Here is a 57,671-nt window from a genome sequence, read left to right as displayed (position 1 = left end):
GGTGGCGTGAGATTAATGACCAAAAATGCTGCTGTAGATTATGGAAAAGATCAAATCCGTGTGAACTCCATCCACCCGGGTCATATTAAAACACCAATGACCAAAGACTTTCTTGGTACGGAAGAGCTGTTGAAAGGACAATTAGCTAGAATACCGTTGGATTGGATAGCAGATCCAATAGATATTGCGAATGGCGCTTTATATTTAGCTTCAGATGAATCCCGATTCGTGACAGGGACAGAATTGGTTATTGACGGTGGACTGACAGCTAAATCATAAATTAAGCTTCAGTCTTGTTTCACAGAATAGGGACTGAATAAGCTGGGACAGAATAGGCATAAGAACTTCAAAATGGTTTTGATCATCGGATCAAGATGGTCAAAACCATTTTTCATTTTTGTATTGGTGATACCTGAGAACCCTTATCATATACAACTTTTATGGTGAAATAATTCTTTTTTTAGTATTTAAAATCATGGTCCGGCTGATAGAGCATATTATGATTTTGTGGGTAAGTAGTAAATGCTGACGTCCCATATAATTAAATATAAACAGAAATTAAAAAAACAAGGGCATCCATACCATAGAGAGATTACCCTTGTTTTTTTAATTTTAATATAATTTTTCGGATATCGTTTGTGCAACCTGCTCTTTAATTTGTTTGGCCCCTTCATAATTTTTCATCGTGATTCCCGTGCATAACAGATCGATCACAAACAACTGGGATATTTTTGATACAAGTGAGCCGCTGTCCAATGGATTTTCTTTTGCGGAAGTCAGCAGGACGATATCGGCATAACTGGTTAAAGGTGATTCCATATAGTTCGTGATTGCAATTACTGCAGCGCCGTTACTCTTTGCTGTTTTTACAGCATCCACGATATCTTTGGTGCTGCCTGTAAGGCTGATCGCGATAATGACTGTTTCCCTGTTGGTGGAGTTGGAACGGATTACCTGATTGTGAGAGTCTGTGATGGTTTCGATGTTCATCCCAATTCGCATTAATCTATTTTGCATATCCAGGCCGGCAATTCCCGACGAAGACACACCATACACAACAACAGATTGAGCATCGTGTATTTTATCAATGGCCATCTGTAAGTGGTCATCGTCCACTAATTTGTACGTATCGTCGACTGCTTGGATCATATTGTTTCTTACTTTGTCGATATATGTTCCGTCATTCCCATGCTTCTCGCGAATAGAGAGCTCTCTTGCCAAAGCCAGTTTGAACTCCTGATAACCTTTATAACCAAGTTTGCGGCAAAACCGTAAAACGGTTGCTTCGCCAACGTGGCATGCAATAGCCATTTCCGTTAGTGATTGATAAACAATATTTTCAAAGTTTTCTGTAATGAAGTTGTACAATTTCAGCTCGGATTTTGTGAATTTATTCTTGTGCTGCTCCATTAACATGGACAAGTTTAGGTTATTGTCATTAAAACGGTTCACCATTCCCCATCTCCTTTGTACATTCTCCCACTAATTTTATCTTACCTTTAAAACAGCTGCAGCTCTTTTTTGGAGTTAAACTCCATTTTTAAAAAATAATTGACAACTTACTTTCATACTGATATGATACACCTAAATCTTCAAAAATGAAAGCGTGTTCTCGAAAATAGGAATGGAGGGACAACAATGAAAGGTATTATTACAGCCTTGCTAACACCGTTTAACAAGGATGGTACACTCAATGAAAAAGGTCTAAGGGAGGTGGTTCGCTATAATATTGACGACATGAAAGTGAATGGGTTATATGTAGGCGGTTCCACAGGAGAGAGTTTTCTGATGGATGAAAGTGCCAAAAAAGATTTACTTAGAATAGTCAAAGAGGAAGCCGGAAATGCTGTCACGCTGATTGGACAGATTGGCTCCTTGAACATAGAGGAAGCAGTACGATTGGGCAGGGATGCCAAGCAGCTCGGGTATGACGCGCTATCTGCGATCACGCCATATTATTATAAATTCAGCTTTCGGGAAATCAAGGCTTATTACGAGCGGCTGACAGAGGAAACGGATCATCCAATGATTATCTATTCAAATCCTGCCTTTACCGGCGCACAATTTTCTATTGAAGACTACGGAGAATTACTGGCAATTCCAAATGTGATGGGAGTCAAGTACACGGATACGGATCTTTCCAAACTGGCCGTATTAAAAGACATACATCAAGATAAAGTATTCTTCAGCGGGGCTGATGATATGGTACTGCAATTTGCGGTTTCCGGAGCAGATGGAGCCATTGGCAGCACGTATAACATTATAGGCAAGGAAGCGCTTGCGTTATATGAAGCTGTAAAAAGCGCTGATATGGAAAAGGCGAAAGATTTACAAAAACAGATGAATAAAGTGATAGCCCAATTGGAAAAACTCGGTGTCTATCAAACTATTAAACATGTATTAAAACAGTATGGAATTGACGCCGGCTATATGAAATTCCCTTTCAAAGAACTTACAGAGGATGAAAGGAAACAGGCAGAAAAGATTGTAAACATCATATCCACAGAAGAATAAATCAGAAATAGTTCAATGGGAGTTTAGTAAATGAGTAAAAAATTAATTGTATCTTGTCAAGCTTTAGAAGATGAACCGCTTCACAGTTCATATATCATGTCCAAAATGGCATTGGCTGCCTATCAGGGAGGGGCTAATGGCATTCGGGCCAATAGTGTGGCCGATGTGCAAGCCATAAAAAAAGAAGTCAATTTGCCCATTATAGGGATTATAAAACAGAATTACGATGACAGTGAAGTCAGAATCACTCCCACGATTAAGGAAGTACAAGCTTTGTATGAAGAGGGAGTCGAAATCATCGCATTTGATGCAACAGACAGAGTCCGGCCGAATAAGGAAACACTGGAAACCTTTATTCACGAGGTGAAGGAAAAATTCCCCGGGCAAAGATTGATGGCAGATGTGTCCAATGCACAGGAAGCTATCCAGGCAGAGAAATTGGGGGTGGACCTGGTGGGCACCACGCTGGTCGGCTATACGGCTGATACAGAAGGTGACCGTCCTCTCGATGCGCTTGAAGCCATCCTGCAGGCAATAGATATACCAGTGATTGCGGAGGGAAATATAGATACTCCGGATAAAGCGAAGCGGGCGCTGGAAATGGGTGCCTCCGCTGTCGTGGTGGGAAGTGCGATTACAAGGCCACAGGAAATAACAAGGAAGTTTTCTTTAAAAATGAGTGAAGTGGAATAAATAAGGAGGAGAATGTAATGAAAAGAAGTCTGATTTTCTTATTAGGTGCAGTGATGCTGCTCGTTATGGCAGCATGTGGAGGTAATGAGGGCGATACGGCTTCAAATGGCGAAAGTGATGGAAATGGCGGCTCGGAGGAAACGTATGAACTGCAGTTTGGAATGCAGCCGAACACCCAGTCCAATGAATATGAGGCTGCTGAATATTTGGCAGAATATGTGGAGGAAGAAAGTGATGGGCAGCTGACGGTCACCATATACCCGGACGCGCAACTGGGAGATGACCTTTCCATGCTGGGGCAATTGCAGGAAGGATCATTGGATATCACTTTATCGGAAATGGGACGGTTTGGTCAGTGGATCCCGCGTTCCGAGCTTTTGGCAGTACCTTACGTAATTGAGGATTTTGATCACATCCTGCGTGTCGTTTATGAGACGGAATTTGGTGAAGAACTGCGAAATGAATTAGTGGAAGAGCATGGTCTCCGTGTGGTTGACAGTGCGTATAACGGTACACGCGTGACATCTTCCAATTTTGAAATCAATGAACTGGCGGATATGGAAGGCATGAACCTCCGTGTCCCTGAAGCAGAAACACTGCTTGACTATGCGGAATATGTGGGAGCCAACCCGACACCGATGAGTTTTGATGAAGTTTATCTGGCTTTGCAGACGAATCAGGTTGACGGTCAGGATAACCCGCTTCCTGCCGTAAGAGCAAATAGCTTCCATGAAGTACAGGACTATATCGCATTGACCAATCATGTTGTAAATGATAACACGTATGTGGTCAGTGAACAGACGTGGCAGGATCTTCCAGAAGACCTTCAACAGATTCTGAACGATGGTATTGCAGAAGCGACAGACTATCACACGGAATTATTCCAAACAGAGGAAGAAGAATTGGTTCAGTTCTTTGAAGAGGAAGGTCTGACAATAACAGAGCCGGATCTGACAGAATTTAGAGAGGCTGTCTCAGAAGCGTATCCGAAGTACTTTGACAAAATTGGTGAAGGTGCAGAGGAATATATGGAAATCATAGATGAAGCTCGAGAATAAACAACCATGAAGGTGATCAGGCATGTTGAAGAAGATTTATAACAATTTTGAAGAAATTATTGGAAGCGGTTTGTTTGTGGCCATGCTGGTTGTTTTGGTTGTACAAACTCTGACACGCCAAGGGATTGGAGTTCCCTTGGTGTGGACAGAGGAACTGAGCAAACTTCTTTTCATTTATGCCGGTTATTTGGGGATTGCAGCCTGTATAAAAGATAACAGTCATGTGGCCATTGATGTTTTTGTTAATAGACTCCCCGCTAAAGCGCAAAAATGGGTGTATATATTCAATCAGTTTTTAATACTTTGTACGCTTATAGTGGTATTTATTATTAGTATCCCTATTTTGCAAAGTCAGACGCATTTAAATATCGTTACTTTACAAATTTCATATGCCTATATGTTCGCAGCTCTCCCGATTCTTACGCTCATTATGATCTACCGATTGATTGAGCGTATAGTTAAAGAATGGCGAGAAGGCAAGACTGAGGAGGTGAAATAGATGGAGATAGCAATTATTTTCATCGCATGGTTAGTCTTACTATTTCTGGGTATTCCTGTTGGCTTCACCTTAATTATGGCTGCTTTATTGTACTTTATTATAGGAGATTGGAGCCTTATTTACGCCTCGGGTGCCCAGCTGATAAGCGGAATCAATAATTTCACCTTACTTGCTATTCCGTTCTTTATACTAACGGGAACATTGATGAACTCATCCGGGATCACGGACCGTATTTTTAATTTTGCCATGTCATTGGTGGGACATGTACCCGGCGGTGTCGGGCATGTTAACATCACCGCCAGTTTAATGTTCTCCGGTATGTCCGGTTCATCACTGGCAGACGCCGGAGGGCTGGGCCAGCTGGAAATCAGAACGATGCGGAAGGCAGGCTATGATGATGACTTTAACGGTGGATTGACCGCAGCTTCATCGATTCTCAGCGGAATTATTCCACCCAGTCTGAACATGATTATTTATGCAGCACTTGCCAATGTTTCGGTTGCTTCCATGTTTATTGCGGGGCTCGTTCCAGGTCTGCTTGTAGCGATATCTCTATTTATAACTACGTTTATTATTGCTAAAAAACGGAACTACATAGTACTTGAGCGGGCCAGCCTGAAAGTGATCGGCGAGAACTTCCTGAAATCTTTTTGGGCATTGCTGACTCCTTTAATTATCATCGTCGGAATTTTTTCTGGATTTTTTACGCCGACGGAAGCTGCTGTAGTAAGTACTGTTTATGCTTTATTTCTTGGTTTTTTTGTTTATCGGGAACTGACGTTAAAGAAAGTGTATGCCAATATCGTCGATGCGCTGAAGATGACCGGAGTGGTCGTGCTGATGCTTGCTGCTGTGGAGTTTTTTGGCCAATTCGTGGCAAGAGAGCGAGTGGCCATCAAAGTGGCTGAAGGCTTTTTGGGTATTACGGAAAACCCAATCTTTCTTCTCATGTTAATCAGCGTATTATTGATTGTCCTTGGCACATTTGTGGAGGCGCTTGCGTTACTGGTCCTGGTCGTTCCGGTTCTGATTCCGGTAGTAACAAGTGCCGGTGTTGACCCCATCTTTTTCGGTGCATTTGTCGTTCTGAATTTAATGATTGGCATTTTGACACCACCGATGGGTATGGCATTATTTGTAGTGTCGCGGGTTGGTAATATTCCGGTGGGCACCATGTACAGAGGCGTCCTGCCATTCCTGATTCCGCTCATTCTTGTTACGGTAGTGTTGATCTTTTTCCCTGAATTATCCACATTCCTGGTGGACTTGCTTAATTAGATTGTAAAACGTGAAATGGGGGGACACAGGTGATTGCAGGTGCTTTTGATATTGGCGGCACGAGTATTAAATATGGTGTGCTGAACGAACAAGGCGATATACTCTATAAATCGAAAACGGATACAAGAGCAAGTGAAGGCGGTATGGCCGTAATTGGCCAGGTCATAGAAATTGCCAAACGTCTGCAGAAGGATTATACACTAAACGGACTAGCTGTCAGCACAGCAGGTCAAATCGATAAACAGGAGGGAAGCGTGATCCATGCTACAGAATCCCTCCCCGGTTATACCGGTTTGAATATAAAAAAAGAATTGGAAATAGCTCTTGACCTGCCGGTGATGATTGATAATGATGTAAACTGTGCAGCTCTCGGAGAATATTGGCGGGGGGCTGCTAAGGAGGTGAGCCATTTTCTTTGTATGACGCTTGGGACCGGAATCGGAGGAGCCATTGTCATGAACGGCCAGGTTTATCCCGGTGCAGGATATTCCGCAGGAGAATTCGGTCATATGACACTCTATCCCGATGGAAAACCCTGTCTTTGCGGTGATTCTGGCTGCTATGAGCAATATGCTTCCAGCAGTGCTTTGGAACATCGGGCAGCAGATTACTTTAAAACAAGTATCTCTTTGCCGCTATTATTTAATCAGGCTAAACAGGGTGACAGGGCATCGGAGCTGCTGATTGATAAATGGATTGAAGATGTTGCATTGGGGATTAAGTCGCTTGTTCACATATTTAACCCTCCTTTGATTGTCATTGGAGGCGGTATTTCCGAGCAGGGAGATTATTTACTCAAAAAACTGCAAAAAAATGTGAATGCTCGAATCATGCCTTCCTTCCAACACTCCTTAGAATTAAAAATGGCACAAAATGGCAATGATACTAACTTGCAAGGTGCCGTGTATCAGCTAAAGAATGATTTAAATTGGGAGAGGCTGTAAAAATTAAGGAGGAATTGATTTTGATGACACATTTTAAAAAGCTAATCGTATTTGCATTCGTTGGGGTTATTCTTGCTTTTGCAGGAACAACTGAGACAGCAAAGGCAGAAACCGCAGGAAGTGTGGAACCAATCCTGCATATTGAAAATGAGACAATTACAGATGATAATTTCATAAACCTGGAGCATGAAGTGGACCAGCTAAAAGATTTGGATGAAGGTACTATTGTGGCCAGATTTCGGTCTGATGGATCATCGATTATGTCTCTTTTTTCATTAAGTAATAATCATGTCTCTGATGGTCATTTCCACTTCTATATTTCATCATCGGGAATAGGAAGCGAAAATCGATACGAAGCACCCGGAGAGCCGAAGGAAAATATCCATATTATTTCCGATCATGTAGACTTTGAAGAGGGAGAGGTCTACACTGCGGCCATGGTGATGGATAAAGAAGAAGGATATAAGTTCTTTTTGGACGGGGAGTTGATTAAAGAAGATACAGATTCCCCCCGCAGATTTTTAAGCCATGTTTATGAACCGAATAGTGCATTTATCGGGAAGACAGACAGGGCATCAGGAAATAACTATGAATTTAGCGGTGATATTGATTTTGTGGAAATGTATAACGAGCCGCTGACGGATGAAGAACTTAAGAATGTCACTGCCGAGACAGCATCCGAGGAATTACCTGGCAACCCATTGCCGGAAGATGCTTTTGTAACAGAACCTGAAAGTATCTTTTATCCTGGGTTTATGGATTCCCCGAACTTTAGGATTCCTGCCCTGTTTTATACACAAAATGGTACACTCTTAGCCGGAATTGATCGTCGTATCGGAGGGCCTGGGGATTCTCCGAATGATATTCATGCAGCAGTAAGAAGGAGTCATGATCAGGGTGATACCTGGGAAGAGGAAGGTATTTTAATAAATGCCTATCCGGACACTGCTTCCAACATAGATTTGGCCTTCACGGAAGATACAGAAAATGAAAGAATTTTCGCGATTGTAGACGGTTGGCCTGATGGAGCCGGTTTGATGGGCGGCTTCGGAGCTAATACGGAAAAAGGCACCGGTTTTTCAACCATTGACGGTAAAGATTATATGTTTTTAACTGATGAGGATGACAATCAGTATACGATTCGGGAAGATGGAGAAGTCTATGATGAAAATGGCGAAGTTACCGGTTATACGGTAGATATGAAACGCGATCTATATGAAAATGGAGACAAGATAGATAATATTTTCAGTGCAACGTCCCCTTTGAAACCATTAAAAACTTCGTACCTGGAGTTGTATTACAGTGATGATGAAGGGGAGAACTGGACTGGTCCCATAGATTTGAATGATCAGGTAAAAGAAGAATATATGATGTTTCTGGGTGCAGGGCCTGGCAACGGCATTCAGCTGAAAGAGGGAGAAAATGAAGGAAGACTTGTTTTCCCTGTATATTTTATCAACGACAATAACAGACAGGCCAGTGCGGTAATTTACAGTGATGATAACGGAGAAACGTGGCATCGCGGAGAGTCTCCAAATGAAGGAAGACATGTAGGAGATGGAGAGACCATCAATGAAAAAGATTTTACCGAGCAGGCTCATGAGATTACCGAAGCACAGGTAGTGGAAATGCCGGATGGCCAGTTGAAGCTATTTATGCGCAATTATTCAGGGTACGCGCGAGTTGCAACAAGCGTAGATGGCGGGGAAACCTGGCAGCCTGAGGTAGTAACGGAAGAGGCTCTGGTTGCTCCGTACAGTCAAATGTCGGCGATTCGGTATGATGGAAAAATTGATGGACAAGAAGCTGTTATCTTCTCCAGCGCCAATCATCCTACTAGCAGAATCAACGGTACTGTAAGAGTAGGGCTGATTCAAGAGGATGGTGTGGACGAAAATGGCCATACAAACTATTCTTTTGATTGGAAATATGAACAGCTGGTGAAAAGCGGCCACTACGGTTACTCGAGCCTGGCAAATCTTCCAAATGGAGAGATTGGCCTGTTTTACGAGGGTACACCCAACACTGTAATGGACTTTTTCAAGTTTAACCCCGAATATCTGAAATGGGAGCGGGAGGCAGAAAAGCCAGCTCCGGAAGTAGATTCCATGGAAGTGATACAGTCGCCGCCTCCTGTATATCGTCCTGGAGAAACGGTACAAATTGAGGTTGCTTTTGAGGATTACGTGATGCTGATCGGGGATAAACGTTTGCAAGCCAATATCGGAGGCCACGATGTGTCCTTTGATCTTGTCGAACAAACGGGACACCATCATTTTATTTTTGAAGCGGAAGTACCTGAGTTATCACCTGGTACCCATGACATTCATGCCATGTTTGACTTGGGGTTAAACATTTACAATGTATATGGAGAAAGCCTCTCCATTAACGAAAGTAAGAACCAGTTAACCGATATAATCAGAGTAAGAGCCAGTGGCAACGGTCGTTATTAAACGAGGGATAAAATAAAACTCAGCGAATATAATAAAACATTTTATGGGGTAAAACTAATTGGTTTTACCTCTTTTTTTGTGTGCCGGTCCCGTACGAATCCTGTTAGCAGTTTTGTAACAACAGAAACGAAAACTGCCTTTTACATTATTCTGTTTTATTTGATTTATTTTGTTATTCTAGGGAAACATCATTTTATCAAAAGATACCGGAGAAATAAAAGCTTTTTTTCAATAGTTATTTAGTAAATTTAATAATTGCCTCATGTGCAATAAAGCGGCTTACTAATATAATAGCAAGTATTATCAAAAAATTATAATAAAACTATTGATTTTGATTTGTCAATCAGTTACAATCAACATAATAAAAAATAAAAAAACAAAAACAAAGTATAAAACAAAAGAAAAATAACTTTTGAAAACGCAATCATTACCCTTGGAAGTATATTGGTATCAGTTTCAAAGAAAATGTACCAAGTATTCAACAAGTTTTGAGGTAATAATTGGTGGCAAAATCTTGAATCTAGTTGTTGTGTTATCATCATTTCAGCGTAAAAAAGACTGATATGGTGTATGCATTATTCCGAATGAAAGGAGGATATTTGGAAAGGTATTCAGTAAAAAATCCTTGTCACAGTAAGCTTTTTTTAGTAAACATGCCATTAGCAATTGCTTAGATGACAAATGAAATGGATGGGGTGGTCAAAAGCCTCACCCTATCCGATACGGCACATTCTAGCAACCTATTACTTATTAAAGGAAGTGTAAAAATTTGAGAAAAAACAAAGGGAAAATAGTTTCGTTTATCCTAATTCTTATGTTGTTAGTACCCTTACTGGAAAATCCTAGTTTAATAGTTAATGCAGATCATCCTCAACCATATTCTGCTGAATGGGTTGTCAGACCATCTAACAATCTTTCACTTTGGTATGACGAACCTGCAAAAAGCTGGGAAAATGAGGCGCTCCCTATCGGCAATGGATATATGGGCGGAATGATTTTTGGAGAAGTTGCACAGGAACGCATTCAATTTAATGAGAAAACATTATGGACAGGCGGCCCTGGTGAATGGGAAGACTATCGCGGAGGAAATTGGCCAGAACAGAATCTGGAACCACTGAAAAGAATACGAGAATTAATAAATGAACAAAATTTCGATGCTGCGGATGAGGCAGCTTATGACCTTATGAACACAGATCGTGCATATGGTGCATATCAGACATTTGGTGATATCTACTTAGACTTTGCCTCATCAAATAACACGGAGGATTATCTGAGGGAACTTGATTTAGAGGATGGTATAGCAAGAGTTATTTATACAGAGGACGGCATCACTTATAAACGCGAGTATTTTGCCAACTATCCGGATAATGTTATGGTGATGCGCTTAACAGCAAGTGAACCAGGAGCATTAACATTTTCAAGTAAATTCACAACGCCGCATGATGATACGGAAATAACGGCCAGAAATGGACGTTTGCAAATGACTGGTAATTTGGATAATGAAATGGCATTTGAATCACAGATGCTTATACAAAACGAAGGCGGAACCTTAGAAACCAAATCAGATAAGGTGGAGGTAAATGGAGCAGATTCAGTCACCATTTTATTAACTGCCGGTACAGATTATGAGCAAAAATATCCGGCGTATAAAAGAGAACATCCGCATGAACGTGTAACTTCGACGCTTAATGCAGCGGCAGAAAAATCATACAATGAATTACTTGTAACACATCAAGAAGATTATAAAGAATTGTTTGATCGTGTTGAACTAAACATCGGTCAAGACATTGCTGATATTCCAACAAATGAATTATTAGATACCTATACCGGAGATAAAGATGACGTGAATAGCCGTACATTGGAGTCATTGTTTTTCCAGTATGGACGTTATTTGTTAATTAGTTCATCAAGGGATGGCTCACTTCCGGCAAATTTACAAGGCGTTTGGAATGATTCAACCTCTCCGCCATGGAGTGCAGATTATCACACAAACATTAATGTTCAAATGAACTATTGGCCTTCAGAGGTAACTAACTTAAGTGAGACTGTTCCTCCACTTGTTGATTATGTTGATAAAATGCGTATGCGTGGAAGAGAAACGGCAGAAATTCATTATGGTGCAGCCGGTTGGGTTACTCATAATGAAATGAATATCTTTGATCATACAGGGCCAAAAAACTGGTGGTCGGCTTTTTACTTCCCCGAAGCAGCGGCGTGGCTAACCCAACCGTTATGGGAGCATTATCTTTTCTCAAGTGATACAGAATATTTAGAAGAAGAAGCCTATCCAATTATGAAAGAAGCAGCAGAATTTTGGTTGGACAATTTAGTTGAAGACCCTAGAGACGGAAAACTAGTGGCATCACCAAGTTACTCACCTGAACAGGGATCATTCCGTGCCGGAGCTTCTATGTCTCAGCAAATCATTTGGGATTTATTTACCAACACACTTGAGGCGACTGAAGTGTTAGAGGTAGATAAAGAATTTCGTAAAGAGTTATTGGATGCAAAGGAAAAGCTTGATCCAGGTTTAAGAATTGGCTCTTGGGGCCAGCTGCAAGAGTGGAAAGAAGATTTGGACGATCCAAATAACGAACATCGTCATGTATCACATCTTTTTGCACTACATCCAGGTAATCAAATTTCACCAGAAATGACACCTGAATTTGCAGAAGCAGCAGAAGTATCGTTAAATGCACGTGGAGATGGGGGCACAGGTTGGAGTAAGGCTTGGAAAATTAATTTCTGGAGCCGTTTGTTAGATGGAAATCGTGCTCATAAAATGCTGTCGGAGCAGTTAAAAAATAGTACATTGGACAATTTATGGGATACGCATCCCCCATTTCAAATTGATGGGAACTTTGGAGCAACTGCAGGCGTAGCGGAAATGTTATTGCAAAGCCATACAGATGTTATTGAATTACTACCTGCATTGCCTGATGCATGGGAAGATGGCAGTTATAAAGGTCTCCGTGCCCGCGGGGCATTTACGGTTGATGTTAAGTGGAAAAATAAAGTACCAACGGAAATATTACTGTCTTCTGATGAAGAGAATGAAGAAAAGTCAATTCAATTGAAGAGTTCTGTGTTTGATGAACCTTTTAGCATTCTGGATAAAGAGAATAACAAGGAAATTCCTTTTGTACAAGAGGACAATATAATCAGCTTTGATATCCAGCCCGGAAAAACATACGAAATAGTTTCAAACCTGGATGTTTCTTTCCAAATGCCGGGCGAATCAATTGCCGGAAATAAGGTACCTGTTGAGGTGGAAATAGCGAATCAGGGTACTCAGCCGATTTCAACCGGAAAGGTTTTTCTGACAACACCAGAAAATTGGTCTGTTGAACCAAACGATATCAATATCCCGAATATAGATCCTGGTGAGACACATACCATTCAAACGGAAATGGATATTCCATTAAATGCGGTAAAGGATATTTATACTGTTAAAGCGATTTTTGAGGCGGAAGAAGGAAAGGTAGAAGCCAAGCAGCATATCAGTGTTCAATCTGCAATAACATTAAAGGATATCAATGAGGTTATGATTGGCAATGAAGATTCGGGTGAAATAGAAGCTACTATAGTAAATAATCGAAAGGAAGCCACTTCAGGCAGCCTTGTTGTTGAGACACCTGATGGCTGGTCGATACAGTCCGAAGAACAAGAATTTAATCTAGCCGGCAAGGAAGAAAAAACTTATACCATCGAAGTTACGCCGCCTCATGACTATTCTGGAGCTAAATCATTGCCGGTAAATACTCTAATTAGTGATGCAGTGGTGTCATCTGCTAATGCGGATATAATCGTCAGGGGTATATATGTAAGTGACTTAGACTGGGTAAATGCAGATAATGGCTGGGGCCCTGTTGAACGTGATATGAGTAACGGCGAAATGGGTTCAGGAGATGGCGGACCGATTACTATAAATGGAAAGGTTTATAAAAAAGGACTGGGTGTCCACGCTCCGAGTGAAATCATATATGATTTGGACGGACAGTATGCCCGCTTTACGGCAGATGTCGGGGTTGATGATTATATGGGACCGAATACACCTGCCAGTATAGTCTTTAAGGTTTATGCTGATGGAGAGAAACTATTTGATAGTGGATTGATGGAAGCTGCCACAGAGGCTAAAACAATCGATGTCAATGTGGAAGGGGTAAAAGAACTAAAACTTGTTGTCACAGATGGCGGTAATGGTAATGGAAGTGATCATGGCAACTGGGCTGATGCTTGGTTAAGCATTATGACAGATAGAGAAACACCTTCAAGCGATGATATAAAGGTACTCGTTGAGCAATTTGAAGAAAATGGAGAATTTGAAAGGGTTTCTGATGCACGCTTATTGAAAACCCATTTGGCTGCAGTAAGTCATTATGAAAAAAATGAATTATCCCAAAAGGTCGTTAAACACATGGAAGGGTTCATCCTTCTGCTTGACCATCAAAAAGAAAATGACTTCATTTCTATTGAAGCCTATAACTCGCTCAAGGCAAATGCGAAAAGCCTATTGGAAAAGTGGAAATAAGCTTATTAAGCAAGTGATAAAACAAAACTCTAAATTATAAAAGTACATTTTATGGGGTAAAACTAATTGGTTTTACCTCTTTTTTTGTTGTGCATGCACATATTTTATTCAACACATTGTACCAAACAGAAATGAAAGCTGATTTTTATATCGTTCTGTATTATTTGCTTTATTTGGGTAATCCGGTATATACACATAATATCCAAAAATAACAAAGGAATGAAAGCTTATTTTTCCAAAAGTTATTTAGTGAATTTTAATGATTGCCTCATGCGAATATTTCATTTATTTTATAACCGGACGCATTGAAAGTCATTGTTGTGAAGGGCTTCAGATTATAAAGCTGAAATCACTTCCTTTATGGAATATCAAGTATTATCAAAAAATTATAAATAACATGTTGATTTTGATTTGTTAATTGGATATAATCAATATAACAAAAGTAAAGAGACAGAAACAGATTATAATTCGGAAATAAAAGTAAAAAATGAAAACGCAATCATGGATAGTGTTATTTGATAGACTTTTGACCTGCTATAGGTGACTTGGAATATGATCCAGGTGAACATTAAACTTTGAATATTTTCATTAGTGTTACTATCATATCAGGCTAAATGAGCCTGATATGTTGTAGACATATTATTACCAATACGGGGAGGGAGAAATAGTCATTATGGGGAACAAAAATCAATTGGGAAGAGAGGTGTTGCGGCGATGGTGCTTGGAATACACCCGTATCGAGGCTCGCATGCTGGTTTTGATTACGTAGTGTGTATCCTGGTTTTACTATCGAAACAGAAAGAATCTTTTGGGATAAGTATGTGAAGATGGAAGATTCCAAGGTATGGGATTTTACATTATGAAACAATAGGTTTAGTAACATAGAATCAATATTTCCAGAAAAGTCATTCACATGTTGGCACATAAACATAATAACGTTGCATGTTTGTGAACATGTTGAAGCAAAGTTCCTTTACAACGTTGATAATTTAGAATTTAGATGAAGTAATATTTAACGTCGAAAGGGAATGAAAGCACGACACCTGAGAAGAGCAAAAATATTTTCATGCATGGTGATCGCCGGGTTCTTCAGGACAATCCGGCATTTGATAAATACGTTTTAAAAACAGGAGGTTGAAGAATGTGAAGGGAAAGTTTGGTCGTGCGGTAAATATTTCCTTGATTCTAACATTAATAGTCAGTTTGTTTACAATGAGCTTTCATAATACACCAATTAATGCCTTTTCATCTGGGTCAATTGCAGAAGTGGATGCTGATGAATTATTGGATGTGAGCTTTGGCGGTGTATTTTCGACGGAGAAGGTCTACACAAATCCGGACGGGGAGATGATGGATGGCACATTATCCCGCCGGACAGCCAATGAGGAAATCAATGAGGGCAGAATATATTTAAATGGCGGTCAGGATGGGGTGGATTTTGATCCCCGAACTCCATTGGGATCCGGCTCAATAGACCAGCCGCTGGTCGTTGAAGCGGAGTTTACGCCGGAAGCAGAGCCAGGCCATTATGATACATTAATTTCAATCGGAGGGAACATCTATGTGAGGTATACCTCTAACACGACACTCGAATATGGATTTGATGTTAATCATAATGGTGGCTGGACATCTGTCAGTGAGACAGTTTCCGCACCTAAAGAGGGAGAAGAGCACTCCATTGCAATTGTTTATGAACCGGATGGCAATGGGGCAACCATGAGAGCGTTTCTGAATGGGATGGAACTGCCGGAAGTTAGCCACGATGAAGCTGCACCACTTCTGAATCAAAATAGTGAAAACCCGATCGGATTTGGGAACGAGGTTCATCCTGCCGGTCTTGATAGAGGATTTGAAGGATCTTTTAATCATGTAGTGGCCACAACTTTTGATGGTGAATTTGATTTTAGTCTTATTAAGACGATGGATGTGGCAGATGTTGAAAGAAATTTGTCATTGTGGGCTTTAGGTTCATTGGAAGAAACAGCATATTCTCCTTCAGAGGATGAAGTTATGGATGGGGAACTAAATGTTCAAGGTGGCGAAATTACTGATTTTGGCCGCTTCAGTATGAGCGGTGATGCTTCATTCATCGATTTCAATCCAGATGGCTCCATTATGGACGAGAATTCGGCCATTAAAGATAGTATTGCTGAAGTTCTTGTGGATCCGGATTCGATTGATTCGGGAGATGTGTTGATTGATCTGGCCGGAGCTGTTCAAGTGCGTAAGTCAGAAGAGGATGAGATGTTTGAGGTTATAGCTGATAGTGAAGTGGCAGAAACATTGGATGCATCAGGAAAACTGGATGATGAGTATATCCATCTCACGCTTGTTTATCATAACCGGGGCGAGGGAGCTACAGCAGAATTATGGCTGGGGAACGAGCAGCTGGGTGAAACTATTCATCTGTCCGAACCTCCAGCCGCAAGCCGTAACGCTATTCGTTATGCAGGATCGGAAAATTCCAGTGATGCAAGCTTTTCAGGAGATGTATATGGTGTGGCGTTTGCTTTATTGGATGGAGAGTTCAATGCTCAATATCTTGGTTTACTGGCTGGACCGTGTACAGTACCTGAGGATTTAGAACCTGCCAACCGCATAGCAATTAAACCAAATGAGTGCGGGCCGGCTCTTGTTGAAAAAGCCTCACAGGTTCGTCCGACTCCTAAGCAAGTACAGTGGCAGGAGTATGAAAAAACAGCCTTCATTCATTATGGGATTAACACCTATTACGGAGTTGAATGGGGAGGCTTCAATGAGGATCCAAATATGTTCCATCCCACAGATCTCGATACGGACCAGTGGGCACGTACACTGAAGGAAAGCGGATTTGAGATGGCCATTCTTACGGTGAAACACCATGATGGATTTGTGCTATACCCAACTCGGTATACCAACTTTAGTGTAGCCAGCAGCTCATGGAGAAATGGTGAAGGGGATGTACTTCGCGAATTTGTTGACTCCATGAATAAATACGATATTAAAGTCGGTGTATATCTATCACCAGCTGACCATCATGCATACCACCACGATAACCCGGATTATCATCACGGCATTTTTGCCAATGGAAGTGAACCTTCTATGCGTACGATTCCAACATTGGTTGAGGGAGATGATCGTGCAGATGATCCCGACTTACCTACGTTTGAATTGCCGGCAACAGATTATGGGGAAATGTTTCTAAATCAGTTGTATGAAGTTTTAACAGAGTATGGTGAAATTCATGAAGTTTGGTTTGACGGGGCTCAAGGTCACATCCCGGGTGATGCTCACGAGCCATATGATTGGGAAAGCTATTACGAACTGATTAACGAGCTCGCTCCTGAAGCAGTAATTGCTGTATCAGGTCCAGATGTCCGCTGGGTTGGAAATGAATCAGGATGGGCACGGGAAAATGAGTGGAGTGTTGTTGGTGCAGCTACAGACGCCAATGGACGCCAATACACCTACCCATCTGCACAACAATCAGACCTGGGCAGCCGTTCAGTACTCGCAGACGCAGCAGCTAATGGAATAGATTATTTGACATGGTGGCCTGCAGAAGTAGATGTCAGTATTCGAAACGGCTGGTTTTACCATGACAACCAGCAGCCAAAATCTTTGGACCATCTGAGGCAGATCTATTATGATTCCATTGCTCGTAATTCCGTGCTGTTACTGAATATACCGCCTGATCCAAGCGGGCAGTTTGCAGACGCGGATGTAGAGGTGCTGAAGGAATGGCATCAATCTACAGAAAGAGATTTTGCGCTTGATCATGCTAAGGATGCTGCGATTCATGCAGAAAATGGCGCTGAAGGTGCGGATCCTGATAAATTAACTGATGGAATTTATGATTCGTCCTGGGAAGCAGCAGATGCTGCACCGAGCAGTATAACATTTACCATGGATGAAGAAGTTGCGGTTGATAGAATCACTTTGCAGGAAAATATTAATCACGGACAACAAGTAGAGTCTTTTGCAATCGATGTGCGCAATAGTGATGGTGAATGGGAAGAAATCTATACTAATGAAGTGATTGGATATAAGCGTATAGTTGTGCTTGATGAGGAAGTTAAAGGGAAAGAATTCCGCCTGCGCATATTACAATCTAGAGCGCCGGTTCATATTTCAAAGGTTGGTCTGCACCAATCATTGCCCGAAGAAGTGACAACTTCGATTGTACAAAAGTTAATTGAACACAATGTTGATAAAAATGAAGCAGCTCATTCATTAAATCTTCATATGAAAGCTGTGAGTCTATATGCGGAACAAGGAGAGTCCGAAAAAGTCGTTCGTCATATGGAGGGCTTTAAGATCTTACTTGACCATCAGCTGGACAACGATCTGATTTCCTTGGACGTCTATAATATTCTTCACTCCCAGGCCGAAGAATTAATAAAAGAATGGGAGTAAATCAATAGCAGCACTGACATGCTGACAGCTCTCTGTTGAAAGTAAATCAATCTTTTACAGGGAAATTTACAAAATATCCCCTTTCAGGCAGAGGATAGAAACTATTTATGAATCTGCTAAAGGGGATGTTTTCTAAGAGAAATAGACAGCTGATACTATGTCTTATTAATATATATCACCCTAACTTATAAAAATATAATAAAAATTTAAAGAAAACCCTTTCACAATTTGTTTTTGTCTGATATACTGTTAAATATCAAAACAAACAAACATAAAAAAAACAAAACAAACATATATCTGATAAACAGAATTTTCCTATTTTGTATATTTATAAATGACTCTAAACTTTTATCGCTTTTTAAACATTTCATACATAGCACAACCAAATCACAAAGAATATCAAGGTAAGGGGAAGATGACATATGAAGCACCTTTTGAATGAACTATCAATATACGCCGCAAAATTAGTAGACAGCGGGCTCGTTGTTGGAGCTGGAGGGAATTTAAGTGCCCGTGATGGGGAGTATATGTATATTTCGCCGAGCGGTTTTGATTTGAAGGAAATTACTGAAAAAGAATGGGTAAAAGTTGAAATCGAATCCGGCAAAGTTCTAAGTGAATTGAAACCTTCGTCCGAGCTGGAAATGCACCTGGAGTGTTTTAGAAGGGATCCGGATATCAAAGCTGTACTTCACGCACATCCGACTTACTCCGTTGCAGTCTCATCAGCAGGAAAAGAAATCCGGCCAATGTTTCCTGATTATCCGGCAATGGTAAAAAGAGTTTCATATATTGATTATGTTATCCCGACTACAAACCGTATTGCTGAGGCAGTGGGTGAAGTTGTTAAAGAAAGCCAGGCTATAGTGATGCGTAATCATGGGGTGCTTACAGTGGGAACTACGGTAAAAGAAGCGTATTTCTACATGCAATTAACGGAAGAAGCAGCAAAGGTTTATGCGATCTCATCCATGCTCGGTTCACCCAGAGTTTTGACGGAAGAAGAGTGTTTTGATTTACAAAATCTATCCGCAGAAACCTATCGTTCCAGTCTGCTGAAAAAACAAAAGTAGATTTTGGAATATACATAATGATCATGAATTGAGGTGAAAGTACATTGAAAAAAAACGTTTTAGCTTTTGATTTTGGAGCATCCAGCGGGCGGGCCATACTAGGGACTTATGATGGAGAGAAGGTTCAATTAAAAGAAATTCATCGATTCGAAAATGAGCCGATTCTCGTTAATAATACCCTTTCCTGGGACATAGAGAAACTTTTCAGCGAAGTAAAAAAAGCGCTGAAGAAAATAAGCAAAAATACTGTGATTGACAGTATTGGCATAGACACATGGGGAGTTGACTTTGGTCTGCTTGATGAGAATGATGCGCTGATACATAAGCCAGTACACTACCGTGATTCAAGAACAGATGGAATGATGGAAGAAGTGGAAAGCTTCTTCTCCAGGGAAAAATTATATGAATTGACCGGGAATCAGATTATCTTTTTCAATACGATTTTCCAGTTAATGTACCTGAACAAATATAGAAAAGAAGATTTGAACAAAGCAAAGTCAATGTTGCTGATGCCTGATTTATTCAATTATTTCCTTACAGGAGTAAAGCGGGCGGAAGAAACAATCGCTTCGACTACACAGCTTTTTGACCCTTACAAGAAAACTTGGAATGCGGAGATAATTCAAACGCTCGGTCTTCCAGGGGATATCTTTCAACAACTGGTGAAACCAGGGGAAACAATCGGAACTATTTCCCGGGAACTTGCGAAAGAATTAGGAATTCCACAAATCCCGGTTGTGGCAACTGCTTCCCATGATACAGCAAGTGCCGTTGTCGGTGTGCCTGCATCAGACGATGATTTCCTGTTTGTTTCATGCGGGACATGGTCTCTCATCGGAACCGAATTGGAGGAACCCATTATCTCAACGAAGTCTGCATCCTTTAATATTACGAATGAAAGCGGAGTCAACGGCACAACCCGTTTCCTGAAAAATGTTACAGGATTATGGATATTGCAGGAGACGAAAAAACAATTTGAAAAGGAAGGCAGAAAGTATTCTTATGATGAGATAACCAGGCTGGCAGAAGAATCAGCGTCTTTCAGAAGCTTTATTGATACAGATCACCCTGATTTCCAATTGCCGGGGGATATGCCGTCAAAGATTAAAGCGTTTGCCAGGAAGACTAACCAGCCGATTCCAGAAACAGATGGCGAAATTTTCCGGACTGTGTATGAAAGTCTGGCATTGAAGTATCGTTATGTATTTGAAGAAATAATGGAATGTACAAATAAGCAGTTCAATCAAGTACATATTGTCGGCGGAGGTTCGCAGGCAGAAATTTTATGTCAGATGGTCGCAAATGCAAGCAATATAGAAGTATTGGCAGGACCTGTGGAAGCAACAGTAATCGGCAACAGTGCTGTCCAGCTGATATCGCAGAAGGTATTTAAAAACGTATCTGAAGCAAGGGATGTGATCAAAAAATCTTTTGATGTAAAATCCTATCAGCCCGACCAGCATGAGAAATGGAATCTTCATTATGATGATTTTAAAAATATATTGCTTAGCGGGGGAAGATAAAATGCTGAAAAAAATACCGCAGAATTTATCACCGGATCTAGTGAAAGTGTTAATGGAAATGGGACATGGGGATGAAATCGTTATCGGGGACGGAAATTTCCCCGGGGCATCACAAGCCAATCATCTTGTGCGCTGTGACGGGCTGAAAATCCCGGAATTGCTAGAGTCCATCCTGGAGCTTTTTACACTTGATACCTATACCGAATATCCTGTTTCGCTGATGGAAGTTGTCAAAGGGGATAGCTATATCCCGGAAATATGGGATGTTTATAAAAGGATTTTAAAAGAATCCGGGGAGAAGAATACTAAAATAGAATATTTGGACCGCTTCTCTTTTTATGAAAAAAGCAGACAGGCATATGCAATCGTGACAACAAGCGAAAAATCATTATACGCAAATGTGATTTTGAAAAAAGGAGTTATTTAGTAAGAGAGGTGAAGACAGTGGACAATAACACCATTCTGGAAATGAAGGATATTGACAAGTCCTTTGGTGTTGTAAAAGCGTTGGAGAAAGTGAAATTCGAATTGGCTCAAGGTGAAGTTCATGCATTAATGGGTGAGAATGGTGCAGGTAAATCTACGCTGGTAAAAGTGCTTACGGGAATTCATGAGAAAGATTCCGGCCGGATCATTTATGACGGCAATGAAGTAGAATTCAAAAAACCAAAAGAGTCGCAGGATGCCGGAATATCTGTAGTTCACCAGGAATTAAACATGATGAACCATTTAACTGTAGCACAGAACATTTTTATCGGACGGGAAAGTCTAAAAGCAAAGTTTTTCACCGATGATCATGAGATAAATGAGAAAACGATAGAGCTGTTTAAAATGTTCAATATGGATGTAAACCCAAAAGAAAAAGTAGGAAACCTTACTGTTGGGAAACAGCAGATGGTGGAAATTATAAAAGCGGTTTCCATGGATGCAAAAATCGTTATTTTTGATGAACCGACAGCATCGCTTACAGAAAAAGAAATAGACGAGTTGTTTAAAATCATTGAAAATATGAAAAATAAGGGAATTGCGATTGTTTACATCTCACATAGAATGGACGAGATTTTCAAAATTACGGACCGGATTACTATCATGCGTGATGGGGAGTATGTTGGAAAGGTAGATACAAAGGAAACAACTAAAGACGAATTAATCAATATGATGGTGGGCCGGGTCGTTTATGAAGATCCAAAACAGGAACCGGAAGTGGATGAAAATGCTGAGGTTGTTCTTTCTGTTAAAAATTTGCGCAGCAAAGACGTGGAGGATGTCAGTTTTGATTTACGCAAAGGAGAAATCTTAGGTTTTTCCGGTCTGATGGGTGCAGGCAGAACAGAAGTCGCCCGGCTCATATTCGGTGCTGATCCGAAAGATAGCGGGGAGATCTATATCAATGGCAAAAAGGCATCCATTATGAAGCCTCAGGATGCGGTTAATTATGGAATCGGTTACCTGTCAGAAGATAGAAAACAATTCGGTATTATTACAGGGATGAATGTCTCGGATAATGTTGTGCAGCCTTCGCTTAATAAATATATCAAGAATATGATTATCGATGATAAAAGAATCGAGGAAGTCAGTGAAAAATATATTGCTGATTTAAAAATAAAAACCGATTCCACGAGGCAGTTGTTAAGAAATTTATCCGGCGGTAACCAGCAGAAAGTTGTTATAGCAAAATGGCTGGAACATAACAGCGACATATTGATTTTTGATGAACCGACGCGTGGCATTGATGTCGGGGCAAAAAGTGAGATTTATAGTTTGATGAATGAGCTCGTGAAAGAAGGAAAATCAATCATCATGATTTCATCAGAATTAACGGAGATTTTGCGGATGAGCGACAGAATTATCGTCATGTGTGAGGGCAGAAAGGTTAAAGAGCTGTCCATAGAAGAAGCGACACAGGAGAAAATCCTGCATTATGCTACAGCCAGAAAAGAGGGAGATATAGTTGGGTGATAATAACGGTTTAAAACAAACAATGGGAAATGTAGTTGGTTCACAAAAGTTTATTGCAGTACTTGCCTTGGTGGCAATATATATATTCTTTGCAATATCCAGTGAATCTTTTAGGTCAACAGATACACTTGTCAGTATATTTGATGCATCCTATTATATTGGTTTCCTGGCCATAGGGGTAACTTTTGTCATCATTACCGGCGGGATTGACCTTTCCATCGGTACGGTTATGATGTGTTCTGCCATTATCGGCGGTGTGCTTTTCCAAATGGGAATGCCAATGTGGCTTACGCTTATCATGATCATCGCAATTGGAGGAACATTTGGCTTGCTCAATGGGCTGCTTGTAGCAAGGTTCAAGCTGCCGCCCTTTATTGCAACGTTAGGGACAATGATGATAGCCCGGGGTCTTGGGTCCATTATATCAAATGTGCAAAGTGTTACTTTTCCGTTAAGAGGAGCAGAAGAAGGGTTTTATAAAAGTATATTCCGGCTTGATAATAATTTTCCAATAGGGATTTTTGTTTTGATACTATTTGCTGTGCTTGCAGCGATCGTCCTCAACAAAACAAAGGTCGGACGTTATATCTTTTCTATCGGAAGCAATAGAGAAGCGACAAGACTCTCGGGTGTAGATGTAAACAAATGGGAGACGATAGCTTACGTGATCAGTGGTCTTTTTGCAGGCATTGCAGGTATTGCCTATGCAGCTACATATACTACGATTCTGCCTGGGGAAGGTGCAGGATTTGAGCTTGATGCAATTGCAGGGGTAGTTATTGGTGGTACATCGCTCAGTGGTGGTATTGGATCCATTTTTGGTACTGTCATCGGTGTATTTATCATGAGTGTGCTGAAAGTAGGCTTGCCGTATATCGATTTGCAGCCGCACTACCAGTTATTTATTACAGGTATTGTACTGATCATAGCGGTATACCTTGATGTGCGCCGCAGAAATAAATTGTAAATGAATGCCATGAAGGCAATCATCATAAAAGCAATCATTATAAAAAAGGGAGGAAGTAAAATGAAGAAGGGTATTATGAAGAAGTTTTTAATTTTAGCCGCGCTGGCGGGGCTGATTGGACTGCTTGCAGCATGTGGCGACGATTCAAGTGAGGGGGCTTCCGGTGAGGAAAGCGGAAGCGGAGACATGACAGTAGAAATTGTCGCAAAAGGGTTCCAGCATGATTTTTGGCGGGCAGTAAGACAAGGGGCAGAAGAGGCTGCTGAGGAACATGGCGTGGAGATGAATTTTGTTGGACCTCAGGATGAGTCTGCAATTGCCGAGCAGGTTGAAATGCTGAACAATGCAGTAAATAAAAATCCTGATGCCATTGCTTTAGCCGCTCTTGATACGAGTGCACTTATTGGTCCTATTGAACAGTCCATGGACAGGGATATACCGATTATCGGATTTGACTCTGGTGTTCCTGATGCTCCGGAGGGTGCAATCGACGCTAACGCATCAACGGATAACTATGCTGCAGGTGAACTGGCTGCAGAAAATATGTATCCAGCAATTGAAGATAAAGTAGCGGAAGCAGATGGTGATGTCCGCATTGGTGTTGTAGCCCAGGAGGTAAACTCTTTTTCTATCACGGAACGTACAGTAGGATTTATCGACAAAATGGCAGAACTTGTTGAAGGTGAACTTGGTGAAGGCACTGTTGCTGTCATTGGACATGAGAAACTGGAAAATGGTGTAGCAGAAGGAGATGCAAAGCTGGTAATTGAAACAAGAGTTCCTGCTGAATTGACTGATTCCGCCGGACAAACAGAAGCTCAAACTCTATTAAATAAAGATGACTTAATTGGAATCTATGGTTCTAATGAATTTGCCGCAAAAGCAATCATTAATGCGGACAGTGCAATATCCGGCGGGAAAATCGGCCCGGATAAAGTAATTGCAGTAGGATTTGACTCTGGTGCAATGCAGCTGGACGCAGTCCGTTCAGAACGCTTCTATGGGGCCGTCACGCAGGACCCGGTTTCCATTGGGTATAATGCATTGGACTTAGCTGTAAAGGCTGCTAACGGTGAAGAGGTTTCTGATGTGGATACCGGGGCAGTATGGTACGACGCTGAAAATGTTGATTCAGAAGAGATCACAGATCTTGTATATGAATAAAAAAACAGTTAATGATAAAGCAAATCAGCCACATTTTTAATTGGAATGTAAGGGGAGCTAGTGGATCTCATTTCCACTCTTTTAAAAATAGAATTAAACAAACATAGTATGAACAGGAGAGGAAAAACATGACTAGATTTCCAAAAGTGGGAATACGCCCAACGATTGACGGGAGAAGACGTGGTGTAAGGGAATCATTGGAAGAACAAACAATGAATATGGCAAAGAATGTTTCGAAATTAATTCAGGAGACATTAAAATACCCGAATGGTGAACCTGTCGAGTGCGTCATTGCAGATACTACAATTGGCGGGGTTAAAGAAGCAGCAGATTGTAAGGAAAAGTTTCACCAGGAAAATGTCGGATTAACAATTACAGTAACGCCATGCTGGTGCTATGGAACAGAGACAATGGATTTGGACAATAAAATGCCGCATGCTGTGTGGGGATTTAATGGGACAGAACGCCCAGGTGCTGTTTATCTGGCAGCGGTTTTGGCAGCATATGCACAAAAAGGGGTTCCGGCATTCGGTATTTATGGTGAGCATGTACAGGAAGCGGATGATGAGGAAATACCTGAAGAAGTAACAGAAAAATTACTGCAATTCACGAGATCCGGATTAGCAGTAGCCATGATGAAAGGAAAATCATATCTGTCTATGGGCAGTGTATCCATGGGAATTGCAGGGTCCATAGTGAAAGATGACTTTTTCCAGGAATATTTGGGAATGCGGAATGAGTATGTCGATATGACTGAATTTGTCCGTCGCATGAATGAAGAAATATATGATAAAGAAGAATACGAAAAAGCATTAAAGTGGACAAAAGAGAATGCCAGAGTAGGCTTTGATAAAAATATAGAGGAACTGAAATTCACGGAGGAAGAGTATGAAAAGAACTGGGAAACAGTTGTAAAAATGGCGCTGATCGGCCGTGATTTAATGGCAGGAAATAAAAAGTTGGCCGAAATGGGTTACGAAGAAGAAGCGTTGGGGCATGATGCTATACTGTCCGGTTTCCAGGGGCAGCGTCAATGGACAGACCACTTCCCCAATGGGGATTATATGGAAACTATGCTCAACAGCTCTTTTGATTGGAATGGAAGACGGGCGCCATATGTTATGGCGACAGAGAATGATAACAATAATGGTGTAGCCATGTTATTTAACTATTTGCTTACCAATACATCACAAATATTTGCAGATGTCCGCACCTATTGGAGTCCGGAAGCCGTTAAACGGGTTACCGGTTATGAATTGACCGGCAAAGCGGCAAATGGTCTTATTCATCTAAAAAATTCAGGTGCTTCTGCGCTGGATGGAACAGGTGAACAAACTAAGGATGGAAAACCGGCAATAAAACCTTTCTGGGAAGTAACTGACGAAGAAGTGGATAAGATGATGGAAAATACAACATTTCATCCGGCCGATAAACAATACTTCCGGGGCGGCGGTTTTTCCACCCGTTTTCATACGAAAGACAATATGCCGCTCACGATGACACGGTTGAATATGGTTAAAGGTCTTGGTCCGGTACTGCAAATTGCCGAGGGGTATTCTGTTCAATTGCCGGAGGAAGTTTATGAAAAAATTGACCGCAGAACAGATCCTTCATGGCCGACTACTTGGTTTGCACCAATCCTGACCGGTGAAGGTGCATTCAAGACCGCTTACGATGTAATGGATTTCTGGGGCTCCAATCATGGTGCCATTTCATATGGACATATAGGCGCAGATCTATTGACACTTGCATCCATGCTGAGAATTCCTGTAAATATGCATAATATTGATGAATCACGTGTTTTCCGTCCGCATGTCTGGTCAATGTTCGGAACGCAAAATATTGAATCCGCAGATTTCCGTGCATGCGATAATTTTGGCCCGCTGTATCAATAAGTTTAAGTAAATAGAGGCTGTCGTTGTCTGTCTGGCGGCAGCCTTTTTATTTTGAATGTATAAAGGGGGATGTTTAATGAAAGAGACCTTTGCAATCGGTATAGATTATGGCACAGCATCCGGCAGAGCTGTTCTTGTTTCACTCGAAAACGGCAAAGAAATCGCCGATCATGTTGTGGCATATCCCCATGGTGTCATGGATGAAATGCTGCCGGATTCGGATGTTCGGTTAAGTCCTGATTGGGCATTGCAGCATCCAAATGATTATATTGATGTTCTGAAAAAAGCAATACCGGAAACAATCAGAAAATCTGGAGTCAATCCGGATCAAATTGTCGGCATAGGGGTGGATTTCACCTCATGTACGATGCTTCCGGTTGATGAGGAAGGAACACCTTTATGTTTCCAGGCGGAGCTGAAGGATAATCCGCATAGCTGGGTAAAGCTTTGGAAGCATCATGCAGCACAGGATAAGGCAACCGAGCTGAATGACATTGCGGGTAACCGGGAAGAAAAATTTTTACAGCGTTATGGCGGAAAAATATCCTCGGAATGGATGATCCCTAAAATTTGGCAAACATTTGAGGAGGCTCCCCATATCTATGATAAAGCAGATCGCTTTATGGAAGCGGGGGATTGGGTTGTATTTCAATTAACAGGTAACTTTGTCAAAAGCAGTTGTGCTGCTGGCTACAAATCAATCTGGAATAAGCAGGAAGGGTATCCTGATAAAGAATTTTTTAAAGAACTTGACCCGGCTCTTGAAAATTTGGCAGAAACAAAACTTCGCGGCAATGTTTATCCCCTTGGAACAAAGGCGGGAGAATTAACGGACGAAATGGCTTCAATAACTGGATTGAATCCGGGAACGTCCGTTGCTGTGAGTATTATTGACGCGCACGCATCAGTCCCGGCAATGGGAGTCACTGAACCCGGGAAAATGGTGATGGTCATGGGTACATCCATTTGCCATATGCTTCTTGGAAAAGAGGAAGTAGTCGTGGATGGCATTAGTGGAATTGTAGAAGACGGAATCATTCAGGGATTTTACGGATACGAAGCTGGCCAGCCGGCCGGCGGTGATATTTTCGCATGGTATGTGGATCATGCCGTCCCGCAATATGTGACGGAAGCAGCGGCTGAATCCGGTGTATCTGTTCATCAATGGCTGGAGAAGAAAGCAGCTGATTTAAAACCCGGTGAATCGGGTCTCCTGGCTTTGGACTGGTGGAATGGTAACCGTACGACATTAGTAGATGCTAACTTAAACGGTCTGCTGGTAGGCCTGACACTTCAGACGAAGCCGGAAGAAATTTACCGTGCACTGCTTGAGGCCATAGCCTTTGGTACGAGGAAAGTTGTCGATACTTTCCATAATAATGGTGTTATAGTAAATGAATTATATGCATGCGGCGGCCTGCCCAATAAAAATAAATTATTAATGCAGATATACGCAGATATAACCAATCGTAATATTAAAATTGCCGATACGAATCACACATCAGCAGTGGGAGCAGCGATGTTTGGTGCAGCAGCAGCAGGAGAAGCAGATGGCGGGTTCGACACCATAACGGATGCTGTAAATAAAATGGCGCGTGTAAAAGAAAAAGTAATCAAACCAATCCCAGAAAATGCAGCAGTATATGAAAAGCTCTATGAAGAATATGATAAATTATATGATTTCTTTGGGCGGGAGAATACCGTTATGAAAAAATTGCTGACAATTAAATCGGAACAATTAACAAACACAAAACAAAATAAAACACATATAAAAATAAGTATTCAAAAATGAACAAAATTGTGGTAACATAATTACAAATAAGGCGGGAGGTTTTTTATATGGTGAAAAATCGTTGGGATGATAATAAAAACACCTTTACAACAGAATTAGAAGAACTTGTTTACCGTTCTAACCTATTAGGCCAGGATCGTTCTGTTGCAAACTGGGGTGGTGGAAATACATCAGCAAAATCAACAGAAACGGACTTTAAAGGAAATGAAATCGAAGTTATGTGGGTAAAGGGAAGCGGTTCAGACCTTGCGACAATGAAATCCAATAATTTCACAGGATTAAAACTTGATGATATTCAACCTCTATTGGATAGAGAAGATATGTCAGATGAGGAAATGGTCGATTACCTGGGACATTGTATGGTTGATTCAAAACACCCCCGTTCTTCGATAGAGACACTTCTGCATGCGTTTTTACCATTCAGGCATGTTGATCATACACATCCTGATGCAATTATCAGCATTGCATGTGCTGACAATGGGATGGATATAGCGAAGGAAATTTACGGGAATCGTTTTGTGTGGGTGCCATACATACGTCCAGGCTTCAAGCTTTCAAAAATGATTGCAGAGGGGGTTAAGAATAACCCGGACGCAGAGCTTGTCATTATGGAAAAGCACGGCCTTGTAACATGGGGGGAAACCTCAAAGGAAAGCTATGATAAGACAATCTCCATCATTCAGGAAGCGGAAGATTATATTGAAACTAAAGCTAAAGGGAAGTCATTATTTGGCGGGAAAAAATATCCTTCATTGAATGAAGAAGAAAGAAATGAGATTCTCGCACAGATACTGCCAATAATCAGGGGGCAGGTAAGCAAGGATAACAAGATGATTGTCACCAATGACAGCAGTGAAGCAATCCTGGAGTTTGTCAACAGCAGGGATGCAAAAGAATTATCTCAGGTCGGTGCTGCATGTCCGGACCATCTCGTTCACACGAAGCGGGTTCCATTGTATGTAGAGTGGGATCCATCAAGCAAAGATGCTGATAGTTTAAAAGAAAGCATAAAGGAAGGGATTGCTTCCTTTAGAGAAGAGTATTTAGCCTACTTCAACCGTAATAAATCTGAAGGAGATAAAATTGTTGAGGCAGTTCCGCGTGTCCTGCTGATTCCCGGAATTGGCATGATCAATACAGGAAAAAGCTGGTCAGCTGCAAATGTAAGTGAATCGTTATATCATCGCGCTGTAGCCGTTATGCGCGGGTCTACTGTACTTGGAAACTTTGTATCTCTTAACGAAGCAGAATCATTTGCCATTGAATACTGGCCATTGGAACTTTATAAATTAAGCCTGGCTCCACCGGAAGCAGAGTTCTCACGCAAGATTGCATTTATTACAGGCGGAGCTGGCGGTATAGGCGGTGCAACAAGTAAACGCCTGTTATCAGAAGGGGCGCATGTCGTGGTTGCTGACATTGATCTGGATGGCGCACGGGAACTGGCAGCAGAAATTAATCAGCGTTATGGAGCGAATCGTGCACTGGCTGTCAAAATGGATGTGACAAAAGAGGAAGAAGTAAAAGAAGCAATCCGGAGAACTGTACTGGAATACGGCGGGCTTGATATTATTGTCAATAATGCCGGGCTTGCAAGCTCCAGCCCGTTTGAGGAAACAACAATGCAAAAATGGAATTTAAATATCAATGTACTGGTTACCGGATATTTCCTTGTAGCAAGAGAAGCATTCAAGGTGATGAAAAAACAGGAAATCGGCGGCAGTATGGTGTTTGTCGGATCAAAAAATTCCATCTATGCCGGTAAAAACGCAGCAGCATACAGTACAGCAAAAGCTGCAGAAGTTCATCTTGCCAGAACGGTTGCAGCCGAGGGCGGAGAACACGGAATCCGGGTCAACTCCGTATTACCTGATGCAGTAATCCGCGGATCAAAAATTTGGGATTCAAACTGGAAGGAAGAGCGGGCATCATCCTATGGCATCGGAGCAGACGACTTGGAGGAGCACTACCGCAAACGGACGATATTAAATGTTAATATTCTTCCGGAGGACATTGCAGAATCTATTGCATTTTTAGCTTCTTCAAAATCTGCGAAGACAACCGGCTGCATGGTAACTGTCGATGGCGGGGTTGCCGCAGCGTTCACAAGATAATCCATTTACAATAGATTCCTTTCAGAGGGAAGGGAGTCTATTGTATACTTAAATTAATAAAAAGCTAGCGAAAGAAGGGATGATAATGCTTGTTGCTGAAAGACATCAAAAGATAGTTAAATTAGTAAATGAACGGAAAAGTATTCGTGTAACAGAATTAAGTGAGATTTTTTCTGTAACAGAAGAGACGATACGCAGAGATTTGGAAAAGCTCGAAAAGGAACATAAGCTGGCTCGCAGTCACGGTGGTGCAATTTATATTAATTCTTCAGACTCCATGGAACAGCCTTATTTTGAACGGGAAATAATGAACGTTAACGAGAAAAGGGAAATAGCACTAAGAGCAACCAAGCTGATCGACGAAGGGGATAAGGTTATTCTTGATGCCAGTTCTACTGCCTGGTATATGGCGAAATCACTGCCGGACATACCGCTCACTGTTTTAACTAATTCCATTAAGGTTGCAATGGAGTTAAGCAATAAAAAACAGGTGGAAGTCATCTCCACAGGTGGAACACTTCAGCCGAAGTCACTTTCTTTTACCGGTCCACTTGCAGAAGCTTCTATGGACACCTATCATGTCAGCAAGGCTTTTATTTCCTGTAAAGGTCTGCATTTGAGACGGGGGATAAGTGATTCCAATGAGCAGCAGGCCCGTATAAAGAAGAAAATGATTGAAAGTGCAGATGCAGTCTACTTAATGCTGGATTACAGCAAATTTGGTGTGCAAGCATTTTCACACATCTCCAGCCTTGATTTAATTGAAAATATTATCATAGACAGTAAAGTAGACGGTGATACCATCCGTCAACTGGAAGAAAAAACCTTAAATGTAATTAAAGTATAGCTGCAGGTATCAACCATTACTATCCAACATTTTATTAATCATGTAGCGAATGGTGGCCGGAATGTGCATGGTCAAGCGCTCTTCCAAGGTTCATTCCATCTACGGAGAGAATCATGCACATTGAACCTGCTGTATAAAAGGGTGCAATAATGTACTAAAACATTAGAACTGATTTCCAGCATTATACAGCGAGAAAACAATAGAAGTGATGCAGGATACGCATATGCCCTACTATTGAACTCTTTTGCTGACATCAAGTGGCCTTGAAAAATTCGTTCCATTATCCAGGGTTTACGCTAACCACAACTAATCCGGAAAAGATCCGCGTTAGCCGCAGGATGGCTTATCATTTTTCTGAAATTTGCGACCATGAAAAGATGATGTACGTTTGAATGGCCCAGCCGGATCTTATCCTTACCAATTCAATTATCCACTTAAACCCCTGGTATAGAAAGATTTGATGTTATGCTGCCTTTGAAGAAAATATCGTGCAGTGCGTATAAGGGATTATGATGAATACATATAGATGATACTACTTTGCCAAGTAAAATGTATTTCTGCTAAAAAACGCATATAACAAATGAAGAAGTAATAAGCCCGCGGCCGGAAATGCTTCTGCTCGAAGCCAGTGACTTGCTGGCTATTTTCCGGTTTAATCCCAAAAAGTTATGAAACAATAGCTTTCATTCCATCATCAATTACGCGAAGCGAAAGGAATGTTTATAGCAATGAAAATATCATTATTTGTCACTTGTCTTGGTGAATTATTTTATCAAAACCCTGCCAAAGACATGGTTGAAGTACTAGAACGGCTTGGCTGCGAGATTGACTTTCCGCAAGGGCAGATCTGCTGCGGACAGCCGGCTTTTAACAGTGGTTATCGGAAAGAAGCGCAAAAGGCAGCCAAACAGATGATTACCAGCTTTGAGTCATCTGAATATATTGTGGCACCTTCCGGTTCTTGTGCCGGTATGTTCAAAGAGTATCCCGGGCTTTTTCGGGAGGATCCGGTCTGGCAGGAAAAAGCGCAGAAAGCAGCTGATAAAACATACGAGTTTACACAGTTTATCGTCAATGTACTAAAAATGGAAGATGTCGGAGCAGTATTTCCGGCAAAGGCGACCTATCATACATCCTGTCACATGATGCGTCTGCTCAAAGAAACGGATTCCCCATTCAAATTGTTGAAAAACGTGAAAGGTCTGGAGCTGCTGCCGCTGGCAAACAGTTATGACTGCTGCGGATTTGGCGGAACTTTTTCCATTAAAATGGTACCGATTTCCGAACAAATGGTGGATGAGAAAATTCGGCATGTAGAGGATACAGGAGCGGAAGTGCTTATTACAGCGGACGGCGGATGTTTAATGAATATAAAAGGACGGATGGACCGGAAAGGCAAACCGATAGAGGTTAAACATATAGCACAGATTTTAAATTCCCGTGTGTGAACAAAGGAGGAAAAAATCATGGCGATGAAGATAGGCGAGAAACCATTTTTTGACCGGGTCGATGATGCATTGCAAGATGACTTCATGCGTGAATCGATGGCAAGGGCGCAGGACGGTTTAAGGGGAAAGAAAATTGCTGCAACTGAAGCAGACGAGGAGATAGGTGACTGGGAAGATTGGCGCAGCGCCGGGGAAGAAATACGCCGGCATACACTGGAAAACCTGGATTACTATCTTGAACTTCTCACCGATAATTTTGCCAGGCGGGGCGGCCATGTATTTTTTGCGGAAACCGCAGAAGAAGCCAATGAATATATACAACAGGTAGCAAAAGAGAAAAATGCCAAAAGCGTAACAAAGGCAAAGTCAATGGTGACTGAAGAGATTGGCATGAATGAAGCATTGGAGGAAATTGGCTGCCAGGTATATGAAACGGATTTGGCTGAATATATTTTACAGGCTGAAGAAGGAGACCGGCCTTCCCATATCGTAGTACCATCCCTTCATAAAAACAAATCACAGATCAGGGACACGTTGGCTGAAAAAGCCGGTTATACCGGCACCGATAAGCCGGAAGAAATAACATCTTTTGCCCGCAGTCAGTTAAGGGACGTATTTATGAATGCGGATATCGGCATTACCGGATGTAATTTTGGGGTTGCGGAATCAGGTTCTGTAGCATTGGTAACCAACGAAGGCAATGCGAATATGGTTACCAGCTTTCCGAAGACACAGATCACCGTAATGGGGATGGAAAGGCTTGTGCCGACATGGAAAGAGCTTGATGTAATGGTAAACCTTCTTAGCAGAAGTGCTGTTGGTCAAAAGATAACTACCTATGTAACCAATCTCACACCCGAACTGGAAGACGATAGCGCAGATGGATCAAAAGAATTTCATTTAGTTGTTGTGGATGGCGGCAGGTCAAAAGCACTCGGGACGGAATTCCAGTCTGCCCTGCATTGCATTCGCTGTGCAGCCTGTGTGAATGTATGCCCTGTGTATCGTCATATTGGCGGTCATGCTTACGGTTCCATTTACCAGGGGCCTATCGGTGCCGTGCTTTCACCGATCCTTGGCGGGTATGAGGAGTATGGTGAGCTTCCTTATGCTTCCAGTTTATGTGCAGCCTGTACGGAAGCTTGTCCGGTAAAAATCCCGCTGCACGAACTGCTGATCAGACATCGTGAAAACTATGTGGAACAGGGTTATGCTGATAAAAGTGAAAAATTAGCCATGAAGGCTTTCGGCATAGGCACCAGTACACCATCCCTTTTCAAAATGGCAACAAAAGGTGCACCTGTTTTTGCGAAACCATTTGTAAAAGAAGATTCTATTTCAAAAGGTCCCGGGCCTATGAAGCTATGGACCAGGATACGCGAATTTCCGGCACCGGGAAATGAAAATTTCAGAAAGTGGTTTATGGAACACAAGAAAGGTGGCAGCAGGGATGCGTAAAGGTACTATTCAAAATCGGGATCAGTTTCTTAATCATATCGCTCACCGGCTGGGAAGGGAAAGGAAACAGGATGTCCGGATCCCTGAATGGGAATTCCAGCCGCAATGGCAGGTTTACCATGATAAATCGGCTGATGAACTATATACCTTATTTAAAAAGAATAGTGAAGAAAAAGGAACTTATGTAGTAGAGACTACAAAAGAAAAGCTTGGGGAAACCATGGAAAGTATTATGGCAGCATACGGCCCCGGATCTATGGTTGCAACGAAGGACAGGCGTTTTGAGGAGTACGGTTTACATGATGTATTAACAAAAAACAATGTGCATGTATGGGATAAATCATTGGGGGATGAAAATATAGAGGCCGCAAAAGAAGCGAGTATCGGCTTTTTGTTCAGTGATGTAAGCCTTGCCGAATCTGGGACTATCACACAGTTCAATGACAGTGATATTGCCAGGTCCGTCAGCCTGCTGCCGGTAACCTATGCTGCTATTGTCCCCAAGTCTTCCATTGTTCCGAGGCTGACCCAGGCTACGGAGAAAATCCAAAAGCAGGTTGAGGATGGGGAGGATATTTCCTCTTACATCAATTTTATTTCAGGACCAAGTAATAGTGCGGATATCGAAATGAATATTGTGGTCGGTGTTCACGGGCCGGTGAAAGCTGCTCATATTGTGGTGATGGATGCGTGATTATCAGTTCAGACTACGGTACAGTGGTGTGCAGGGTGCCGTCAGGACCTAAGAAATATGGTGCCAGTGGCTATCTGGAAAGAGGGACAGAAAAATGGGACAATGATACTGGGAATTTACCTTTCTGAATTTCTTCACAAGAAGCGGAAGCGATTGAATAGATGATGACAAAGTGGTGAAGATTTTTTGAGATACGGAAATAAAGCGCCTGGCCACTCATCATAAATAATTAATAATAAAAGACTGGCAGAAATGATCAGGTTGGAAGTCTGCTTTTATTCTTTTTAATATTTGAGATGAACTAAACTCTGTGACTGAACGTTAAAGTTGCGGGGTTTTAGTTTTGGCCTAATATACATCATTCATAATTTGGCTGCATGGGAAACGTGGTACTATGTATAGATTTTGGATTTAGGTGTTGTGTTTTCAGTTATCTTACAGGATAGAAATTAACGTTAAATATTAAGAATTTGTTTTTTATTTCTTTTTTTATAAAAAAATTAAATAATCCCTAGACAAGTTAAATTTTTATGATATAATAAACTGCAATTTAAGTCACACTATAAAAATTTACTCACACAATAATTATGCAGGCAAGATAGTTAGCGAAAAATGTTTATTTATAACCATTAATGAATATTAATACAACTTTATGCAGAAAAAATCAATAGAAAGCCTAATAAAAACCGAAAAGAGTTGGTGAATTTTGAGGGAAGTTTATGAAAATATTAAACTAATGCGAAAGCAGTCCGGTATGACGTTAAAAGATTTAAGTGAAAAAACAGGACTGTCTGTTGGTTTTTTATCACAAATTGAACGAGGAAATTCTAACTTAGCGATAAGTTCGTTAAAAAAAATAGCAGATGCTTTCAACGTAAATGTATCAGAATTTTTCCAGGATAAAATAAATTATACATATGTAACGCGAAAAGACGAGCAGCAAGTCTTCCAAGTAAAGGGTTTACGTACTCAATATGCAAGTTTAGGAGGTAATTTTGATAAAAGGGTATTGGCTCCCTATATTTTAATTATGGAGCCCAATCAGAAAAAAAAGGATGCATTTAAATTTGCTGGTGAGGAGTTTTATTACGTTTTAAAAGGAGCAATGAAATTCACGATTGAAAACAGAGAGTATTCTATTTATGAAGGAGACTCCATCCATTTTCCCTCCTATTTGGAGCATTACGGGGAGAATTTACTGGATGAGGAAACACATTTATTGGGAGTGATTACTCCAGTAGTGTTTTAATTTATATTAAATTTTCATAAAGTTTTAATTAATTTAAAGGAGGTGAGTAAATGACAGGGTTGTTAAACGTAAATAATTTAAGTGTTGACTTTAAAACGGACAGTGGAAAAATCAAAGCCATTGAGGATGTATCTTTTCAGGTGAAGCCGGGTGAAACGGTTTGTATTGTGGGTGAGTCAGGAAGTGGGAAGAGTGTTACGAGTCTGGCCATCATGCGGTTACTTGAGTTTGAAAATGGTGAGATAAGCAATGGGGAAATTCTATTTAAGGAAGAGGATTTAGCAAGGAAAACGCAGGACGAAATGTCAAATATTCGCGGAAATGACATTTCAATTATTTTCCAGGAACCAATGACTGCATTAAATCCTGTATTTACAATTGGCAGACAATTGATGGAAGGAATTCAGCACCATCAAAAGGTCAGCAAGCAAGATGCAGAAAAAAAGGCAAAAGAATTATTGGGACTGGTAGGGATAAACGATATTGAAGACAGAATGTATCAATACCCCCATGAATTATCCGGAGGTATGCGCCAACGTGTAATGATTGCAATTGCACTTGCATGTGATCCCAAATTATTAATTGCTGATGAGCCGACGACTGCATTGGATGTAACAATTGAATCACAAATTTTAACACTTCTAAATGAACTGAAAGAAAAAACCAATATGTCCATCATATTAATTACACATGACATGGGAGTAGCAGCAGAGATAGCCGATAAAATTGTTGTTATGTATGCAGGGAAAATAGTTGAGCAGGGAAGTGTTTATCAATTATTCGATGAGCCTACACATCCATATACGAAGGGGCTATTAAAATCAATACCTCAGGATAAAGGGCCGAGACTGAAGAGGCTATATTCCATTCAGGGGACCATTCCAAGCCTGACACAACTGCCAAAAGGCTGCCGTTTTCATCCTCGCTGTGAATTTGCAACAGAAAAATGTTTACAGGAAGAGCCGCCATTGCTTAAGGCAAATGAAAGGGAAGTTGCCTGCTGGAATTATGAGGACGTAATAAAAAAGGAAGTAAAGCAAACATAATCGGGAAGGGGGGTAAATGATGATAGCAGCTGGGGAAAATAAAACAGTAGAAAAAAAGATTAGTCAGCAGGAAAAAAATGTATTACTGGAAGCACAGCATTTGAAAAAGTATTTTCCAATAAAGGAGGGGATGTTTAAGAAAAATAAAAGATATGTGAGAGCAGTAGATAATATTTCCCTGAAAATATTTGAAGGAGAAACATTTTCACTTGTAGGGGAGTCCGGTTCAGGAAAATCCACTTTGGGCAGAGCATTACTTCGTTTGCAGGAACCTACGGATGGAAGATTATTCTTTCAGGGAGAAGAAATTACTTCACTGGGAAAAAAAGAAATGCGAGAGATTAGAAAAGACATGCAGGTTATTTATCAGGATCCATTTGGCTCCCTAAATCCCAGAATGAAAGTGAGTGACATTATCGGAGAGCCTTTTGAAATAAATCGTCAGAAAAGCGGGAAGGAAAAGGATAAAAAAGTTTGCGAACTGCTGGAATTGGTTGGGCTGGATCCGGAAAGGAGAAATAGATATCCGCATGAATTTTCAGGAGGGCAAAGACAACGTATTGGGATAGCGAGGGCAATCGCATTAAACCCGAAATTCATTTTGGCAGATGAAGCTGTTTCTGCACTGGATGTATCCGTACAGGCGCAGGTTGTAAACTTAATGAAGGATCTGCAGGACCAACTGGGGCTGACATATCTGTTCATCGCTCATGGCCTGAATATTGTTAGGCATATATCCGATCGGGTTGGTGTCATGTACTTGGGACATCTGGTTGAAGTGGGAGAAGTAGAAGAAATGTATGAAAGGCCTGCACACCCTTATACATCAGCACTTATTTCTACGAATCCCACTCCGGACCCAAGAGCAAAAAGAGAGAAAGTAGTTTTGAAGGGAGAAATCCCCTCGCCTTCCAATCCACCGAGTGGTTGCAGGTTTCATACGCGCTGTCCGCTGGCAACGGAGCGCTGCAGAAAAGAAACACCTAAACTAACCCCTTTGGCAGAGGGGAGAAAGGTAGCCTGTCATTATCCACTCATATGAGAAAGGAAACGCTTACTTTCTATTATACTATACCACATTTATTTAAAAGAAACGATTTGAAAAAAGGAGTAAATATATATGACAAAACAGAAAGAAAAAAAATACAATGGCTATCAATCTTTTGATTACCTGGAAGCGGGCAAGGATTATAAACCTTATAAATTGGCAAAACAAATAAACCGTGTAGAACCGTATGTTTATCCAATCAGTGAAGCACAGGAAGAAGAAGTTCAGCAAATCATGGAAGAAGATCTGATTATATCCTTACATGAACATACATTTGTCACTCCGGAAGATTTGGATCAAATCATGGAATTTAGAAGACAGGGCAGGGATTGGACCGGTTATGAAGGATTAAGTAAATCCGGGCTGGATGTAGTATTCGAAAATTTTATGGACGGAACAGCGTTTATTACCTCGAGTGCCGGCTGGAAATGGCAGGATGTAATTCATGACCTCGGAATCCGTTACAGTGACTTTGCTCATCAGGATATGGTAATAAAAGCAGAAACCATAGAGGATATTTACCGTGCAAAACGAGAAGGAAAAATAGCATTTGTTTCTTCACTTGAATCAGCTACACAAATTGAAAATGAAATTGATCGGGTAGATGTGCTTTATGGTCTTGGTGTCCGAGTTATGGGTATCGCTTATTCTGAAGCAAATTCCCTCGGGAGCGGATTAAAGGAAAAAAATGATGGAGGATTAACAGCTTTTGGACATAGAGTTGTTGAGCGGATGAACAAACTTGGAATGACTATAGACGTTTCACACTGTGGTGATCAGACAGCCAGAGATGTTATAGCAGCAAGCAGCAAACCTATTTTTATGACACATGTAGGTGCACGTGCGCTATGGAATATCAGCCGCTTAAAGCCGGATGATGTACATATTGCCTGTGCAGAAAAGGGTGGTGTAATTGGAGTGGAAGCAGCTCCACACACTACATTAACGGAAAAGCATCCAAATCATTCCATCGAATCTGTAATGGAACATTTTGATTATCTTGTAAATCTTGTCGGTATAGATCATGTTTCTTTTGGTCTTGATACATTATTTGGTGACCATGTGGGACTGCACCATGCTTTTGCTGCAGCATTATCAATCGGTTCTGCACACGCTGGTATAGAATTTGATGAAGTGGAATATGTAAAAGGTTTGGAAAACCCTGCTGAAGCTTACCCGAATGTTGTCAGATGGCTGGTGAAGCATGGATACAGCAGAGAAGATATACGTAAGGTGATGGGTGAAAATATTATGCGTGTTCTCAAGGAAACATGGGTGAAATAGGGGGAGAAAATAAATGAAAAAGTATTTAGTGTTTGCCCTTGTCCTTTTTTTAACTATACTGACAGCGTGTGTTGGGGGTAATCCGGATGAGGCGGAGAGTGATAATGGAACTTCTGAAGGAAATGGAGAGGTACAGCAAGGAGGAAATGTGTCTATTCCCATTATAGGGGATCCCATTTTTAATCCATGGCATCCTAATGCGTACGCGGAATCAAATATCGTAAACAGGATATTATTCCAGGGACTAACAAAACCGGGGCTGGATAATCTGCCGGCGCCAAGTTTGGCTGAAGAATGGACAGATTCCGAAGATGGGCTTACCTGGACATTTGAATTAAAAGAAGGTGTTAAATGGCATGACGGAGAAGAATTCACAGCAGAGGACGTTGCGTTTACATTTAATAATATAGTGCTTGATGAAGCACTGGGTGCAAATGGGGCTTCGAATTTTAATGCACTGGAAGAGGTCGAAGTGGTTGATACGTATACAGTCGCTTTTCATTTAAATAACCCTTTTGCTTCGCTTCCGGCATACTTGGCATTTAATGCAGAGATACTGCCAGAACATCAATTTGCAGATATAGAAGACCCATGGAATTTTACTGATTTTAATAAAGGGACTCCTGTTGGCACCGGGCCATTTGAATTGGAAGATTATACATCCGGTCAGCAGCTGACGCTAAGCCGCTTTGATGATTATCACGGCGGGGCGGCTAACCTGGATACCGTAACCTTCAAAATTCTGCCCGATGTAAACACTCAAATCGCGCAGGCTTTGAGCGGTGAACTGGATATTTTTGCTTTAGAAGATAAAGCGTCATTGGATCGGATTGAGGATGCCGATAACATTAATCTCGTTTCATCTGACATTACCAGGTATTACTGGTTGGCTGTTGATTTGGAAGATCCGAAGTTTCAGGATGTAGAAGTTCGTCAGGCGATGATGCATGCCATAGACCGTGAGGCAATCATTGACTCTGTGATCGATGGCTATGCAACGGTTGCCAATAGTGCAATCACCCCCGACCAGGAGCAATATTACAACGAGGATGTAAAAACATATGATTATAATCCGGATAAAGCACTTGAATTACTGAAAGAGGCCGGTTGGGAAGATACAAATGGAGATGGTGTGCTGGATAAAGACGGTGAAGACTTTACCGTTACATTTGATATTGCACTGCAGGGAGATTTGGAGCAGATTGCAGTGCTGGTACAGCAATATTTAATTGATGTTGGTTTTGATGTGACATTGAATACCATGGAGTGGAACAGCATGATCCAGAAAAATGTCATCGAGCGTGATTTCGAGATGATGTTGAACTGGTGGTCATACCCAACGGATCCGGATGTATTATCTCAATATCATTCAACCCATGCCGGATCAGGAAATAATATTCCTGCATACAGCAGTGATCAACTGGATGAATTGCTGGAAGAAGGTCAGGCGATCAGTGATCCGGATGAAAGAGCGGTTGTTTATGATGAGATCCAGGATTATATGGCGGAGAACCTGCCATACTTGTATCTATGGTACCCGCAAGAATTAAGTATAAGAAATAAGAGACTGCAGGATGTTCCGGACATTTACTTCGGCGGATCGCTGCACTATATAAATGAATGGTGGATTAAAGAGTAGGATAAAATCTAACAGGCTCTGTGTTCAATCTGATGAATTGTTGAGGGGGTTCTCCTTCCCGGGAACCCCCATCCTATTTAAAAGAAGGGAGGAATTGGAGTGCTGCAGTTTGTTATTAAACGTTTTGGTCAAAGTATCGTATTGATTCTTATCGTTACAATTATTACGTTTTTTCTTATGAACTTAGCCCCGGGAGGACCATCTTCCATGATGCGGCTCGATGCAACAGAAGAAGAAAGACAGGCTATTGCTGAACAGCTTGGATTAAATGATCCTGTAGTCGTTCGCTATGGCAATTGGCTGGTTAATGCCTTTCAGGGAGATCTGGGCCTTTCCCTCTCAAGCGGCGAACCGGTGATGGACCGTATAATGGAAAGAGTTCCCTATACCTTGCAGTTAGCCGTCTGGACAATTCTCATTTCTGTAATTGTCGGGATTATTTTAGGTATACTATCTGCTAAAAAGCGTAATAAATGGCAGGATCATGTAATTAATTTTGGTAGTGTCATAGGATTATCCGTTCCTTCTTTTTGGTTGGCAATTATGTTCATTCTGTTATTTTCTGTTCAATTGGGCTGGCTTCCATCTTCGGGGGTCGGTGGTGCAAGTTTAATGGAACAATTTACATCATCCCTTATGCCCGTCATTATATTGTCAACAGCTACATTGCCTACTATTGTTAGGTTTACACGTTCTTCCATGTTGGAAGTAGTTTCACAAAACTTTATCCGAACCTCTCGTGCAAAGGGATTAAAGGAAAGAGTAGTCATTTACAGTCACGCCTTACGTAATGCGCTGATTCCGGTTATTTCTATTATTGGTGTGTTAATTCCAAGGCTGCTTAGCGGCACTGTAATTGTTGAATCTGTGTTTGGCTGGCCGGGAATTGGCAGGCTTATTGTAGAGGCAGCAGAAGGCCGTGATTATAATCTGGTAATGGGTGTAACTGTTATAGTAACTATTGTGGTGATAATATCTAATTTTATCGTTGATATTATTTATTCCAAAGTTGATCCTAGAGTAAAAAATGTTGGTTAAATAACGAAAAAAATCTGGTTTCCAATAAGAGATTTTGCGAATGGAGGTGTACTATGAGTCAAACAGCTGAAGCAAATGTAAAAGGAGAAAATGTAATACCAACTTCCCGATTTCGTTCTTTTTTTCGCCAGCTTTTAAAAAATAAAGTTGCATTTTCAGCATTTGTTTTTTTAGTAGTTATTCATGTGGGTGTTTTTCTTGGACCCTTCATATGGACAGTCAATCCTGATGCTGTAGATCCGGCGAATGCACTTGCATCATGGTCAGCTGAGCATCCACTTGGAACAGATGATCTTGGAAGAGATGTATTAAGCAGAATGCTGTACGGCGGGCAAATCACATTGCTGGTTGGTTTGGGTTCTATGATTTTTACAGTTTTAATTGGCGGACTTATTGGTTCTGCAGCAGGGTATTTTGGCGGGTGGATTGATACAGTATTGATGCGGTTTACTGAAGCTATGCTGTCTATTCCGAACTTTTTCCTCGCCTTAGTAGCACTGACTGTACTCGGAAAAAGTCCAATGATGGTAGTATTGGTCATTGCCTTTACTTCCTGGATGGAAATTGCCAGAGTTGTTTATGGGGAAACGTTGAAATGGAAGGAAACTGAATTTGTGGAAGCTTCTAATGCAATGGGTTCCTCATCAATGCGAACATTGATAAAACATGTTATTCCGCAGACAATACCATCTATTATTGTTGCTAGTACGCTGGGGATAGCCTGGGCAATATTAACTGAAAGTGCTATAAGTTATTTGGGATTGGGCATTCAGCCACCAACTGCAACCTGGGGGAATATGCTCCAAAATGCACAGCAATATATTTGGACAGCACCAATACTCGGAGTACTGCCTGGTGTGGCAATAACACTTGTCGTACTTGCTTATAACTTTTTAGGTGATGGTTTACGCGATATGCTCGACCCAAAGCATCTAGGAAAATAAAGTTTTTCCAGATGATTTAGTCCTGGGAAAAGAAATTCAACCCAAAGTGAGAGAAGTGATAATTCATGATGGAAATAATAAATGGCTGTCAGTTATATTACGAGATCCATGGTTCATCCGATGCTTCGGATACTATCTTTTTTATTCATGGAGGTCCGGGTCTTGGCGATTGCCGAAGTGATATTGTAACTTTTAAAAAATTAGAGGAACAATACCAATTGGTATTTTTAGACATGAGAGGTTCAGGCAGGTCAGCAGATGTTCCGCCATATTCACATGAACAATGGATAGATGATATCGATGAACTGCGAAAAAAGCTGGGGTTAGAAAAAATCATCCTGCACGGTTCCTCTTACGGAGGATTTATTGTACAGGAATATGTTTTAAAGTATCCAGATCACACCAAATCCATCGTTCTGAATGTTACCGCACCCGATAATGAACATCATTATAAAGCTATTCATAATGCACTTGACAGTGATAAAACGGGAATTGACAAGGAAGAACTGGAAAGGTTGTTTGGTGGTAAAGTAAAATCAAATAAAGATTTCAAAGAATTATATAAAAAAATCCTTCCATTATATGCGATGAAACAAGATAAAGAGGCACAGAGGAAAAAATTGGAACAAATTTATTTTCATTACGCTACACATAATGCAGCTTTTCATGAAAATTTGAAGACCTTTGATCTGAAAAGTAGATTGCCCGAAATTTCAGTTCCCGCTCTAGTGGTTGCAGGGAAACATGATTGGATTATCCCTTCAGCGTATTCCAGGGTCATTGCAGATTTGATTCCAAATTCTATCTTCGTACTGTTTGAGAATTATGGACACTCTTTAGTAAGAGAGCAGGAAGATTATTATATATCTTATTTGGAAAAGTTTTTAAAAAGCGAGTTAAATGAAGATGAAATTATAGCAGAGGTACCTTAAGCGTAGAAATATACCTTGAGTTTTTTCCTGAGTTTACTCCAGGATAATCGTGCAATTATGCAGAAGGTTTATTTAAGATATATCTGACAGGAGGATAACAATGTACGTTACATTAAATGGTTGTAAAATATATTATGAAGTACATGGTAATGAGGAAGGTGAAACGATCTTTTTTATCCATGGAGGTCCAGGAATGAGTGATTGCCGGGGAGATGTCAAAGCATTTTCCGACCTCGGGGATACATACCGCCTTGTTTTTTTGGATAATCGTGGATCTGGAAGATCGGAAACAGTCCCCCCATATACTCATGAACAATGGATAAGTGATATTGATGCGTTAAGGGAGTATTTAGGGATTGAAGAAGTTCATATGCTTGGTGGAAGTTATGGAGGATTTTTAACTTTAGAATATGTGCTTCGTTATCCAGAACGCGTAAAATCTATTATTTTACGTGATACTGCACCAAATAATAAAAATAATCATTTGTCTATCGATAAAGCAATGAAAAGTAACTTGCCTGGCATAAATAAAGAAATGCTTGACCGCTTATTCGGCGGTGAAGTGCGGTCAAATGAGGAATTCCGTGAGATGACGAAGGCTATTCTTCCTTTGTACACTGTGGAATGGGATGAAAAAGCAGCTGAAGAGAAACTGAACAATACTTATTTCCGCTATGAAACACATAACTATGCATTCAAGGTAAATAAAAAACAATATGATGTCAGTGACCGGCTGAACCAAATCACTTGCCCGGTTTTAATTACTGTAGGTATACATGATTGGGTTACACCGGTAGAATATTCAGATGAAATGGCTGTCAAAATTCCAAACAATACGTATATTAAGTTTGAAAATAGCGGACATTCTCCACATGTTGAAGAAAATGAAAAATACCTTAAGCTTGTGAGGGAATTTTTGGCTGGTTAATGAAACATTAAGTGAGGATAGATTTAATTTAGATTGATTTTTGAGTAGGCATATGGAGTGTTGGAGCATAGTTCAAGGAACAGGGGAAGGTTAGAAAAATGGTTTTTTAATAGAATGATGAGTTATTTAAAAAAAGCTATTGGTGCCTAGGATTTGACAGCTTTCATCACTTAAAAGATGGATTCGTGCGCATGGGATCATTATTTGATTTGCACTGTTGCTTGTAACATTTATTGAAATGGAAACAAGCTTAAGCAGGGAAGAGAGTTACAACAGCTGCCTGAAGGAGTTTTTACAACAAACGAAGAGGATTTACCACACAACAATGCCTGCAGTTGGGTAAAAGAAAGTGTTTCAAAAAGTTGGGATGGATCTTCCACTGGAAATCTAGGATGTCCGTCTTAAGATTCAGCAATATAATGAGTATGATTTTTTTACCCTCAATCCTTTGTATACCAAGGGATTGAGGGATTAATGTTTACGAACAATCCTACTGACTGGGGTTACTTCACTTTCATAAATTACAATATCACATATACAGCTTTCCTGCTGGTCAAATTGCGGAAATCGATCGTCGGGTCAATTTCCACGATGTCCATCGCATTTTACTTTCTCCTGTCCAGCGGCAAATAGAATGCCATCCTATAAAGTCTTTGCATCCATTCCTCCTGGACCAATCTGTCCCTTTCTGGCATTTTTCCCGAACATTCAAAATTAACCCCTACCTATTATTGGTGGGCGTTATGTGACACTCATTTAATAACGATCTTCCATCAAATCCATCTTCATCCAGCCCTAATATTTCGCAAATAGTTGGTACAATATCTACAATACTATACACTCCCTCATCCGTTTTTCCCCGCTCAAAACTTGGACCGCTGCCTATACATACAGCATGTCTGTCATAAGGTGACATAGTTCCATGGGAGGCACGCAAAATGTTGGAATCTGTGAGTGTCTTCACTGTTCCGGGAATGCCATGTTCATTTTCCTCATTTGTGCCAACAGGATTAATGATCAGTTCAGGTGCCCGGTTATGCGTAATTGGGCCGAGTATTTCTTCTATGGAGAATACACCAGCAAATTTGCCAAGACTTTTATCCGTATAAATAGTGCCGCACCAATCCTGTCTTTGCAGCCATCTGATCAAAGCCGCCCAATCATTGTATGCTGGAGCTGTGCCATGCTTTCCATAAATATAATTTCCGACAGCTGTGAATTGGTTATTGATGTTCAGCTCAACACAGGCTTTGTCCACATGGTCCGTTAAAGAACCAATCGCTTCCACTGTAGAATGACCATGGTCACTTAAAAATAAAATATCCGTGTCCTCCTGCATGCCAAGCTTTTTGATGTGGTCAAGCACTTCCTTCAGGCATTCATCCACCATTCTTAATGCCTGCAGATTTTCCCTGGATCCCAGCCCGTAATAATGCTGACTGGAATCAGGCTCTGCAAGCCAGAGGACCAAGACCCGGTTGGCTTCAGCCTTCAATTGTTCGGAAATAAAGGCTTGGAGAGCCCATAAAGATTTTTTTCGTTTTACCCCGTCTATGTCCTCGGTAAGATCAGTTGCATACTTTTTATGAATTTCGGCTAGAGTACTTTGTCCATAGTCTGTTGCAGGATTCATAATTTTCTCGGGATGATGGATATTCCATAATAGGGATGCACCCGGGGAGCTGGATGCAGCTGCAGACAGCTGCATTCCCCGTTTATTAAGCCGGTCTCCCAGGGTAGGGGCCATCAGGATTGGTTCCCCTGTTTCTTCTTCGTATGAAAGTAAATGCAGGTGGTTCCCGGTCTGTACAAAGTTTTCCTTAAAACCAGGCATGTACATCAGATTGGCCACAATACCGTGTTTCCCGGGATACACACCTGTGGTCAGCGTGGACATGCTTACCCTTGTTTCTGAAGGATAGGCGCTTTTGAAATTACTGTATCTTGTGCCATTCTCCATTAATTCCGTGAGCACTGGCATCTGTTCCCTGGTGATCATGTCCGGCCTGAGCCCATCTGCACCGATAATCAAAACACGCTTTTGTGAGCCACGCACGGGACAACCTCCTTTTGCAGGTGAATCTGCCCATGGTGCTCCACAGATCTCAACACAAAATCAAAACGGTCTAATGCAAGGCATAAATCAAAGTCTTCCAATGCCTCTTCTTTGGAAGCAGCTTCAGTCATAAAACTTGGCGTGCTGCTTTTATTACGCAGAAATTCAATGATCCCGTCAAAATCATTATCAACTCCGAGCAGTGCTTTTTGAATATATTCTGCACAAAATTGATCTTCATCTGCCGCTTCCGTTCCACACCAGCCCATACACACCAAAGTGACTGTTTCAGGATTTTTTTTCCTGATATAATGGACAATAGCCTGGACATTGACGAAACTCCCTGTGATAATTTCCTCAGCTTGCTTTGCATTGACAATGCCCTGTGTACCGGCACTTGTTGTATGAATGACCGTTTGTTGCCAAAAATTCACGTCTTTTACACTGGAAGGGGAGTTGCCGTAATCAAAGCCAGGCTGCATAACGCTTTCTCTTTCACCTATCAGTACTGCATTTTTACCTTCCTCTTCTTTTAAGCAGTAGGCTTCCTCTATGTTTCCCACGGCAATGAGCGACTTTGGGTCTTTGTCGGCAATATAGCACGCCACGGAAAAAGCTCGAAAAACATCGATAATGACCGCCAGTCCTTTTGCCTCTTTTGCCCCTTCAATCCCATGTCTAATATGAATATTCACTATAGCATTCCCCTTTGTCATCTATCTCTTTTTTCTATTCCAACACATCTCGTATAATATCTGCTGCTTCTGTCAGTGCCTCCTGCGCTGTCATATCGCTGGTAACTGCTTTTTCCATCGCCTTGTTCACTTCTGATTCAATTCTTAGAGTATGCTCGGACCTCGGCGCTTCTTTCGCATATTCCAATTGCTCAATGGCCGGAATATAGATGGGGTTTTCCTCATAATACGCCTGCAGTTCTTCTGAATCCAGGGCAGATTGACGAATTGGCAAATATCCTGTTTCTTTTGCAAAATATACGGCTTCATCCGTAGAAGTCATGAATTTTATAAATTCCCAGGCGGCATTCTGTTTTTCCTCAGAATCTGTATCAATGATTGCCAGGTTTGCTCCGCCTGTCGCTACCGCATACTCATCAAATCTAGGCAAAAAGGTGGTGCCAAGGTCAAAGTCAACATTACTGCTGTATTGTCCCAGACTTCCGGTGCTTGCTATCGTTAACGCCGTCGTTTCATCAAAAAAGCTCTGGGATAGGGATTCTCCGGCGCTGGATCCGCTTGTGCTGGTTCCTCCTACCGGGGGCATCATCAGCTGATCTTCAATCATTTCCTTCCAAAGCTGCACACCTTCTGCTGCTTCCGGGGAGTCGAACATAACAGTAGTCAAATCATCTTTTAGTATTTCACCGCCATTGGACCAGGCCAGGGAGTAAAAGTACCAGCCGGACATGCTTGCAGAGAAACCAAACCGTTCTACATTTCCATCATTAATAATGGAAGCTTTCCCGGCGATTTCCACCAGGTCGTCCCAGGTTTCCACCGGGTTATCCGGATCGGCGCCAATTTCCCGCATGATATCTTTATTGTAGTATAGAATAGGGGTGCTGCGATTATATGGCAAAGTATATTGTTTATCTTCCACAGCAGTGTTGACGAGCAGTCCGGGAATAAAATCGTCAAAGTTAATTTCCTCATCATTTTCTATGTAATCATCCAAGTTTAGAAAAACATCATTATATCCGAAAATAGGCCAGGCACGCGTGTTAATCTGTACTACGTCCGGCAGTTCGCCGCTCACAATCCCTGCCTGCAGCTTCTGTGAAGTAACGTCATAGCTTTCCTGAAAAACAGCATTTACATAAATATCATCTTGCGCTTCATTAAACCGATCTACTTGATTGAGAATAACTTCTTCCACCTGGCCGCCAAGTCCGTACCAGAAGTCAATTTCGACCGGCTCCCCGTCAGCTGCACCAGTATCATTTTCACTTGCTTCAGAACCGGATCCACAGGCAGCAAGCAGGAATAATAAAGAAACAAACATTAGTTGAAATATCACTTTTTTCATGTTTACACGCTCCTAAATGATGTTATTTTAAACCGCTTTTAGCAATTCCCTTAATGATGTATTTTTGCATAAAGATAAACAGAATTAACAAAGGCAAAAGTACGATGGTTGCTGCCGCCATAATCAGATTCCACTGGGTCCCCTCGGATCCTCCTTCACTGGCTACCATACTGGAAATGCCTACCTGCAGTGTGCGGAGTTCCTGGCTGTTTGTCGCAACCAATGGCCAAAAGAACTCATTGTAGTGCCAAATAATGCTGAAAAGTAGAAAGGTAACAATGGAAGCAGTGGATAAAGGCACCATGATATGCCTGATGATCTGAAAATGATTCGCCCCATCCAGCTTTGCTGCCTCTTCCAATTCTTTTGGCACCTGTCTGAAAGCCTGCCTGATAAGGAAAATTCCAAAGGCATTTGCACAGAAGGGAATAATTAACGCATAGTAAGTGTCCACCCAGCCGAACTGGCTCAGGATTAAAAAATTCGGTATAAAGGTCACCTGAATCGGAATCATCATGGTAGCCAGCACGATGAGAAATAGGACATTTTTCCCTTTGAATTCCAGCCTGGCAAAGGCATAGGCTGCAAGAATGGATGTAATTATCTGGGCTATAACAATCACCGCTGTAGTGAAAACACTGTTAAAAAAATATCTGCCAAAAGGTGCGCTCGTCCAGGCATCCGCAAAGTTTTTCCAGTTCCATGATTCCGGAATAAACTGAGGTGGAAATGAAAACACTTCATCAAATGACTTGAACGATGTGCTGAACATCCAGATAAACGGGATGATCATGCTCAGACCTAACAGTACGAGCAAGGTCATGATTAACGAATTTGCGGCTGTCTGCTGCCTTTTCATTAGTAATGCACCCACTTTCTGGAAAGATGTGCTTGAAGCCAAGTGATAAAGAACAAGGTAATAAATAGTACAACGGAAACGGAGGAAGCATAGCCAGCTTCAAAAAACTCAAACCCGTACTGATACAGATAATAGATAATCATATTCGTACTGTCTGCCGGTCCGCCTTGTGTCATCGTATAAATTTGATCAAAGTCCTGGAAGGAGGCAATAATGGCTACGATCATAACAAAGAGCAGACTTGGCGAAAGAAGTGGCAATTTAATTTTCATAAAGATTTTAAATTCACCTGCTCCGTCTATTCTTGCTGCCTCATAGATGTCATCCGGTATATTTTGCAGGCCGGCTATCAGAATGATGGTGTAGTAGCCGATAACTTTCCAGATTTTCATGATAATGATTGCCGCCATCGCCCAGCCCGGTTGTGTCAGCCATGGTATCTGCGGGATGTTGAATAAGCCGATAAACCAGTTAATCAGCCCGAAATGCTGATCAAACATCCAGATCCAGACGATACTGATGGCAACCATTGGGGTAATATACGGCAGAAAAAAAATCCCTTTCAGAAAGTTGATGCCGCGGATCTTTCTGTCCAAAAAATTTGCCAAAATGGTTGCCAGAATAACGGTGACAGAAACCGAAACAAATCCGAAAATAAATGTGTTTTTCACAACCTGCCAAAAAGTTGGATCCGATAATAATCTGCTGTAGTTATCCAGTCCCACCCAATTAAAACTTGCAGAAATAAGATTGCTGTCCGTTAAGCTTAGAACAAAAGACATTATTAAGGGCAGCAGGACAAAAATAAACAGAAATAGCATGGCAGGCAGAATAAAAAGATGCGGCACCAGTTTTTCTGATATTACTCGGCGTTTGCCTTTTTCTTTTTTAAGGACTGGTTTTTTAACCAAAGGCTGACTGTGTTCCATACATGTTTCCTCCTTTCGGGTTGAAATATGTCTTACATTTCTAATACTAGCAGTCGAACGTAAAGGGAGAGTTAACAGTAAATAAAGGATATGTTAAATTATTTATTAGTTTTTATTGGTATACTATAGATAAAATCTATAGGCAGTCCGGAGGGGATGGCATTGAATCTACAACAGCTGAAAATATTGGTGCTGATTGAAGAACATAAGCAGGTGACTGCTGTCGCAAATATGCTGGAGATTAAGCAGCCGACGGTGACGTTTCATATGAAAAAACTGGAGGAGTCCGCCGGGGTTCCATTATTTCATCAGCATCACAGAAAGGTGTTTTTAACAGACGCAGGCAGGAAACTGTATGATTATGCTAAAAGAATTGTCATATGGCTGGAGGAAGCCGAGGGTCAAATGTACGAGTACCGGGAAATGAATAAGGGCAGGGTATTGATCGGTGCCAGTAATACAGCGGCTACTTATTTTTTGATGGACGGGATCGGTGTACTGCATAAAAAATTTCCGAACGTGCATATATCCCTCGAGGTAGAAAATACACCGCTGATTTTGAAGAAACTGAAGAATTATGCTTTGGATTTTGCCATTGTGGCAGCGCACGGGATTTCAGACCCTGAGTATATGGCTTTTCCATTGATGAAAGATGAACTCGGCGTGGTCATGAATGCAGACCATCCACTGGCGGAGCTGGACGAACTGTCCGTGGAGATGCTGCAGGATCAGAAGTGGATTTTACGTGAAAAGGATTCCTCCTCACGTCGCATGATCGACCGCTGGCAGTCGGAAATGAAGGTAGAGCTGGATGTGAAGCTGGAACTGGGTTCAACAGAAGCGATTAAAAAAGCTATTCAGTCTAATTTGGGGTTATCGATTCTCTCTAAATTGTCCATGCTGAGTGAGATAAAAAGTAATAGATTGATTTATAAGGAAATTGGCTCCCCGCTTTTAAAGCGAAACATATTTTTGGTACATCACCGCGATGCTCAGAAGACCCCGATGGTGAAACAGTTTGTTGATTACTTTCGGGAGAGGGGAGATGGTGCAACTGTATGAAGGGAGTGCTAAATGGAATAATTACGCTTGAGGAGCAGTCAGGTTGGTGTGAATCGTAATAGGAGATCTCTTAGAAAAGGCGGCCGGGAAGACACTATCTCCCGGGTATCCGGGGGATTAATGTCTTCCCTTTTCCAACATCACCCGTGCTCTGAACCGCTGACTTTAAATTTTTCAGCCTCCTTGATAAAGCTTCTGTAAATGTTTCTCATTTTTTCACTGTCCAAGATAAATTCCGGATGAAATTGAAGTCCCAAAATATAATGGGAAGCGTTTCCTTCAATACTTTCAATTAATTTATCATTCGAGTAGGAAGTTATTTTTAGTCCTTTTCCCACTTGAGTGATTGCCTGACTGTGAAAACTATTTACTTCCACTTCCTTATTTTGAATAGCGTGATATAAAATTGTTTCAGGTTCAACAAATATCTTGTGTGAAGGTTGAGCACCTGCTTCGTCCTGAAGGTGTCCATTACACGGTATGTTCTCAAGGAAGCCTCCCATTAATTCATTTATCATTTGATACCCCCTGCAAATACCAATGGGGGACCTGGAGCCTGTAACAGAAATTAAATCTCATGAATTTGGAATTGTCGCTGAGGGTGTAGCTGATTCCAAAGTTACAGCGGAAGAATTAACGCTCTTTGCCACAAGAAAAATTCTTTACGCAAGACTTGCTCAGGTAAAAGGGACAGCGGGAACTGCAGCTTATTTAATTGGTGATGTTATTTATGCAGGATCAACCTATGAATGGACAATGAACCACGTTGTGCCTGTTGAAGATGCACTTGAACTGTTTGATGTTCGAGTGGAAGAAGTAAATCACAAAAGTGAATGTGTAATTGATGGGAGGGTGAACAGTAATTCCGAAAAAAACATTAAAAGATTTGGCAAAAACGATTCGTTCCAAGAATGCTGGAACAGATAAGATCCCGTTTGATATCATTTTCAGAGAGAAAGAACAATATGATCTCGTATGCCAGAGCGAAGTGTTAACAAAGGAAAAAATAGCGAAACTTTACCAGATTCCAATGGAAAGGGTTACAGACTTTGTTCAATTCGATCCGGCATATGCAATTAAATTTACGATAAGACGGAATAAACCCAGTGGAAGTCCTGGTGACGGTGATATCTTTGGAAGTCAGCAATATGTGCCATTATTGGATGTCGAAGTTCCGGTTTAGGGCTTTTAATTAAAGTTATTATATGTCCTGATGCATTCGCTCCTAACTCTCAGCCTTTTCATTAGACAGAAACTCGGAATTAAAATATTTGATGATACCCTCCTATATTTTTATGTATGGGAGTTTTTTTGTGGAGGGGAGAGGAGCCTTCTAAGTTTATTAATGAATCTGTTTAACGAGGTTAACCTGTCGCGAGGAACAAACATCATTTAATGGTATAGTTTCTTTATCATGGGAGCATGGGAACGGATAGCGGATATAAAAACCAGAAAAAAGTAAAGCGGGGGAAATGTTCTGCCCCCGCCAATACTATAAATATACAATTACTCCATCACCCATCCTCATAAAGCCTAAATAATCGTCCCACCGAAAAGAATTGTCACTTTCCTTTTTTCCAGGTTGTGTGAAATTAGGCTAATCTTGCAAACCTAAACCCTCCGCAAGTTCCCTGAAATTTATTTGGTTTACTTCTTCCAACAGCGCAATGTCTTCTTGTTTAAAAGCTGCATCACCCTGCAACGTACCACAAATACCGCATGCCATTGCAGCGATCGTATCGGTATCTCCACCGGCATTGGCACAAATAACCGCACATTCATAAGGGTTTCCTTCTGCAAGGTAAGCAAATGCAATTGTGGCAGGTACACTTTCCGAAATTGCTACATCGGTGCCGATCACATCGCAAATTATATCAATGGCTTCTTCTTTGGAATAATTGTCAGCAAAGCCAATGGCTGTTTTTATTCGCGCAGCAATGGACGGGGAAGGCAATTCGTGTCCCAGGCTGCTGCCTTGTTCGGCTGCGTTACATGCCACCTGAATCATTTCATTTAAATCACTATTTCCGAATAGTGCATAGCTCTCTGCTGCTGCGACGGCAGATGCACCGCTGATCGCTATGGACGTATTATGTGTAGGCATGCTCAGTAAATGAACTTGTTCGATTAAGGCATCAAGATTTTTATAATTATTTACCATTCCAACAGGGAGGATTTTCATCGCTGCACCATTGGTAGTGCCTGTTTTTCCTGTCTCTTCCATTGGGACTCCCTGCTCAATCAGTTCAAAAGCTTTTTTGGTACTTGGGCCTGTTACCGCGAAGCTTTTTTCGGAAGTGGAAGTCCAGTTCCGCAGCCTTTTAATGAAGTCATATGCATTTACTTGAAGGTTATTTTGCTTTAACATCTCTATGACAAAAATCGTGTTCATGGTATCATCCGTAAATTCTCCGGCCTGCAGTCCTTTTGAAATCGGATTTTCGTCCAGACCAGGCAGAAATCGTTCGATTCGCCCAAACTTCTTTTTGATCTGACTTCTTGAAAAACCTTCACCTGGCATTCCAAAGGCATCACCATAGGCAATCCCAATAAGCCCTCCCAGTACACGGCTTTCTTTACTTATCTTCATTCAGCATACTCCTTTACACTTCATAAGATTCCATAAACTGCTTCAGTTGTGCTTTGTTCGGGGCATACCTTGCACCAATGCCTGTACAAGTATAGGCTGCACAGAAAGTGGCAAAATCCATTGCTTCTTCAAGCGCTTTTCCTTCCGTGAAGTAACTGTATATAAAGCCGCCCAGAAAAGAATCACCTGCACCGGTCGTGTCCACGGCATTTACTTTTTTTGCTTCCACAAATATCTGTCGGTCCGCTTTATCAAAAGCGGCTGCGCCATCACTCCCCAGCGTAAAGAGTAGAGTTCCGGAGAAGTATTGGCGAAAGAAGTCCTTTGCCTTGCCTATTTCTTCCTTATTTTTTATTCCGGTAATATCCATTACCCCATTAAAACAAGGGGAAAAGACATCTATATATTTTAATGCATCTAGAATATTATCCTTCGTACAACCAAGGCTCTCCATGGATTCCAGGCCGGTTTGTAAGTTGACAACCGTTGTTTTTCCGGCTTCTTTCGCCTTTTTCAGTCCTTCGATAGCAGCATCCTTTGGAAATAAATCGGTAAAATATACATCTGTATTTTCAACAACAGTGTAGTCCACCTCATCTGCTGTCAGCGATGCAGCAACATCCCCCATATTCAGCATGATAAATTTCTTTCCCTCCCGGTCTATGATGATCTCTGTATAAATCGATGTTCCATTTGGAGAAATTACCATATGCGAGGAGTCAATATTTTCATCATCCAAGCTCGCGATGATTTGTTTGCCAACTTCATCTTCTCCAACTTTACCAATATAAGCGCTGGTACCGCCCAATTTCGCTACTTGGGAAATCACGTTTGTTCCGCTGCCGCCGGGAAGATATTCTCTGTCCTCAATCATACAAAAATCATCTTCACGCGGTAACTTATTTACTTTTTGAAGTATATCCATCGCAAAAGTTCCTAAACCAACAACATCCATATATATGATCTCCTTTCAGTTCCCTTCATTTTCATCATATCATTATGTAAGTACTTGCTGCTGCTGATGTTATGTCAAATCAGTGAGTTTTATAGGCTGGAATTCTGATTAAAATACTTTTGGATTGATCATACGTTTTTTGCCTGTATGTCAATCAAAATATAAGCGTGAAGAAGATATACGTTTTTCCTAGTAAATGGTTTTCAGATGGAATTGCGCACACTGGGTGCCAGTTTGGCAAAAAATAAAGTGGTTCCAATGCGGCTTGGAGGGGAACAGGAGGTAGAGAAGGCAGAAGTGTGTTGTTAAAGCGTTTTTCCGGAGTGAAAGAGATTAGATGGATGCTTACTAATTCGGTAAGGATCTTTTGAGATATGAAAAATAAAGTACTCAATCCCTAATGTGTATGTGAGTCAATACTTTGTGTTGAATATAGCAGAAATCTTTGGGAAAAATAAAATCGAATGTAGATAAATTTAAAAAAGTATATTTGGAGGTTACTAATATGGGTCAACTCAGTAATAGAAAAATAATTGTTACTGGTGGCGCGCAGGGAATTGGCGCTGCTATTGCAGAAGGTTATGTTGCAGAAGGTGCAAAGGTTGCTGCGCTGGATTTACAATTTAGTGATGCTGGGGAAACCAGCAATGGGATTTACCGTCACAAAGTAGATGTAGCTAATATGGATTCTGTTAGCAGGGCTTTTGATGCATCAGTGAAGGAGTTGAGCGGTTTGGATGTTTTAGTCAATGTAGCCGGGGTAGAGGTCGGCGGCCCTTCCGAAGATATTCCTGATTCTGATTGGGATTTAGTATTTAATGTCAACGCAAAAGGAACGAGAAATACCAATTCTGCAGCCTTTCGTTATTTAAAAGATCATGGAGGAGCGATCATCAATTTTGGTTCCCGCTCAGGAGTTGTTGGCGTACCCGAACAGGCTGCGTATTCTGCAAGTAAGGCTGCCGTACATACTTGGACAAGGGCGGTTGCACAGGAATGGGCCAAATATGATATTACTGTCAACGCCATTGCTCCCGCCATGTGGACGAAAATGTATGATGAATTCAGAGAACGTTTAAGTGAAGAAGAATTAAAAGCACATGACGAAGTGATGGCTGCCCAAATTCCGATAGGCGGAAAATTAGGTGAGCCAAAAGAGGATCTTGTTCCATTATTGGTCTTTCTGGCTAGTGAAGGGGCACATTTTATAAGTGGTCAATCTTTCCCGGTTGACGGTGGATGGTTGCATATGCGGTAATAATATTATCTATTATTTGGGTCGAAGAAACTACTCTGGCGAATTGGAGCACAACAGATCATCTATTATGGAATCAAGTCATATTGCCGTGAGTATTTCTCTGTCGATTTTGTAAAAAAACAAGTAAAATTGCAAATTGAATTCTAAAATCCTGTCTCTACTAAAAGTTGGCAGGGTTTTTTGGTTTTATTTGCCAGTGTAAATGCTTATGATCCAAGTTCTTTATTGCCTGATGAAATGAGCTACAGGATAGCTTGAAAGTAATTAAAGTGAAGGGATCACGTAAGAGGCAGGTTCCCGTCCACTTAGACAGAGATACTATAAAATTAGAAGTAAAATAAATATTACTGTTAATAAAAGTCGGATAATTTAGTGTCTAAAGCATCTAAAAGAAACCATTACTAAAAAATTTCTAAAAACTTGTTGACAGATGCAACTAATTATTATAAGATTTACAACAAGTTGTTTAAGGCAACTATTTTATTTATTTGAAAAGGATGGAAGTGGATGGA

Annotated in this window: 46 protein-coding genes and 1 pseudogene (2 of these 47 cut by a window edge); 37 read left to right on the top strand and 10 right to left on the bottom strand. The window is 41.2% G+C overall.

The window, feature by feature from the left end:
- Positions 1-279 carry the end of an SDR family NAD(P)-dependent oxidoreductase gene (locus GHD25_RS04995; RefSeq protein ID WP_164215274.1) on the top strand. It extends 483 nt beyond the left edge of the window, so only the last 279 of its 762 coding nucleotides appear in the window; the start codon falls outside the window, past its left edge; its stop codon occupies positions 277-279.
- Between the two features lie 333 nt (positions 280-612).
- Here GHD25_RS04995 and GHD25_RS04990 read toward each other — a convergent pair whose 3' ends face one another.
- Positions 613-1,455 (bottom strand): MurR/RpiR family transcriptional regulator, encoded by an 843-nt coding sequence (locus GHD25_RS04990; RefSeq protein WP_164215273.1) that lies wholly within the window; start codon positions 1,453-1,455, stop codon positions 613-615.
- Positions 1,456-1,638: 183 nt separating this feature from the next.
- On the opposite strand from GHD25_RS04990, the gene GHD25_RS04985 reads away from it, so the two are divergent.
- The 31 genes from GHD25_RS04985 (at position 1,639) to GHD25_RS04840 (ending at position 45,407) form a co-directional block, all read left to right on the top strand.
- Positions 1,639-2,514, top strand: coding sequence for an N-acetylneuraminate lyase (locus GHD25_RS04985; RefSeq protein WP_164215272.1), 876 nt, complete (start codon positions 1,639-1,641; stop codon positions 2,512-2,514).
- Positions 2,515-2,544: 30 nt separating this feature from the next.
- Positions 2,545-3,207, top strand: a complete 663-nt coding sequence (locus GHD25_RS04980; protein WP_164215271.1) for an N-acetylmannosamine-6-phosphate 2-epimerase — start codon at positions 2,545-2,547, stop codon at positions 3,205-3,207.
- A gap of 17 nt (positions 3,208-3,224) precedes the next feature.
- Positions 3,225-4,265 carry a sialic acid TRAP transporter substrate-binding protein SiaP gene (locus tag GHD25_RS04975; RefSeq protein WP_164215270.1) on the top strand — a complete coding sequence of 347 codons (1,041 nt, stop codon included), beginning with the start codon at positions 3,225-3,227 and terminating at the stop codon, positions 4,263-4,265.
- A gap of 22 nt (positions 4,266-4,287) precedes the next feature.
- Complete coding sequence (locus GHD25_RS19790) at positions 4,288-4,764, top strand: TRAP transporter small permease (protein WP_205601328.1); 477 nt, start codon at positions 4,288-4,290, stop codon at positions 4,762-4,764.
- Positions 4,765-6,042 (top strand): TRAP transporter large permease, encoded by a 1,278-nt coding sequence (locus GHD25_RS04970; protein ID WP_205601327.1) that lies wholly within the window; start codon positions 4,765-4,767, stop codon positions 6,040-6,042.
- 29 nt (positions 6,043-6,071) lie between these two features.
- The gene (locus GHD25_RS04965) at positions 6,072-6,986 is read left to right on the top strand and encodes an ROK family protein (RefSeq protein ID WP_164215269.1); all 915 of its coding nucleotides are present in this window, start codon (positions 6,072-6,074) and stop codon (positions 6,984-6,986) included.
- A gap of 23 nt (positions 6,987-7,009) precedes the next feature.
- A complete protein-coding gene (locus GHD25_RS04960; RefSeq protein ID WP_240452224.1) occupies positions 7,010-9,439 on the top strand; it encodes a sialidase family protein in 2,430 nt (809 codons plus the stop codon).
- Positions 9,440-10,253: 814 nt separating this feature from the next.
- Positions 10,254-13,970, top strand: a complete 3,717-nt coding sequence (locus tag GHD25_RS04955; RefSeq protein ID WP_164215267.1) for a glycosyl hydrolase family 95 catalytic domain-containing protein — start codon at positions 10,254-10,256, stop codon at positions 13,968-13,970.
- A 1,143-nt stretch (positions 13,971-15,113) separates the two neighbouring features.
- Entirely contained in the window at positions 15,114-18,365 is a 3,252-nt protein-coding gene (locus tag GHD25_RS04950) for an alpha-L-fucosidase (RefSeq protein WP_164215266.1), read from the top strand.
- A gap of 422 nt (positions 18,366-18,787) precedes the next feature.
- Entirely contained in the window at positions 18,788-19,438 is a 651-nt protein-coding gene (locus tag GHD25_RS04945; protein WP_164215265.1) for a class II aldolase/adducin family protein, read from the top strand.
- Between the two features lie 44 nt (positions 19,439-19,482).
- Positions 19,483-20,961 carry a rhamnulokinase gene (locus tag GHD25_RS04940; protein WP_164215264.1) on the top strand — a complete coding sequence of 493 codons (1,479 nt, stop codon included), beginning with the start codon at positions 19,483-19,485 and terminating at the stop codon, positions 20,959-20,961.
- 1 nt (position 20,962) lies between these two features.
- Entirely contained in the window at positions 20,963-21,388 is a 426-nt protein-coding gene (locus GHD25_RS04935) for an RbsD/FucU family protein (protein WP_164215263.1), read from the top strand.
- A 41-nt stretch (positions 21,389-21,429) separates the two neighbouring features.
- The gene (locus GHD25_RS04930) at positions 21,430-22,920 is read left to right on the top strand and encodes a sugar ABC transporter ATP-binding protein (protein WP_164215325.1); all 1,491 of its coding nucleotides are present in this window, start codon (positions 21,430-21,432) and stop codon (positions 22,918-22,920) included.
- Positions 22,913-23,887: an ABC transporter permease gene (locus tag GHD25_RS04925; protein WP_240452220.1), complete on the top strand. Its 975-nt coding sequence runs from the start codon at positions 22,913-22,915 to the stop codon at positions 23,885-23,887. Before GHD25_RS04930 ends, GHD25_RS04925 begins: the two co-directional genes overlap by 8 nt.
- A 60-nt stretch (positions 23,888-23,947) precedes the next feature.
- Positions 23,948-25,051: an ABC transporter substrate-binding protein gene (locus GHD25_RS04920; RefSeq protein ID WP_205601326.1), complete on the top strand. Its 1,104-nt coding sequence runs from the start codon at positions 23,948-23,950 to the stop codon at positions 25,049-25,051.
- A 128-nt stretch (positions 25,052-25,179) separates the two neighbouring features.
- Positions 25,180-26,946, top strand: coding sequence for an L-fucose isomerase (locus GHD25_RS04915; protein ID WP_164215262.1), 1,767 nt, complete (start codon positions 25,180-25,182; stop codon positions 26,944-26,946).
- A gap of 76 nt (positions 26,947-27,022) precedes the next feature.
- On the top strand, positions 27,023-28,738 hold the full coding sequence (locus tag GHD25_RS04910) for a ribulokinase (protein WP_164215261.1): 1,716 nt from the start codon (positions 27,023-27,025) through the stop codon (positions 28,736-28,738).
- 47 nt (positions 28,739-28,785) lie between these two features.
- Positions 28,786-30,852: a bifunctional aldolase/short-chain dehydrogenase gene (locus GHD25_RS04905; protein ID WP_164215260.1), complete on the top strand. Its 2,067-nt coding sequence runs from the start codon at positions 28,786-28,788 to the stop codon at positions 30,850-30,852.
- An 85-nt stretch (positions 30,853-30,937) separates the two neighbouring features.
- Entirely contained in the window at positions 30,938-31,699 is a 762-nt protein-coding gene (locus GHD25_RS04900; RefSeq protein WP_164215259.1) for a DeoR/GlpR family DNA-binding transcription regulator, read from the top strand.
- A 728-nt stretch (positions 31,700-32,427) separates the two neighbouring features.
- Positions 32,428-33,147, top strand: coding sequence for a (Fe-S)-binding protein (locus tag GHD25_RS04895; protein ID WP_164215258.1), 720 nt, complete (start codon positions 32,428-32,430; stop codon positions 33,145-33,147).
- Positions 33,148-33,165: 18 nt separating this feature from the next.
- Positions 33,166-34,605 carry a LutB/LldF family L-lactate oxidation iron-sulfur protein gene (locus GHD25_RS04890; protein WP_164215257.1) on the top strand — a complete coding sequence of 480 codons (1,440 nt, stop codon included), beginning with the start codon at positions 33,166-33,168 and terminating at the stop codon, positions 34,603-34,605.
- The gene (locus tag GHD25_RS04885) at positions 34,598-35,299 is read left to right on the top strand and encodes a LutC/YkgG family protein (protein WP_164215256.1); all 702 of its coding nucleotides are present in this window, start codon (positions 34,598-34,600) and stop codon (positions 35,297-35,299) included. The genes GHD25_RS04890 and GHD25_RS04885 overlap by 8 nt, the downstream gene beginning before the upstream one ends.
- Positions 35,300-36,005: 706 nt before the next feature.
- Positions 36,006-36,548 carry a helix-turn-helix domain-containing protein gene (locus tag GHD25_RS04880; protein WP_164215255.1) on the top strand — a complete coding sequence of 181 codons (543 nt, stop codon included), beginning with the start codon at positions 36,006-36,008 and terminating at the stop codon, positions 36,546-36,548.
- Positions 36,549-36,598: 50 nt separating this feature from the next.
- Positions 36,599-37,594, top strand: a complete 996-nt coding sequence (locus GHD25_RS04875) for an ABC transporter ATP-binding protein (RefSeq protein ID WP_164215254.1) — start codon at positions 36,599-36,601, stop codon at positions 37,592-37,594.
- Positions 37,595-37,613: 19 nt separating this feature from the next.
- On the top strand, positions 37,614-38,636 hold the full coding sequence (locus GHD25_RS04870) for an ABC transporter ATP-binding protein (protein ID WP_164215253.1): 1,023 nt from the start codon (positions 37,614-37,616) through the stop codon (positions 38,634-38,636).
- Positions 38,637-38,714: 78 nt separating this feature from the next.
- Positions 38,715-39,926, top strand: coding sequence for a dipeptidase (locus tag GHD25_RS04865; protein ID WP_164215252.1), 1,212 nt, complete (start codon positions 38,715-38,717; stop codon positions 39,924-39,926).
- Between the two features lie 13 nt (positions 39,927-39,939).
- Positions 39,940-41,565: an ABC transporter substrate-binding protein gene (locus GHD25_RS04860; RefSeq protein ID WP_164215251.1), complete on the top strand. Its 1,626-nt coding sequence runs from the start codon at positions 39,940-39,942 to the stop codon at positions 41,563-41,565.
- A gap of 99 nt (positions 41,566-41,664) precedes the next feature.
- A complete protein-coding gene (locus tag GHD25_RS04855; RefSeq protein ID WP_164215250.1) occupies positions 41,665-42,603 on the top strand; it encodes an ABC transporter permease in 939 nt (312 codons plus the stop codon).
- 53 nt (positions 42,604-42,656) lie between these two features.
- Positions 42,657-43,547, top strand: a complete 891-nt coding sequence (locus GHD25_RS04850; RefSeq protein ID WP_164215249.1) for an ABC transporter permease — start codon at positions 42,657-42,659, stop codon at positions 43,545-43,547.
- Positions 43,548-43,612: 65 nt separating this feature from the next.
- On the top strand, positions 43,613-44,479 hold the full coding sequence (locus GHD25_RS04845; protein ID WP_164215248.1) for an alpha/beta fold hydrolase: 867 nt from the start codon (positions 43,613-43,615) through the stop codon (positions 44,477-44,479).
- Between the two features lie 100 nt (positions 44,480-44,579).
- The gene (locus GHD25_RS04840) at positions 44,580-45,407 is read left to right on the top strand and encodes an alpha/beta fold hydrolase (RefSeq protein WP_164215247.1); all 828 of its coding nucleotides are present in this window, start codon (positions 44,580-44,582) and stop codon (positions 45,405-45,407) included.
- Between the two features lie 521 nt (positions 45,408-45,928).
- Here GHD25_RS04840 and GHD25_RS20370 read toward each other — a convergent pair.
- The 6 genes and pseudogenes from GHD25_RS20370 to GHD25_RS04815 all read right to left on the bottom strand — a co-directional run.
- Positions 45,929-46,085: pseudogene (locus tag GHD25_RS20370) on the bottom strand (arginase family protein); the annotation flags it as partial.
- A gap of 43 nt (positions 46,086-46,128) precedes the next feature.
- The gene (locus GHD25_RS04835) at positions 46,129-47,463 is read right to left on the bottom strand and encodes an alkaline phosphatase family protein (RefSeq protein WP_164215246.1); all 1,335 of its coding nucleotides are present in this window, start codon (positions 47,461-47,463) and stop codon (positions 46,129-46,131) included.
- Positions 47,436-48,158 (bottom strand): 2-phosphosulfolactate phosphatase, encoded by a 723-nt coding sequence (locus GHD25_RS04830; protein ID WP_205601325.1) that lies wholly within the window; start codon positions 48,156-48,158, stop codon positions 47,436-47,438. The genes GHD25_RS04835 and GHD25_RS04830 overlap by 28 nt, the downstream gene beginning before the upstream one ends.
- A 34-nt stretch (positions 48,159-48,192) precedes the next feature.
- Positions 48,193-49,506: an ABC transporter substrate-binding protein gene (locus GHD25_RS04825; RefSeq protein ID WP_164215244.1), complete on the bottom strand. Its 1,314-nt coding sequence runs from the start codon at positions 49,504-49,506 to the stop codon at positions 48,193-48,195.
- A 22-nt stretch (positions 49,507-49,528) separates the two neighbouring features.
- Positions 49,529-50,365 carry a carbohydrate ABC transporter permease gene (locus tag GHD25_RS04820; RefSeq protein WP_164215243.1) on the bottom strand — a complete coding sequence of 279 codons (837 nt, stop codon included), beginning with the start codon at positions 50,363-50,365 and terminating at the stop codon, positions 49,529-49,531.
- Entirely contained in the window at positions 50,365-51,294 is a 930-nt protein-coding gene (locus GHD25_RS04815) for a carbohydrate ABC transporter permease (protein WP_164215242.1), read from the bottom strand. The genes GHD25_RS04820 and GHD25_RS04815 overlap by 1 nt, the downstream gene beginning before the upstream one ends.
- Positions 51,295-51,456: 162 nt before the next feature.
- Here GHD25_RS04815 and GHD25_RS04810 point away from each other — a divergent pair, with 162 nt between their 5' ends.
- The gene (locus tag GHD25_RS04810; protein WP_164215241.1) at positions 51,457-52,356 is read left to right on the top strand and encodes a LysR family transcriptional regulator; all 900 of its coding nucleotides are present in this window, start codon (positions 51,457-51,459) and stop codon (positions 52,354-52,356) included.
- 140 nt (positions 52,357-52,496) lie between these two features.
- Here GHD25_RS04810 and GHD25_RS04805 read toward each other — a convergent pair whose 3' ends face one another.
- Positions 52,497-52,874, bottom strand: a complete 378-nt coding sequence (locus tag GHD25_RS04805) for a gamma-glutamyl-gamma-aminobutyrate hydrolase family protein (protein ID WP_164215240.1) — start codon at positions 52,872-52,874, stop codon at positions 52,497-52,499.
- 22 nt (positions 52,875-52,896) lie between these two features.
- Between GHD25_RS04805 and GHD25_RS04800 the strand changes: the two genes are divergently transcribed.
- Together GHD25_RS04800 and GHD25_RS04795 are read left to right on the top strand one after the other, a co-directional pair.
- Positions 52,897-53,283: a hypothetical protein gene (locus tag GHD25_RS04800; protein ID WP_164215239.1), complete on the top strand. Its 387-nt coding sequence runs from the start codon at positions 52,897-52,899 to the stop codon at positions 53,281-53,283.
- A complete protein-coding gene (locus tag GHD25_RS04795) occupies positions 53,243-53,539 on the top strand; it encodes a DUF4387 domain-containing protein (protein ID WP_240452219.1) in 297 nt (98 codons plus the stop codon). Before GHD25_RS04800 ends, GHD25_RS04795 begins: the two co-directional genes overlap by 41 nt.
- A 414-nt stretch (positions 53,540-53,953) precedes the next feature.
- Here GHD25_RS04795 and GHD25_RS04790 read toward each other — a convergent pair whose 3' ends face one another.
- Positions 53,954-54,946 carry an ADP-ribosylglycohydrolase family protein gene (locus GHD25_RS04790; RefSeq protein ID WP_164215238.1) on the bottom strand — a complete coding sequence of 331 codons (993 nt, stop codon included), beginning with the start codon at positions 54,944-54,946 and terminating at the stop codon, positions 53,954-53,956.
- Positions 54,947-54,959: 13 nt separating this feature from the next.
- Positions 54,960-55,901: a carbohydrate kinase family protein gene (locus GHD25_RS04785; protein WP_164215237.1), complete on the bottom strand. Its 942-nt coding sequence runs from the start codon at positions 55,899-55,901 to the stop codon at positions 54,960-54,962.
- 505 nt (positions 55,902-56,406) lie between these two features.
- On the opposite strand from GHD25_RS04785, the gene GHD25_RS04780 reads away from it, so the two are divergent.
- Entirely contained in the window at positions 56,407-57,159 is a 753-nt protein-coding gene (locus GHD25_RS04780) for an SDR family NAD(P)-dependent oxidoreductase (protein ID WP_164215236.1), read from the top strand.
- A 507-nt stretch (positions 57,160-57,666) separates the two neighbouring features.
- Positions 57,667-57,671, top strand: the 5' portion of a protein-coding gene (locus GHD25_RS04775; protein ID WP_164215235.1) for a MarR family winged helix-turn-helix transcriptional regulator. The gene runs 472 nt beyond the window's last position; the window shows 5 of its 477 coding nt (coding positions 1-5); it begins with the start codon at positions 57,667-57,669; its stop codon lies beyond the right edge, outside the window.

Source organism: Virgibacillus aidingensis (assembly GCF_010994035.1).
In the GTDB taxonomy this organism is placed as follows: domain Bacteria; phylum Bacillota; class Bacilli; order Bacillales; family Amphibacillaceae; genus Virgibacillus_N.
The sequence above is the reverse complement of the archived record's forward strand: the minus strand, read 5'-3'. Positions and strand labels throughout refer to the sequence as shown.

Bases quoted from the DNA above. Each gene is read 5' to 3' on its own strand.
- GHD25_RS04990 (WP_164215273.1), bottom strand. From the start codon at position 1,455: ATGGTGAACCGTTTTAATGACAATAACCTAAACTTGTCCATGTTAATG.
- GHD25_RS04985 (WP_164215272.1), top strand. From the start codon at position 1,639: ATGAAAGGTATTATTACAGCCTTGCTAACACCGTTTAACAAGGATGGT.
- GHD25_RS04980 (WP_164215271.1), top strand. From the start codon at position 2,545: ATGAGTAAAAAATTAATTGTATCTTGTCAAGCTTTAGAAGATGAACCG.
- GHD25_RS04975 (WP_164215270.1), top strand. From the start codon at position 3,225: ATGAAAAGAAGTCTGATTTTCTTATTAGGTGCAGTGATGCTGCTCGTT.
- GHD25_RS19790 (WP_205601328.1), top strand. From the start codon at position 4,288: ATGTTGAAGAAGATTTATAACAATTTTGAAGAAATTATTGGAAGCGGT.
- GHD25_RS04970 (WP_205601327.1), top strand. From the start codon at position 4,765: ATGGAGATAGCAATTATTTTCATCGCATGGTTAGTCTTACTATTTCTG.
- GHD25_RS04960 (WP_240452224.1), top strand. From the start codon at position 7,010: ATGACACATTTTAAAAAGCTAATCGTATTTGCATTCGTTGGGGTTATT.
- GHD25_RS04955 (WP_164215267.1), top strand. From the start codon at position 10,254: ATGTTGTTAGTACCCTTACTGGAAAATCCTAGTTTAATAGTTAATGCA.
- GHD25_RS04945 (WP_164215265.1), top strand. From the start codon at position 18,788: ATGAAGCACCTTTTGAATGAACTATCAATATACGCCGCAAAATTAGTA.
- GHD25_RS04935 (WP_164215263.1), top strand. From the start codon at position 20,963: ATGCTGAAAAAAATACCGCAGAATTTATCACCGGATCTAGTGAAAGTG.
- GHD25_RS04930 (WP_164215325.1), top strand. From the start codon at position 21,430: ATGAAGGATATTGACAAGTCCTTTGGTGTTGTAAAAGCGTTGGAGAAA.
- GHD25_RS04920 (WP_205601326.1), top strand. From the start codon at position 23,948: ATGAAGAAGGGTATTATGAAGAAGTTTTTAATTTTAGCCGCGCTGGCG.
- GHD25_RS04915 (WP_164215262.1), top strand. From the start codon at position 25,180: ATGACTAGATTTCCAAAAGTGGGAATACGCCCAACGATTGACGGGAGA.
- GHD25_RS04910 (WP_164215261.1), top strand. From the start codon at position 27,023: ATGAAAGAGACCTTTGCAATCGGTATAGATTATGGCACAGCATCCGGC.
- GHD25_RS04905 (WP_164215260.1), top strand. From the start codon at position 28,786: ATGGTGAAAAATCGTTGGGATGATAATAAAAACACCTTTACAACAGAA.
- GHD25_RS04900 (WP_164215259.1), top strand. From the start codon at position 30,938: ATGCTTGTTGCTGAAAGACATCAAAAGATAGTTAAATTAGTAAATGAA.
- GHD25_RS04895 (WP_164215258.1), top strand. From the start codon at position 32,428: ATGAAAATATCATTATTTGTCACTTGTCTTGGTGAATTATTTTATCAA.
- GHD25_RS04890 (WP_164215257.1), top strand. From the start codon at position 33,166: ATGGCGATGAAGATAGGCGAGAAACCATTTTTTGACCGGGTCGATGAT.
- GHD25_RS04885 (WP_164215256.1), top strand. From the start codon at position 34,598: ATGCGTAAAGGTACTATTCAAAATCGGGATCAGTTTCTTAATCATATC.
- GHD25_RS04875 (WP_164215254.1), top strand. From the start codon at position 36,599: ATGACAGGGTTGTTAAACGTAAATAATTTAAGTGTTGACTTTAAAACG.
- GHD25_RS04870 (WP_164215253.1), top strand. From the start codon at position 37,614: ATGATAGCAGCTGGGGAAAATAAAACAGTAGAAAAAAAGATTAGTCAG.
- GHD25_RS04865 (WP_164215252.1), top strand. From the start codon at position 38,715: ATGACAAAACAGAAAGAAAAAAAATACAATGGCTATCAATCTTTTGAT.
- GHD25_RS04860 (WP_164215251.1), top strand. From the start codon at position 39,940: ATGAAAAAGTATTTAGTGTTTGCCCTTGTCCTTTTTTTAACTATACTG.
- GHD25_RS04850 (WP_164215249.1), top strand. From the start codon at position 42,657: ATGAGTCAAACAGCTGAAGCAAATGTAAAAGGAGAAAATGTAATACCA.
- GHD25_RS04845 (WP_164215248.1), top strand. From the start codon at position 43,613: ATGATGGAAATAATAAATGGCTGTCAGTTATATTACGAGATCCATGGT.
- GHD25_RS04840 (WP_164215247.1), top strand. From the start codon at position 44,580: ATGTACGTTACATTAAATGGTTGTAAAATATATTATGAAGTACATGGT.
- GHD25_RS04825 (WP_164215244.1), bottom strand. From the start codon at position 49,506: ATGAAAAAAGTGATATTTCAACTAATGTTTGTTTCTTTATTATTCCTG.
- GHD25_RS04820 (WP_164215243.1), bottom strand. From the start codon at position 50,365: ATGAAAAGGCAGCAGACAGCCGCAAATTCGTTAATCATGACCTTGCTC.
- GHD25_RS04815 (WP_164215242.1), bottom strand. From the start codon at position 51,294: ATGGAACACAGTCAGCCTTTGGTTAAAAAACCAGTCCTTAAAAAAGAA.
- GHD25_RS04805 (WP_164215240.1), bottom strand. From the start codon at position 52,874: ATGATAAATGAATTAATGGGAGGCTTCCTTGAGAACATACCGTGTAAT.
- GHD25_RS04800 (WP_164215239.1), top strand. From the start codon at position 52,897: ATGGGGGACCTGGAGCCTGTAACAGAAATTAAATCTCATGAATTTGGA.
- GHD25_RS04790 (WP_164215238.1), bottom strand. From the start codon at position 54,946: ATGAAGATAAGTAAAGAAAGCCGTGTACTGGGAGGGCTTATTGGGATT.
- GHD25_RS04785 (WP_164215237.1), bottom strand. From the start codon at position 55,901: ATGGATGTTGTTGGTTTAGGAACTTTTGCGATGGATATACTTCAAAAA.
- GHD25_RS04780 (WP_164215236.1), top strand. From the start codon at position 56,407: ATGGGTCAACTCAGTAATAGAAAAATAATTGTTACTGGTGGCGCGCAG.